This is a genomic window from Serratia sp. H1w, assembly GCF_000633355.1.
Taxonomy (GTDB): domain Bacteria; phylum Pseudomonadota; class Gammaproteobacteria; order Enterobacterales; family Enterobacteriaceae; genus Chania.
The window spans coordinates 1-53,940 of the sequence record NZ_AYMQ01000080.1 but is presented as its reverse complement, the minus strand read 5'-3'; the positions used below and the strand labels follow the sequence as shown (position 1 = coordinate 53,940).

Genomic DNA, 53,940 nt, shown 5'->3' with positions numbered 1-53,940 from the left:
ACACATTGAATACATGACCAAATTTTGGATGAAGCGGTGTATTGTACAATTTTATGCATCTATGTAAGGGAGTTACATGGCAAATCTAATATATATGACGTTGAAGGGTGAAAAACAAGGTTTAATATCTGCTGGTTGTTCTTCGTTTGACTCCGTTGGCAACAAGTTCCAGTCAGGGCATGCCGATCAATGTATGATATATGCGCTCGCACACGGGATTAACCGAGAGCAGCACGTTTCTCACCAGCCATTTATTATCACCAAACCAGTAGACAAAGCTACACCTCTGATCGGTATGGCAATATCTAATAATGAAGAACTGTATCTACTGTTAGATTTCTACAGGACATCTAGTCAAGGACAACAAGAAAAATACTTCTCTGTTGAAATAAGAAAAGCTAACCTTAAGCGGGTAGGAATGAACTATCCTCATTTACTGACAAATGCCGATAGTCAACCCGAAGAAGTATTGAGCGTTTCTTACAATGATATTAAATGGACTCACCATATCGCAGGAACTACTGGATATAGCGTATGGGATGATAGAGTATATTAATATTGAGGCATCGCTTACATATAATTAACATACTCTATTTTTATGTCAGCATGCCACGACTCAATTTTCTGATAAATTATTCCACTGTTCAGAGTTATTGATCAACTGATATAGAGAGAACCCTACTGCTGAGTCTCCAACAATTTCACTACCGATCCCTGCAGCCCCCATTGTCTTCCAACTCATAATATAATCATCCCTAATATAATAGAATAATTTCCAAGCATTAGGTACAAGTTCAACCTTAAACATTGAACCAGCCGAAAGAGCTAGGTCACCAATAGAGTATGCAATATCCCCATCTCTACCATCTCCGCCAAGTATCTTTGCTGCTTGCCTATAGGCCTCCCGAAGTGGCATATCAGTAGGTTCGCTACGCATTGCAAGAAAGTAACCATTCTCCCACATATTTTCTAGTCCATGCATTACCAACGGTGTTCCTAAATAAGCACATGCTGAACCTACACTTGCATAGCATATTCCATATCCACCGATTGCTTGTATGCCTCCACTAACAAACCCTACCTGTTTTAATATTATGTTTAATGTGGAATTTTGCTCTTTTTTTCTTTCAGCAATAGCATATATTTTTGCAGATCCCATCATTAGCTCAACATTTCTTTTATAAAGAATATCATACTGCTCTTGCAATTGCGCCATAACATCAGAATATGAAGTTTTACCTGATTTATATTGCGCTATACAAAACTCAGCCAATTGATCTTCACTATAAATAAAGCTGTTAGCAATCCTTATATCACTTAAATATGAAAAAGCGACACTTTTGGCTTGACGATTGATCTCTTCCTTTTTTCTTTCCAAGGTGACAAGCGAGAAACTATCCATTTTACCTCTCTCTCAGTGCAAACAGAACCTTTAAACTCCAAAAGAATCCTTTGAAAAAGGGAGTAAGAAAAAAAACAATTGCGTTGAATGATATATATATAAATGAAAATAAAAAAATATTCTCCTTACTCATGTAAAAAACAAAGAAAAAATACCCAAAAATAAGTATGGCAACACACCGATATGTTCCCATAAAGCTATTTGCAAATGCTCTTTCAATACTAATATTCTGATACCTAGCTATTTTTATTAGTGACTTAGCATCAACTTCCTTCATGCCTAGCCTAATTAGCTTGACTTTTAAATCGTTATCATCCATGCATTATATCCCTTACACACTTTTGTTCATCACATACTAATCTATCCAAGGTTCAGACTACCAAATCTGAGAGTACAGGCAAGAAAAATGATTATCATTTTTAATGTAAGCTTTCATAGCTTGCGTCAAAGTGAGAGCTTCAGCATTGGTTCTGGGAAAGGAGGAACTGGAAACGCACCTCAAGTACGTTAGAGTATAGCTGTGAATTATTGGTTGAACTCTGGTGAACAGCATTGAAAAATAGCACCATCAATCCCCTGATCATATCAACCCTGTGCAGGCCATTATGAATGAAACAATCTGGCACCTCTATGTGCTGCGGATGCCCAGCGGGATGTTGTATACCGGCATAACGACAGATGTCGCCCGGCGTGTTGCGCAGCACCAAGCGGGCAAAGGGGCCAAAGCCTTGCGTGGCAAAGGGGAATTGCAGCTGGTTTTCCACAGCCAGGTGGGAGATCGTTCAATGGCGCTAAGACTGGAGTATCGGGTGAAACAGTTGAGCAAAACACAAAAAGAGAGGCTGGTGACAAACCCGCCTCTCTCATTGGCATACCTACTGCCGGTGGTTAAAACCGATTAAACGGCTCTGAAAATGCCACCAGCCCTTGTACGCCATCAAGTGCATCTTCCGCCAGTGGATAAACCTGGAATGCGGCTTCCGTTCCTGGCCAGCGGCAGTGCAGATCGTACTGGGCGGCATTTTTAAAGCCAAAACGCCCGTAGTAAGCAGGTTCACCCAGCACCACAACGGCGGCATAGCCGAACTCATTCAGCGCATCCAGCCCTTCGTAAACCAGCTTTTCGGCCAGCCCTTGGCGACGCAGGCTTTCCTCTACCGCCAACGGCGCAAGCCCCACCCACTGACGATCCTCACCTGCAACGTCCACCGGACTGAAAGCAGCATAACCCACTACGCCACCTTCATCGTCCGTAGCTACGATGCCCAGCGTCAGCAACCCGTCTTCACGCAGTTGTTGTACCAGATCGGCTTCGTCATCACGGCCAAAAGCATTACGCAACAGCGCATCAATGCCTGCGGCATCTACCGGAATTTCTACACGGATCAGCATGGCTGCGGCACACGGGAAGTTGGCTCCGTGCCCTCCTGCAACCCTGCCTCAACAAAGTCCGCCAACTTCAGCAGGCCAACGCGCAACGGCGTAGGCATCGCATCCAGATCGATGGCGTCCATCAGATTTTTTACATACAGGCCCAATTCGGTATCTCCTTCAATCTGCAACCGACGCTGGAAAAACAGCGTGTCGGGATCTTGCTTACGTGCCGCAATCAAGATCAGATCGTTGGCTTCGCCGCTGAAGCTGACGTCCGCCTCAGCCTGTTGGCTCACCACCAGCCTATCGTTTTCTACTGTCATAAACCATTGCAGCGCCAAATCACGCACTTCGATTTTCAGCCAGCGTGATTCAAGAAACGCCAAATCACCCTCAGCCAGCGCCTGGCGGAACTGCCAGCTCAGCACCTGTTCCAACACCTGACGCTGCAGAGCAAACGGCGTGAATTTTAACGGTACGCGCAACAGCGACGGCCCTTGACGCACAATGCGTGCTCGTAGTTTTTCCAACACTGTTATTCACTCCTTTCCACTCAGTCTGAGGTTATTTTGCCACATTGCGGCTATGCGTAACCGGTCTATATCAACAAATGGTGCAATTAACGCTCATCTTGTTCTGTGGCACTTGAATATCAATACGCCAGAAGCTGCCTCAAATCAAAGCTTGTTAACCTCGGGTTCACTAAAATTGCTTCCCCATTTACATCATTACCGGACAAGCCAATCGCCCGGTACGCTTACCACAGCGTTGAATCAGGATAGAGTTATGGAGCTGCTTTGCCCCGCTGGCAACCTGCCAGCCTTGAAAGCCGCGGTAGATAATGGCGCAGATGCCGTGTACATCGGCCTGAAAGACGATACCAATGCGCGCCACTTTGCCGGGCTGAACTTTACCGAGAAGAAACTACAGGAAGCGGCCGACTATGTGCACCGCCATGGCCGTAAGTTGCACATCGCCATCAACACCTTTGCCCATCCCGATGGCTATGCCCGCTGGCAGCGCGCCGTGGATATGGCAGCGCAACTGGGGGCCGATGCACTGATCCTGGCCGATTTGGCGATGCTGGAATATGCCGCAGAACGTTATCCGCAGGTGGAGCGTCATGTCTCGGTGCAAGCCTCTGCGACCAATGAAGAAGCCATCCGTTTTTATCAGCGCCATTTTGATGTTGCCCGAGTGGTGCTGCCGCGCGTGCTATCGATGCACCAAGTGAAGCAGCTATCACGTACCAGCCCAGTACCGTTGGAAGTATTTGCCTTTGGCAGTTTGTGCATCATGGCCGAAGGACGGTGCTATCTCTCCTCTTATCTGACAGGAGAATCGCCCAATACCGTTGGAGCTTGCTCACCGGCCCGCTTTGTACGCTGGCAGCAAACGCCGCAGGGGATGGAATCACGCCTCAATGACGTGCTGATCGACCGTTATCAGGACGGGGAAAACGCCGGTTACCCCACGCTGTGCAAAGGCCGCTATCTGGTGGATAACGTGCTCTATCACCCGTTGGAAGAACCCACCAGCCTGAATACGCTGGAACTGTTGCCAGAGTTGCTGGCCGCCAATATTGCTTCCGTGAAGATCGAAGGCCGCCAACGCAGCCCCGCCTATGTTAGCCAGGTAGCTCGCGTCTGGCGCCAGGCGATCGATCGCTGCATGGCCAACCCGACTGGCTATCAGGCCGATGCCGCATGGATGGAAACGCTGGGTGCCATGTCCGAAGGCACCCAGACCACGCTTGGCGCGTACCACCGTAAATGGCAGTAGCAGGAGAAACCATGAAATATGCATTAGGCCCGGTGCTCTACTACTGGCCAAACAGCGAGATAGAAGCCTTCTATCAGCAAGCGATGAGCAGCAGTGCCGATATTATCTATCTTGGCGAGAGCGTGTGTACCAAACGGCGCGAGATGAAAGTCGGTGACTGGCTGGCGCTGGCGCAGGAGATCGCCAAATCTGGCAAACAGGTGGTGATCTCCACTCTGGCTTTGCTACAGGCCCCTTCAGAGCTGAACGAACTGAAGCGTTATGTGGAGAACGGGGAATTTCTGATCGAAGCCAACGATCTGGGTACGGTAAACATGGCCGCCGATCGCGGCTTGCCGTTTGTCGCCGGACATGCCCTCAATTGCTACAACGCCTACACCCTGCGTCTGCTGCATAAGCAAGGCATGACGCGCTGGTGTATGCCAGTCGAGCTTTCACGTGACTGGTTGGCCAATGTATTGCAGCAATGTGATGAGCTAGGCTTCCGCCAAAGGTTTGAAGTGGAAGTGTTGAGCTACGGCCATTTGCCACTGGCCTATTCCGCACGCTGCTTTACCGCCCGCTCAGAAAACCGGGGCAAAGATGAATGCGAAACCTGCTGTATCAAATATCCGCAAGGCCGCATCGTCAACTCGCAAGAGAACCAACAGGTGTTTGTGCTCAACGGCATTCAGACTATGAGCGGTTACTGCTACAACCTCGGTAATGAACTGACCAGCATGCAGGGGTTGGTGGATATCGTGCGTCTGTCGCCACAGGGTGTAGCAACCCTCGCGCTGCTCGACAGCTTCCGTGCCAACGAGCAGGGGACTCAGCCGCTGACGTTAACCAATCACGCTGAGTGTAACGGCTACTGGCGGCGCGTGTCCGGGTTAGAACTGGTGCAGTAAACCCACTGTCGCAGAGCAGGAGTTATCGTTCTGCGATGGTTTTTAGCGGGCGCAGCATGCAGCGCCCCTACGTACGTTTACGGAATAGATTTCGTAAGCCGACACGGTTACGCACTGCGCCCACACCAATACCAATCAGCGTATAAACAGCCCCCAGCAGTAGCAGCATGGCCACGTCTCCGCCAACATCCCGCAGCGATAGCCCCATCTGATTCACACCGGCAATGGCCTTGGTTGCCCAGGTGGAGGGGATCATCGATGAAACTGCCCTGACCCACTGTGGCATGGCTTGCAGCGGCCAAATGGTGCCGGAAAGGTAAAACACTGGGGTGGTGATAAACGATAGCGTCAGGTAGATCATCTCTACGCTACGCAAGCATTCGGTCACCAACTTGCCCAACCCCAGCACCGCCAGCAGGAACGGGAAAGTCAGCAGCAAGATCTCTGGGATCGTCGCCGTCTGGCGATAGCCCAAGACCCAAGGCCACAGCACAAATAGCACGATCGACAGGAACAACCAGATCGGCAGCAAAGCCGACAGACCGCCCAAATACACGGGGAGCGATGGCTTACCACCGGGCGTGCCTTTCAACACAATGCTGACACGCACACAGGCAATCAGCAGTGAGTGCTGTAGCAACATCACTAACAAACCAGGGAAGATAATCGCCGCAAAGCTGATGCCGGGATTGAATACGTCCAGCGTTTGGCTCTGGATCGGCATCATGATCACCTGAGCTTGCCGTTCACTGAAACCGCTGCGCATTAGCAGTGAGGTGTTGTACTGGCCCAGTAACTGCTGATAAGCCGCCACCACGTCCTGTTGGATCTGGCCGTTCGCCAGCCGGTTGGTCGCATCACCGAACACCGGGATCTCAATGTTCTTGCCGTTGAGGATCTTCTTCTCCAGATCCACCGGCATGATGATCACCGCAAACAGTTTGCGCCAACCCAGATCGCGCTTCGCCTCATCCAGGCTGTCGTAGGTTTGAATAGCGATCTTCGGGGTCGCATCCAACTGGCGGATAAGCTGGCGGCTGGCAGTGCTATGATCCTGATCGATCACCCCCACTGGCAGATCCCATACTGTGCGGTTGGCATAAACCATGCTCATGATGCACAACGACAGGATCAGCATCAGCCACATAGGCCGCTCCAGCATGCTCATCAATACCTTGCTGAAGGTTTTCCAGTAACTACTCATCCTACCGTCTCCTCTTTCGCCAGGCGCTTCAGCAGTCGGTTACGTACTAGAAACGCGGTCACCAATGGGTAGACCACCAGCAACGCGCACACGCTGAGGATGGCGCTGGCTGGCACCTGTCGCAGGAACACATCGAACATCGCGTACAGCGCGTGGGTAAGAGGCTCGATATTGGAGATAATGCGCGCCGGTAAGGGCATGGAAAGCTCGGGCACTGCCATGCCAGAGAACGTCAGTGCAATACTCACCAACATGCCAATCAGGGTATAGGCGGTTATAGCGCTGCCGGTAAAGGTGTACAGCAACAGGCCGATGCTTTGCGCCGCCATCACGTAGAAAAAGCCAATCATCAGCATAAACAGCGGATTGCCGCTGACACGAGCGTCAAAAATGCCCACTAGCGCGGCAATCTCAACCATCAGCAAGGTGGTAAAGCACAGGGTATAAGGAGCCAGTTTCCCCAGCAAGGCCAGGCTGAAGGGTTTGGCCTTCAGCAAGGATTTGCTACGCGCCATCACGTAAATCATGCAGGTGACGACAAACAGTTGCAGCATATGAATGGTGGCCGCGAACTGCTGATAATAGATATAGCTGCCGCTGGCATTGAACAGGCTACCATAGTTGAGGGTGACATCCGCCAGCGGCGGCAGCGACTTGCCCATCGCCCCGGCAATAATAGAGCGGTAATTGGCGTTGGCCTCGGTCATCAGGCCGCTAAAATCCTGGGTGGCATACAGCCCGGCACCGTAAAACAACGCGTTGTAATACAGCACCACGTTAGGCTGATTGCCCGCCAGCGCATCCGCCTCAAAATCGGCCGGGATAGACAGCAAAGCGTAATCTTGTGCGCTACGCAGACGGCGCAACGACTCATCAAGACCGCCGTCATAGGCTTGCACATGGGCATGAGAGCCAGCATCCAATTTGCGGATCAGGGATTTCGACAACGGGCTGTGGTCGTTATCCACCACCGAAACCGGTAGATCGAGCAAGGTGCCTTCCGAGAAGTTACTGCTGATTAGGCCGAACAGGATCAACGGGAAGATCCAGCCCAGCCAGTGAACTACCGGGCGGCGAAAAGCGATGCGGCACTCGTTACTGAACGCGTGGCTGAAGCAGCGCCAGCCTGCCCTTACTCTTTCCATTGCCATAAGGTACTCATCCCTGGACGCAAGCCATCGACCGGCTGCGACAGATACAAACGAACTTCAAAGGTTTTCAGATCAAAATCACCGGTAGCGCGCGTGGCGCGTTTGGTGGCGTAGTCCCCCAACGGCGCGATGTAGCGCACCTCGGCCTCAACCATCTGATCTTTCAGCGCCGGTACGCGCAGCTGGACTTTATCGCCCTTGCGGACATGCGCCAGGATATCTTCCCGCAGGTTAAACACGAAGTAAGCATCCGGTACGCGGATCAGCGTCATCAACGGGCTGGACGCATTAAGCAGTTCCCCTACTTCTGCCGGGATCGGCCCCACCTCACCATCGACCGGTGCCTTAACCAACAGATCGTCGGTCTGGGCCTGAATTTCTAACAGGTCTTGCTCTGTAGCTCGCAAGGCGGCCTCGTATTTCTGCCGCAGTTCGATGCGATCGCCATTGACGCCTTCATCCAGATTGGCTTTGGCAGCCTGCACTTGTTGATAGGCGGTATCACGTGCACGTCGTGAGCTGTCCAATTCGGATTTGGAGACGTAGCCTTTGCTGGCGACGCTGAGGTTACGATCGTAATCGTGCTGGGCGTTCTGGTATTGCGCTTCGGCCTGAGCCAGATTGGCGCGCAGGTTGCGGATACTTTCTTCACGAGTGCCATGCAGCGACTGATCCAACTGTGCCTGGGCTTCATCCCGTGACGCCTGCGCCGAACGCAGTTGGGCCATTAATTCCGGGCTTTCCAGCCGCAGCAACAGTTGTCCGGTTTTTACATCATCTCCGCGCTCCGCCAGGCGCTCAATCACCCGGCCCTTGGCCTTGGAGGCGACAATCACTTCGGGGGCGTCCACTTCTCCCTGCAATAACAAATCCTGATTGTGCGCGCGGAAGAGCACCGCCATCGCGATTGCTACCCCCATCAGCAGCAGAGTGAACAGCGTCTTTTTCTTCATTACTACAGCCCCTTGACCATCAGCGTGCAAACGAACATCGTCATATCCATATTTATAATGTGGCTATTGCAAGCACATATATCCCCTTTTATAACCGTAAATTGCATTATGCTTTTAACACAAAAAGCATAATTGCTTTTTTAGTTGCAGATCCCTGCAATCGCCCTTTAAGCGATCAACCCGATAAGCACGATGGACGATGAAATGACAGCAAACACACAGGTGCCACTTTCGGTACTGGATTTATCCCCGATCCCACAGGGAGCCAAGCCACGCGATGCGTTCCATTGCTCGCTGGATTTGGCGCAGCATGCCGAAAAGTGGGGCTATCAGCGCTACTGGCTAGCGGAACACCACAATATGACCGGTATCGGCAGTGCGGCGACGTCGGTATTACTGGGCTATCTGGCATCCGGCACCCAGAGCATTCGCCTCGGTTCCGGCGGCGTGATGTTGCCAAACCATGCACCGCTGGTGATCGCCGAGCAGTTCGGCACCCTGGAATCTGTGTATCCGGGGCGTATCGATCTGGGTCTTGGCCGTGCGCCGGGCACCGACCAACGCACCATGATGGCACTGCGCCGTCACCTCTCCGGCGAAGTGGACAACTTCCCGCGTGACGTGCAGGAACTGCAACATTACTTTGGCGAAGTGCAGCCGGGGCAAGCGGTGCAAGCAGTGCCGGGCCAGGGGTTACATGTACCAATCTGGCTGTTGGGTTCCAGCCTGTATAGCGCACAGTTGGCGGCACAACTCGGCCTGCCGTTTGCCTTTGCGTCGCACTTTGCGCCAGAGATGCTGTTCCAGGCACTGAATTTGTACCGTGAGAACTTTAAACCGTCTGAGCAATGCCAGCAGCCACACGCGATGGTATGTGTGAACGTGGTAGCCGCAGACAGCGATCAAAACGCCCGCTTCCTGTTTACCTCCATGCAGCAGCAGTTCATCAATCTGCGCCGTGGCTCGCCTGGCCCACTGCCGCCGCCGGTAGATAATATCCACGCGCTGTGGACCGCAGGTGAGCAGTACGGTGTTGATCAGGCACTACGTATGTCGATCGTCGGTAGCGAAAGCACCGTCCGCCACGGCCTGCAAAGCCTGCTGCGCGAAACGGGTGCCGATGAGATCATGGTTAACGGCCAGATTTTCGATCATCAGGCACGTTTACGATCGTTTGAGATTGTTGCCGGGGTGCAAGGCGATTTGCTGAAGGGATAACCCCTCACCCTAACCCTCTCCCACAGGGAGAGGGGACCGATCGAGCGTGTTTGCAATTGTAGCGATTTACCTAGTATGTGGAGACGATCAAGTTTGCTGAGATGACTGCTTTACTTCCAAACGAGCTGGGGCTATTAGCTCCCTCTCCCTGAGGGAGAGGGTTGGGGTGAGGGGGATCAGCGCTGGATCAGGTAACGAATGGTTGGCCCATCCTGCTGGATATCCAGTACCTTGTAGCCGTGGTTACGGGCATCGAGCGGGATATTATTGATCGACTGTGGGCAGTCGCTGATCACTTCCAGTATTTCGCCCGGCTTAAGCTGCGGCATCGCTTCTAACGTCGCTACCGCCGGGTATGGGCAAGGTTCTCCCACCATATCCAACCGGTAATCCGGCACTATCTCTGCCTGTTTCATACTTCACTCCTCAAGTTCACCACCTGCGCATCCGGTTTGGCACGGAAGAACCGTTTCTCCCACCACAGCATCGCAGCAAAGGCGATGGCCAGCAGCAGATAGGTTACCAGCAATCCGCCAATCGGTCCGAAGGTGTCCAGCAGGTTAATCTTGTCGTAGTTGGTCGCCAGGGCTGGCGCCAGATCGTCCCAGTAGTAGGCTAACAGCGTGGCACCGATGATATTGCCCAACCCTACCCACCAATAATGGACCTGCCCTTCCACCGCACGATACATCCAGCCGGTTTCACAACCGCCAGCCAGCACAATACCGAAGCCAAACAGCAAGCCACCCAACACCGCGTTTGGCCCGGCCCACATGATCTTCGGCGCAACACCCAACTGCACATAGCTGAAAATACCGATGGCGCTGACCGCCATGCCGATAATAATCGCTTTGGCCATATGGGTACGGCCAGTGATCCACAGATCGCGGAACGCCGAGGTAAAGCAGATCTGCGCCCGCTCGATCAACAGACCAAAACCGATGCCAAACAGCATGGCAATGCCGAGCTTCGGCGCATCAAACAGCGTCCATAATGACCAGGCTACAGCAAGACAAAAAATCACCATCCCCAAGCGGAAACGGCGGCGCGCCTGCTCAGGCTTTTGCGTCAATGGTGAGGCCGCTTTCACTCTTTGCAGCTTGACCGGAATACGGAACATCGGCAGCAAGGTAAACTTGGCCCCGAAGTAAGACCCCGCCGCGGTCGCTAGCGCAAAGAACCAGGCATGCAGTGAGAACTGTGGAATGCCGGTGAAGAAGGCCGCCAGGTTACAACCCATCGCCAGACGTGCGCCAAAGCCGGCAATAATGCCGCCCAGCAATGCCTGCACAATACGAATACGATGCTGTGGCATACGCAACTTGATGTTATTGGCCCACAGCGCGGCGGCGATACAGCCCGCAAACATGCCGATAATCATCCGCCCATCAATACGCTCCAGCGGCGTACCCTGTAGACCGATCACCTTGAAGTAGCCCCACTGCTCGGGGTGAAAACCAAACCACTGCAAGATATGGCCGCCCCAGCGGGTAAACTCGCCGGTTACCGCCCAGAAAGTGCCTGTCATGCCGAAATAGTAGGTAGAAAGGATCCCGGCGGCGATCACTGCCGGTAAAGGTGCCCAAAAGCGCACCAGATATTGCGATTTGAATTGTTGCCAGGTCATGGCAGCTCCTGAAGATCCGTAAGATAAACCTTGCGAATGATACGCCATTTACCCGCATTAACCGTGCGGTCAGGCAAAAAAAAACCAGCCCGAAGGCTGGTTTCTAAGCGAATTAACCGTAAACGGTCAATCAACGATTACGCATCACCGAAACGGCGACGTGGTGCGGCAGGAGCTGCTACATCGTCACGACGTGGTGCTGGCTTGTCGCGGTTGAAGTTGCCGCCACGACGTTCGCCACCGGCAGCATTACCGCCTTCACGACGATCGCTGAAAGTACGACGTGGTGCACCAGCACCGGCGCCAGCGCCTTCACGACGTTCGCCGTTGAATGAACGAGCACCGCCACGACGCTCACCACCGTTACCACCGGCAGGACGCTCACGACGTTCATGCGGCTGTGCGTCGCCCAGCAGTTGCATGTTCATCGGCTTGTTCAGAATGCGGGTGCGAGTGAAGTGATTCAGGATCTCGCCCGGCATACCTTTTGGCAGCTCAATGGTGGAGTGGGAAGCAAACAGCTTGATGTTACCGATGTAACGGCTGCTGATGTCGCCTTCGTTAGCAATTGCGCCAACGATATGACGAACTTCCACGCCGTCATCACGGCCCACTTCAATGCGGTACAGCTGCATTTCGCCAACGTCACGACGTTCGCGACGTGGACGCTCAGCGCCACCATCACGGCTGTCTGGACGTGCGTCACGACGACGGTCATTGCTACGCTCGCCACCACGGTCGTCACGATCGTTGAATTCACGACGTTGACGTGGTTTGAACACTGGATCGGGTGGCAGGATCAGAGGACGTTCGCCCTGTGCCATTTTCAGCAATGCTGCGGCCAGCGTTTCCATATCCAGATCTTCGCCCGGTTGCAGCTTAGCCAGCAGCGCACGGTACATATCCAGATCGCTGCTTTCCAGCTGCTGCTGAACTTTAGCGGCGAACTTGGCCAGACGGCGCTCACCCAGCAGATCTGCGTTTGGCAGCTCCACTTCAGGAATGGTGAGCTTCATGGTGCGTTCGATGTTGCGCAGCAGGCGGCGTTCGCGGTTTTCTACGAACAGCAGCGCGCGGCCAGCACGGCCAGCACGGCCGGTACGACCGATACGGTGAACGTAAGACTCTGAATCCATAGGGATGTCATAGTTTACTACCAGGCTGATACGCTCAACATCCAGACCACGAGCGGCAACGTCGGTAGCGATCAGAATGTCCAGACGGCCACTCTTCAGACGCTCCAGGGTCTGCTCACGCAGTGCCTGGTTCATGTCACCGTTCAGTGCGGCACTGTTGTAACCGCTGCGCTCCAGCGCTTCGGCCACTTCCAGGGTCGCATTTTTGGTACGCACGAAGATGATCGCCGCGTCAAAATCTTCCGCTTCCAGGAAACGCACCAGCGCTTCGTTTTTACGCATGCCCTGCACGGTCCAGTAGCTCTGGCTGATATCCGGGCGAGTGGTGATGCTGGACTGAATGCGCACTTCCTGTGGATCTTTCATGAAGCGACGAGTAATACGACGGATCGCTTCCGGCATGGTTGCAGAGAACAGCGCGGTCTGATGTTCAGCCGGGATCTCAGCCATGATGGTTTCTACGTCTTCGATAAAGCCCATGCGCAGCATTTCGTCGGCTTCGTCCAGAACCAGGCCTTTCAGGCCAGACAGGTTCAGGGTGCCACGTTTCAGGTGATCCAGCAGACGGCCAGGAGTCCCTACCACGATTTGCGGCCCTTGACGCAGAGCGCGCAGCTGCACGTCATAACGCTGGCCGCCGTATAGGGCAACCACGTTCACGCCATGCATGTGCTTGGAGAAATCGGTCATGGCTTCAGCTACCTGAACCGCCAGTTCGCGGGTAGGAGCCAGTACCAGGATTTGTGGTGCTTTCAGGGCTGCATCGAGGTTGTGCAGCAGGGGCAGCGAGAACGCCGCAGTTTTACCACTACCGGTCTGCGCCATGCCCAGCACGTCGCGGCCGTTCAACAGGTGAGGAATACACTCAGCCTGGATCGGTGATGGTTTTTCGTAGCCCAGATCGGTCAGGGCAGCAATGATCGGAGCAGACAGCCCCAGGTCAGCAAAAGAGGTTTCAAGCTCAGTAGTCATGTACACGTGCCTCATTAATAATGGCAGCCAGTCTACATAACTCGTCGAGAAAATTTTCAGTCATTTTCATTGAAAAGTGTGAACCGGCTCAAATTAGATTATAAAACAGACAAAAAAGCCCTCGCCCGTTAAGACGATTACTTTGGTCAAAAAACCAATGTATATCAGGCTGATAGTTGTCCGTCAGCTATTGCTGGTCCGATTCCGATAGGTCGTCTTGTTCTTGGCCTAACAGCGCCAATTCCAACAATGCATAGCGGTGCTCAACAAAGTTATGAACATTGTTAGCCACCGTCAGTTTGAACAGCGCCGAAGCGGTGTCCTTGTCCCCCAGACTTAGGTAGTGCTTACCTAAATAGAAGTCAGTTTCACTGAGATGCTCAGCGAGCGAAGTGTTATCCGTTGCATCTGCCTTGAGGCGTTCCATCAGCGTTTTTTCGCTGATCTTGCCCAGGTAGAATTCGACAATATTCCATCCCCATTGCCCTCTGTCCGATTTGTCGTAACGCTGCTGGAGCGATACGGTAGCCATCTTGGGATCGATTTCTCTTTCCACCAGATAGAGCCACAGCGAACGGAAGGGATCGTTTGGGTCGTCTTGATAAAACGCCTGCAGATCATCCTGCGCCAACGGGAAGCGGCCGCCATAATACAGTGCGATGCCCCGGTTTAAACGCGCGTAATTGTAAGTTGGATCAAGCTCTAGTACAGAATCAAACGCTTCATAGGCAGCATCAAAATTGCCTGCCTGCGTTAAGTAAATGCCCAGGTAGTTGAAAACTTCTGGCATATCAGGACGTATCGCTAGCGCTTGTGAAAAGTCATTACGCGCTAGCGCACGCAAACCAAGACTATCATACAGCACACCGCGCTCATATAAAAGCTGCGCGCGCTCATCATCCGTTAATGCCCGGCTGGCAAGTATTTGTTCCATGCGCGCCAGGATCACTTCCTGCTGCAGCGTGGGCTGCAAAGGAATAGCCAGAACTTCGTCTTTACGCCAATCATGGTTGCTGCATCCTGCCAGCAATAGTGCTGTCGCAACGTAACACCAGCGCAAGAAAGGCTTCATTTCCCACTCCCGAAGACAAACATTGGATGAACGTCCTGTCCTCCGCTTGCTAATACGCGAGTATCCTACCCACGCGATAAGAACAGCCCCTGCCAACGGCAGGGAGCTGTAAAACTGTTGATACAGTTATTCTGCTTCTGGTGCAGGAGCCGCAGCGGATTCTGGCGCTGTAGCTTCTTTGATGCTCAGGCGCACACGGCCCTGGCGATCAACTTCCAGTACCTTAACCGGTACTTCCTGACCCATCTGCAGATAGTCGGTCACTTTCTCAACGCGCTTGTCAGCGATTTGAGAGATGTGTACCAGGCCTTCTTTGCCGCCACCGATGGCCACGAAGGCACCAAAATCAACGATACGGGTCACTTTACCCTGATACACACGGCCAACTTCGATCTCGGCAGTGATCTCTTCGATGCGGCGGATAGCGAATTTCGCTTTGTCGCCATCGGTAGCAGCAATTTTCACTGTACCGTCATCTTCGATTTCGATGGTGGTGCCGGTCTCTTCGGTCAACGCACGGATGACTGAGCCGCCTTTACCGATCACATCTTTGATCTTGTCTGGATTGATCTTGATGGTGTGAATACGTGGTGCGAACTCAGAGATATCGCCGCGCGGTGTGCTGATAGCCTGTTCCATGACGCCCAGAATGTGCAGACGCGCACCCTTGGCCTGGTTCAGAGCCACCTGCATGATTTCGCGGGTGATACCTTCAATTTTAATGTCCATCTGCAGCGCGGTGATACCGTCGCGGCTACCGGCCACTTTGAAGTCCATGTCGCCCAGGTGATCTTCGTCACCCAGAATATCAGACAGCACCACAAAGTTTTCATCTTCTTTCACCAGGCCCATCGCGATACCCGCAACAGCAGCCTTGATTGGCACACCTGCGTCCATCAGTGCCAGAGAAGCACCACAGACGGAAGCCATTGAAGAAGAACCGTTGGATTCGGTGATTTCAGACACCACACGTACGGTGTACGGGAAATCTTCTGGTTTAGGCATCATAGCTAAAACGCCACGTTTTGCCAGACGACCATGACCGATTTCACGACGCTTCGGTGAACCTACCATGCCGGTTTCACCAACAGAGTACGGAGGGAAGTTGTAGTGGAACAGGAAGCTGTCGGTTTTCTCGCCCATCAGCTCATCGATGTTCTGTGCGTCACGTGCAGTACCCAGGGTGGCAGTAACCAGCGCCTGAGTCTCACCACGGGTGAACAGTGCGGAACCGTGAGTACGTGGCAGAACGCCAGTGCGCACGTCCAGACCACGGATCATGTCTTTTTCACGGCCATCGATACGTGGCTCGCCACGCAGCACACGGCTACGTACCACGTTTTTCTCAACGGTGCCCAGGATGTCCTGAATTTCAGACGCGTCCAGAGTTTCGTCTTGTGCCAGCAGAGCTTCGACTACGCTGTCTTTAATCGCATCAACCTGAGTATAACGCTCTTGTTTTTCGGTGATGTGGTAAGCATCGCCCAGACGGCTTTCGGCCAGTTCGGCTACGCGTGCGTGCAGCGCTTCGTTAACTGCCGGTGCCTGCCAATCCCACTTCGGTTTGCCAGCTTCAGCAACCAGAGCGTTGATGTTTTCGATGACGATTTGCTGTTGGTCATGGCCAAAGACGACCGCGCCCAGCATTTGATCTTCGCTCAGCACGTCCGCTTCGGATTCAACCATCAATACCGCGCCTGCGGTACCGGCAACAACCAGATCCAGGCTGCTTTGCTTCAGTTCGTCGACAGTTGGGTTCAGAACGTATTGATTGTTGATGTAACCTACGCGTGCAGCACCGATCGGGCCATTGAACGGAATACCGGACAGGCTCAGGGCAGCAGAGGCACCAATCATCGCTACGATGTCTGGGTTGACCTGTGGGTTCACGGACACCACGGTTGCGATCACTTGCACTTCGTTCAGGAAGCTATCTGGGAACAGTGGGCGGATCGGACGGTCAATCAGACGGGAAGTCAGGGTTTCGCCTTCGCTCGGACGGCCTTCACGACGGAAGAAGCTACCCGGGATACGGCCAGCAGCGTAGGTACGCTCCTGATAGTTCACGGTCAGAGGGAAGAAGCTCTGGCCTGGCTTGGCTTTTTTCTGGCCTACAACGGTGACGAATACTGCGGTGTCATCCATGCTCACCATCACAGCGGCAGTGGCTTGACGTGCCATCATACCGGTCTCGAGGGTCACGGTGTGTTGGCCATACTGGAATTTGCGAATAATCGGAGTCAGCAAAATTTAATCCTTAATTGGTGGCGCGCAATCGTTCTTCGACTCGACACGCCTGTGGTTCTTTGACCTTCTCACTACATCCTCGCGACTAATGACAATCCTTATCTCCCTTGAGATAAAGCCTCTCATTAGCCGCGCGAACCTCTGTACCGGAAGATCCTCAGTAATACATTAACCTGATTTGCTTATGCTTCCTAGAAGAAAGGGGCCAAATAGGCCCCTTTCTACTGAAACTTGCTAGATTAGCGACGCAGACCCAGACGCTCGATCAGGCTGGTGTAACGTGCTACATCTTTACGCTTCAGGTAGTCCAGCAGCTTACGACGCTGAGAAACCATACGCAGCAGACCACGACGGCTGTGGTGATCTTTTTTGTGCTCTGAGAAGTGGCCTTGCAGATGGTTGATCTGCGCAGTCAACAGGGCAACCTGAACTTCGGTAGAACCGCTGTCGTTAGTACCACGACCGAAGTCAGCTACGATTTTAGCTTTAGCTTCAACACTTAGAGACATTGTCATACTCCAAAATTATAGATAATAAATACAGGCGCCGATCTCTAATTCAGCAACCCAATGCATAAGCTGCGCCATTCTACTCTTAGCGCAGGGCGATCGCAAGGCGGGCAGGTCAGTCGAAATATTCGACAACCAGCCGGCGCGGCGCGACTCGACCATCATCGGCAATCTCGCCAATGCCGATAAATTTACGTTCTTCGCCTTCGGTGATGCGCACCAGACCTGAGGCCGGAGCCCCTGCGGCCTGCACCGGCTGCCCCTGTTTGACGTAACCCGCAACCGCTGGCAGCAGATTCACTTCAGGGAAGTCTTCGGCCGGGCTGTCCATTGGCATCAGCAACGGATCGAGCAGTTCGCTTGGCGCGATGTCCTGCTCCTGTGCCTGTTCCAATAACGCATTCAGCTGTTCCAGCGTAACCATACGGGCGATCGGATACTTCGCCACCTGCAAACGACGCAGATAAATCACGTGTGCGCCACAGCCCAGCAGTTCACCGAGGTCATCCGTAATGGTACGGATGTAGGTGCCTTTCGAGCAGTGAATTTCCAGCTCCAGCTCATCCCCTTCCCAGCGGATAAACTGCAACTCATACACGGTGATGCTGCGTGCTTCACGCGGTACTTCGATACCCTGGCGAGCATATTCATACAGCTTTTTGCCCTGGTATTTCAGTGCGGAAAACATCGAAGGCACCTGCTGGATATCACCCCGGAAGGTGTCCAACGCGGCATCGAGCTGAGCCTGGGTGAAGTTCACCGGCCGCTCCTGCACGATCTGACCGTCGGCATCCGAGGTATCCGTACGCTGACCCAAACGGGCAATCACGCGGTAACGTTTATCGGAATCAAGCAGGTACTGGGAGAACTTGGTGGCTTCACCCAGACAGATTGGCAGCATACCGGTCGCCAGGGGATCGAGCGCGCCGGTGTGGCCCGCACGGTTGGCATTGTAGATACGCTTTACTTTTTGCAGGGCGTCGTTGGACGACAGGCCTTGCGGTTTGTCCAGCAGCAGTACGCCGTGGATATCACGGCCGCGACGGCGAGGGCGACTCATTAAGCCTCCTCTTCATCGCCTGATGCATTGCGACGTTCGGCATCGTTCTTCACTACGTTGGTCACCAGGTTGGACATACGCATGCCTTCAACCAGTGAGTTGTCGTAAGCGAAGGTCAGCTCCGGCACGACGCGCAGGCGCATCGCTTTGCCCAGCAGCGTACGGATATAGCCAGAAGCATCCTGCAACGCCTTGATGCCGTTAGGCACCAGATCCGGATCTGGGTTTTCGGTCAGGACGTTCAGGAAGGTCACGTAAACCTTGGCGTAGGCCAGATCACGCGATACTTCAACACCTGAAACGGTAGCCATGCCGACACGCGGATCTTTGACTTCACGCTGCAAGATGATCGCAATCTCTTTTTGCATTTCTTGTGCCACGCGTTGACCGCGGCTGAATTCTTTTGCCATTTGGAAATCCTCCAGACAAATCGGGGGGCACAAGGCCCCCCTAAAACAAATTTAAGCGTTTTTCGAGGCTTAAGCGATGGTGCGCTGGATCTCGATGATTTCGAACACTTCGATCATGTCGCCAACGCGCACGTCGTTGTAGTTCTTAACGCCGATACCACATTCCATACCGTTACGGACTTCGTTAACGTCATCTTTGAAGCGGCGCAGGGATTCCAGCTCGCCTTCGTAGATAACCACGTTGTCACGCAGCACGCGGATTGGGTTGTGACGCTTGATGTTGCCTTCGGTCACCATACAGCCGGCCACTGCGCCGAACTTAGGTGATTTGAACACATCACGTACTTCAGCCAGACCGATGATCTGCTGTTTGTACTCAGGCGCCAACATACCACTCATCGCCTGCTTCACTTCGTCGATCAGGTTATAGATGACGGAGTAATAACGCAGATCCAGGCTTTCTGACTCAATCACGCGGCGGGCAGAAGCATCTGCACGGACGTTGAAGCCCAGGATGATGGCGTTGGATGCTGCAGCCAGGGTAGCGTCGGTTTCGGTGATACCACCTACGCCAGAACCTACAATCTTCACCTTCACTTCGTCGGTAGAGAGTTTCTGCAGTGAATCGGAGATCGCTTCACAGGTACCCTGTACGTCGGTTTTCAGCACGATGTTCAGTTCAGAAACTTCACCTTCGGTCATGTTCGCGAACATGTTCTCCAGTTTGGATTTCTGCTGGCGAGCCAGTTTGACTTCGCGGAACTTGCCTTGACGGTACAGCGCAACTTCACGCGCTTTCTTCTCGTCACGTACTACGGTCGCTTCGTCACCCGCAGCAGGAACGCTGGACAGGCCCAGGATCTCAACCGGGATAGAAGGACCTGCAGAGGTCACTTCACGGCCCAGTTCGTCACGCATCGCACGCACACGGCCATATTCGAAGCCACACAGGACGATATCGCCCTTGTTCAGCGTACCTTCTTGAACCAGAACGGTAGCCACTGGGCCACGGCCTTTATCCAGGAAGGATTCGATAACCACACCGCTCGCCATGCCGCTACGAACCGCTTTCAGTTCGAGAACTTCGGCTTGCAGCAGGATTGCGTTCAACAGTTCGTCGATACCGGTACCGGCTTTCGCTGATACGTGGACGAACTGCGCTTCACCGCCCCACTCTTCTGGCATAACACCATACTGAGACAGCTCTTGCTTAACGCGGTCTGGATCGGCTTCTGGCTTGTCAATTTTGTTAACCGCAACCACCAATGGCACTTTAGCAGCCTGAGCATGCTGAATAGCTTCGATGGTTTGTGGCATCACGCCGTCGTCTGCTGCTACCACCAGAACCACGATGTCGGTCGCCTGAGCACCACGAGCACGCATTGAAGTAAACGCTGCGTGTCCTGGGGTATCCAGGAAGGTGATCATGCCGTTTTCGGTTTCTACGTGGTAAGCACCGATGTGCTGAGTAATACCACCGGCTTCGCCTACTGCCACTTTGGTGGAGCGGATGTAGTCGAGCAGAGAGGTTTTACCGTGGTCAACGTGACCCATGATGGTCACGACTGGCGCACGAGACTCGGCGGCTGCGCCAGTGTCACGGTCGCTCATCAGCGCTTCTTCCAGCTCGTTCTCACGACGCAGGATAACTTTGTGGCCCATCTCTTCGGCAACCAGCTGTGCGGTTTCCTGGTCGATGACCTGGTTGATGGTGGCCATTGCGCCCAGCTTCATCATCGCTTTGATGACCTGAGAGCCTTTAACCGCCATCTTGTTAGCCAGTTCGGCTACGGTGATGGTTTCGCCGATGATAACGTCACGGTTCACTACCTGAGCTGGCTTGTTAAAGCCCTGCTGCAGAGTGCTTGGCTTACGCTTGCCTTTACCGCCACGAGTCATGGTACGAGCTTCTTCGCGGTCTGCTTTAGACTCGGAGAGCTTGTTGCCTTTCTTCTGTTTGGTCGCTTTGCCACCGCGAGTACGGCTACGGCGCTCACCTTCAACTTTGGCGTCGTTTTCGTCTTCGGCAGCACGGGCATGTTCGGAGGTGGTCACGTGATAGTCGGCAGTTTCGACCGCAGCGCTTGCTGCTTCGGCTTCGGCCCACTTCTCACCGTTTTCTTCGGCCATACGGCGCGCTTCTTCCGCTACGCGTTTGGCGTCTTCTTCCACCTTACGGCGCACTTCTTCTTCCGCTTTACGTTTCAGTTCGGCGGCTTCAGCTTCACGGCGTGCTTTTTCCGCCTGAGCTGGCTTGGTCATTTCGTCGGTATGTTGATTGGTCACTTTTTCTTTTTCCGCTGAATTACGCTTAGCAATCTCCGCGGCCTCACGTTTGGCTTGCTCTTCGGCTGCGCGCTTTGCTTCTGCTTCGCGTTTCGCTAGCTCTTCCGCTTCGCGCCTTGCCTGCTCTTCCGCTTCACGCTGTGCCTGCTCAGCCGCTTCAGCCTGTTGGGCTTCCTGCGGATCGCGATTTACATAAGTGCGTTTCTTGCGGACCTCAATTTGCACCGATTTACTCTTACCGCCGGTGCTCGGTATGTTCAAGGTGCTGCGCGTTTTGCGCTGCAACGTGAGTTTGCCTGGCGCACTACCGTGTTCACGGTTCAGGTGCGCCAATAAAGTTTCTTTCTCGTGCTGTGTCACAGAGTCGGTTTCAGACTTGTTGATCCCTGCATCAGCAAACTGCTGTACCAGGCGATCAACCGGGGTCTGTATCTCTGCTGCCAGCGATTTTACGGTTACATCTGTCGTCATGCTGTTCCTTCCTGCTACAGTTATTACGCGTTGTCGCCAAACCAACAGATATTACGTGCGGCCATAATCAGCTCGCCGGCTTGCTCATCGCTAAGCCCTTCAATATCAGCCAGATCGTCAACACCCTGCTCGGCAAGATCTTCCAGCGTACAAACCCCACGCGCGGCCAGTTTAAAGGCCATGCTGCGCTCAAGACCTGGAAGGTTGAGCAAATCATCAGCAGGTTTTTGGTCGCCCAGGCTTTCTTCCTGTGCCAGGGCCAGCGTGGTCAATGCAGCTTTGGCGCGATCGCGCAACGCTTCAACCATATCTTCATCCAGACCGTCGATTTCCAGCAGCTCTTTGATTGGCACGTAGGCCAGTTCTTCCAGCGTAGAGAAGCCTTCTTCGACCAGAACGGTGGCGAAATCTTCGTCGATATCAAGATACTTGGTGAAGGTATCAATGGCGGCATGAGCCTCGGCCTGATGCTTGGCCTGCAGATCGTCCGCCGTCATCACGTTCAGTTCCCAGCGATCATCATCACGATGCTGTTTCAACAGTTGGGAAGCTAAACGCACGTTTTGGCCATTACGGCCGATCGCCTGTGCCAGGTTGCTGGCTTCAACGGCGATGTCCATCGTGCACCGGTCTTCATCCACTACGATCGAGGCAACATCTGCCGGGGCCATGGCGTTAATGACGAACTGTGCAGGGTTATCATCCCACAGGATGATATCAATACGTTCCCCGCCAAGCTCGCTCGAAACGGCCTGAACACGGGCACCGCGCATACCGACACAAGCACCGACCGGGTCGATACGCTTGTCGTTGGTTTTTACGGCAATTTTCGCACGGGAGCCAGGATCGCGGGCTGCCGCTTTAATCTCAATCACTTCTTCGCCAATTTCCGGCACTTCGATGCGGAACAACTCTTTGAGCATATCCGGGCTGGAACGGCTGACGAACAGCTGTGCACCGCGCGCTTCCGGACGTACTGCGTACAGAACACCGCGGATACGGTCACCCGGGCGGAAGTTTTCGCGTGGCAGCATGTCTTCACGGCCAATCACCGCTTCGGCGTTGCTACCCAGATCCAGCGCAATGCTGTCACGGTTAACTTTTTTCACCACGCCGGTGACAATTTCACCTTCGTGTTGACGGAAGGCATCAACCACCATCGCACGCTCGGCTTCACGTACTTTCTGTACGATAACCTGCTTGGCGGTCTGGGTGGTGATACGGTCGAAGGTCACAGATTCGATCTGATCTTCGATATAGCCGCCCAGTTCCATGGACGGATCTTCGTACTGTGCAGCTTCCAGCGTGATTTCACGCGTTGGCTGGGTCACTTCATCAACGGCAACCCAACGGCGGAAGGTGTCGAAATCGCCAGTCTTGCGGTCAATGCTGACACGGACTTCGATTTCCTGCTCATATTTTTTCTTGGTGGCAGTGGCTAAAGCGGTTTCCAGGGCTTCGAAAATCTTCTCACGTGGTAGGGATTTTTCATTGGAAACTGCTTCAACAACAGCCAGAATCTCTTTGTTCATCCTAGTTGCCTCATCCAAACTTTAAAAGTGGGGTACCAGGTTCGCTTTCTGAATATTGCTCAGCGCGAACACTTCATCTTTCCCTTCCACAGTAACCGTGATCATCTCGCCTTCTACAGACTTGATGATGCCCTGCCATTTGCGGCGGTTTTGTATCGCCATACGCAGAACAACGCTGACTTCTTCACCGATAAAACGCTGATAGTGTTCGGCGGTGAACATAGGACGATCAAGTCCAGGAGAGGAGACTTCCAGGTTGTAAGCCACCGTAATAGGATCTTCGACATCCATCACAGCGCTGACCTGGTGGCTGACATCAGCACAATCATCAACATTGATTCCGTTGTCACTATCAATATAGATGCGTAGTGTCGATTGACGTGCCCGAATAAATTCGATGCCTACGAGCTCAAAGCCCAACGCCTCTACCGGTGCGGAAAGCATCTCTGTTAATTTTTGCTCTAATGTGGACAAGCCCACCCCCAAGACATAAAAAAAGGGCCTAATAGCCCAGTGATTCTGTTGCCAAATAACAAAAAACCCCGAAAATTCGGGGCTTTATGCAACTGGACCCTGTTTGCCGCAAAGCGGCTTCGGTGCAACTTTCTAGCAAGTGTCATTTTCAAATGTTGATCGAGAAAAGCGGAATTCAATCGAAAAGTGTATTTGAAAATAAACACTTAAAGGAAAGTGGTTGCGGGGGCCGGATTTGAACCGACGACCTTCGGGTTATGAGCCCGACGAGCTACCAGGCTGCTCCACCCCGCGTCCGAAAACGTGGCAAATATTACGCCGATAATTGCAAAAACGCAAGTTATCTCTGGGATTTGGTACCGAGGATGGGACTCGAACCCACAAGCCCGTTAGGGCACTACCACCTCAAGGTAGCGTGTCTACCAATTCCACCACCTCGGTACTGATTCTTACTGCTATCGGCTGTTTCTATTGAGGTCGAAAACAACCGATTTCAAACTGTTGCGGCTTACTGCGGGATATCGCTGGCCGGCTTAGCTGGTGCTACCGGAGCAGTAGTCTGCTCAGTTTGCGCTGGCTGACCCAGGTTTTCCCACTCGCTGCCTTTCTTGCCCTGATTGGTGCTCAGGTTGCCCAGGATCAGACTGATGACGAAGAACAGCGTCGCCAGCACAGCCGTCATGCGGGTCATAAAGTTGCCTGAACCGGTCGATCCGAAGAATGTGCCAGAAGCACCTGCTCCGAATGAGGCTCCCATATCAGCGCCTTTACCTTGCTGCAGCATGATCAGAGCAACCAGCCCAATCGATATCAGCAAGAAAATTACCAGAAGAGCTTCGTACATAGTGGTACCTGTATCCTTGCGGGTTCACCGCGTGCCAAATGCTTCTCACCCCAGATGCTTCCAAACTAAGAAGTCGTGGCGTGTCATTAAAACAGCCCACTGAAGCGGGTGTGAATACTAACCAAAGCCGCCAATAGGCGCAAGGGCAATTTGCAACCACCGATGCGTTTGCAGAAAAAAACAGCAAAAACAGGGTTAATCGCTAATTTACACCAGCCCCTCACCCCAACCCTCTCTCACAGGGAGAGGGAGCCAGTACAGCGTCGTTGGCAGCTAATGTGGCACTGCGTAGGGGCGCTGCATGCTGCGCCCGTTTGAGGTCAGGCACAGCAGCTCTATTGCCAGAGAGGGTTAGGACGTCTGTTTTATCAGCCTGCCAGCTTGACGGCATCGGCGATACGGTGCGCCAACGCGATAACCTGCTGTTCGTCCTCGCCTTCCACCATCACGCGGATCAGCGGCTCAGTCCCCGATTTACGCAGCAACACACGGCCACGACCGGCCAATTCGGTTTCGACCTGCTCGGCGACCTTCAATACCGCTTCTGATTCCAGCGGGTTATGCTCACCCACAAAGCGCACGTTGACCAGGATCTGCGGCAGTAACTTCATGCCACTGCACAGATCGTGCAGGCTCATGTTATTACGCACGATCGCCGTCAACACTTGCAGGCCGGCAACGATGCCGTCACCGGTGGTGGTTTTGTCCAGCAGGATCACGTGGCCGGAGTTTTCCGCCCCAATGCGCCAGCCCAGCTCTTGCAGCTTTTCCAGCACGTAGCGGTCACCCACCTTGGCACGGGCAAACGGGATGCCCAGTTGCTTCAGTGCCAGCTCCAGGCCCATATTGCTCATCAGGGTACCCACAGCACCGCCGCGCAGTTGCCCCTGACGCAGGCCTTCACGAGCGATGATATAGAGGATCTGATCGCCATCGACCTTGTTGCCCAAGTGATCCACCATCATCACGCGGTCGCCATCACCATCAAAGGCCAGGCCAACGTGAGCCTGTTCTTCCAGCACGCGTGCCTGTAGCTGACGCACGTCGGTAGCGCCGCACTCTTCGTTGATGTTCATACCATCCGGCTCACAGCCGATGGCAATCACCGTGGCCCCCAGTTCACGCAACACGCTTGGGGCGATGTGGTAAGTCGCACCGTTGGCACAGTCCACCACGATCTTCAGGCCGTTCAGGCTCAGCTCGCTTGGGAAAGTCCCCTTACAGAATTCGATGTAACGACCAGCGGCATCGACAATGCGACTGGCTTTACCCAGCTCGGCAGATTCGACACAGGTCAGCGGTTTTTCCATTTCCGCTTCGATCGCCTCTTCCACATCGTCTGGCAGTTTGGCACCGTCGATGGAGAAGAACTTGATGCCGTTATCGTAGAACGGGTTATGCGAGGCAGAAATCACGATCCCGGCTTCCGCGCGGAAAGTACGGGTCAGGTAGGCCACCGCAGGGGTTGGCATCGGGCCAGTGAACGAAGCGGAAAGCCCCGCCGCTGCCAGCCCGGCTTCCAACGCCGACTCCAGCATATAGCCAGAGATACGGGTATCTTTGCCGATGATGATTTTGCGGGAACCATGGCGCGCCAATACCTTGCCAGCAGCCCAGCCCAGCTTGAGGACGAACTCTGGGGTTATCGGGCTGTCACCCACCTTGCCACGAATGCCGTCGGTACCAAAGTATTTGCGTTCGCTCATGTCTCTACTATCCCTTAGCTGAAAGTGTTGCCTCGACGACACGCATCGCCTCGACGGTTTCTTTGACATCATGCACTCTGACTATCTGCGCCCCCTGCATCGCGGCAATCACCGCGCAGGCAACGCTGCCGATAACCCGTTGTTCGGGCGGGACATTCAATAGCTGCCCAATCATCGATTTACGCGACATCCCCACCAACAATGGCAAACCAAAGTGATGAAATTCCGCCAATCGGGCCAGAAGCTGATAATTATGCGCTAAATTCTTACCGAAACCGAAGCCTGGGTCGAGTAACAATTTCTGTTTTGCTATACCGCCTGCAATACAGCGGTCGATATGCTGCTGGAAAAACGCATTCACGTCCGCCATCAGGTCATCGTAAACCGGAGCCTGTTGCATGGTACGTGGCTCGCCTTGCATATGCATCAAGCAGACCGGCAAACCACTTTCTGCGGCTGCCTGCATCGCGCCAGGCTCTTGCAATGAGCGCACATCGTTGATCAGATGCGCGCCGACTTTGGCGGATTCGCGGATCACACCCGCTTTGGAAGTATCCACCGAGATAAAGATTTCAAACCGCTGCGCCAAAGCTTCAACTACCGGCACCACGCGATCGATCTCTTCCTCTTCACTGACCTCGGCAGCTCCCGGACGCGTAGATTCGCCCCCCACGTCGATCATTGTCGCTCCCGCCGAAATCAGCGCGTGTGCATGCAACAAGGCATCATTCAGCGAATTATGCCGCCCGCCGTCAGAGAAGGAGTCAGGGGTAACGTTGAGGATCCCCATCACCTGCGGATGGTTGAGATCGAGGATTTGGTCGCGCACGGTTAACTGCATGATTAATCTACCTTGGAGTGAATACTAATCGGTTCTCTGGGGTAAGGATGCCTCACCCCGCCCCTCTCACCAAGGGAGAGGCAGCCCTTTTCGGCCAGCAATAAAAAACCCCGGCTGGCCGGGGTTTTATTTTACGCTACAGCCGATGTTATTTGTCGAGCTGTTCAGACATGGTGTTGCCTGGGTTTGGTGTACGCGGCTCATCTACCGGCGTTGGGGCTTGTGGTTTGCCACCGTTGTCGGAGTTGTTGCTTTTCGCCGCGTCGTCCCAACCTGCTGGCGGACGCACGTCTTTACGGTTCATCAGGTCGTCGATCTGTGGTGCATCGATGGTTTCATATTTCATCAGTGCATCTTTCATCGAATGCAGGATGTCCATGTTTTCCATCAGCAACGCACGTGCACGAACATAGTTGCGCTCAATCAGGGATTTGACTTCCTGGTCGATGATACGTGCGGTTTCGTCCGACATGTGTTTCGCCTTGGCCACGGAGCGGCCCAGGAACACTTCGCCTTCTTCTTCCGCATACAGCAATGGCCCCAGCTTCTCAGAGAAGCCCCATTGGGTCACCATGTTGCGGGCGATCGAGGTCGCGACTTTAATGTCGTTCGATGCACCGGTAGAGACTTTTTCCGGCCCGTAAATAATTTCTTCTGCCAGACGGCCACCGTACAGGGTGGAGATTTGGCTTTCCAGCTTCTGACGGCTGGCGCTGATCGCATCCCCTTCCGGCAGGAAGAAGGTCACGCCGAGCGCACGGCCACGAGGAATGATCGTGACTTTATGCACCGGGTCATGCTCAGGAACCAGGCGGCCGATGATGGCGTGGCCAGCTTCGTGATAGGCGGTTGATTCTTTTTGCGCTTCCGTCATCACCATAGAGCGACGTTCCGCACCCATCATGATCTTGTCTTTGGCTTTTTCGAACTCTACCATCGACACCACACGCTTGCTGCCACGTGCGGCAAACAGCGCAGCTTCGTTGACCAGGTTGGCCAAGTCCGCACCGGAGAAGCCTGGAGTACCACGTGCCAGCACAGAAGCATCAACATCTGGTGCCAACGGTACGCGACGGGAGTGCACCTTCAGGATTTGCTCACGGCCACGCACGTCTGGCAGCCCAACCACCACCTGGCGGTCGAAACGGCCTGGACGCAGCAACGCCGGGTCCAATACGTCAGGACGGTTAGTTGCCGCGATGACGATAATGCCTTCGTTGCCTTCAAAACCGTCCATCTCAACCAGCATCTGGTTCAGCGTTTGCTCACGTTCATCGTGACCACCGCCCAGACCTGCGCCACGCTGACGGCCCACAGCATCGATTTCATCGATAAAGATGATGCACGGTGCCGCTTTCTTGGCCTGCTCGAACATGTCACGGACACGGGATGCACCCACACCAACGAACATTTCAACGAAGTCAGAACCGGAAATGGTGAAGAACGGCACTTTGGCCTCGCCGGCAATCGCTTTCGCCAGCAGGGTTTTACCGGTCCCCGGAGGGCCAACCATCAGCACGCCTTTCGGGATCTTGCCGCCCAGCTTCTGGAAACGGCTCGGTTCGCGCAGGTAGTCTACCAGTTCACTCACTTCTTCTTTTGCTTCGTCACAGCCTGCAACGTCGGCAAAAGTGGTTTTTATCTGGTCTTCCGTCAGCATACGAGCCTTGCTCTTGCCGAAGGACATCGCGCCCTTGCCGCCGCCGCCCTGCATCTGCCGCATAAAGAAGATCCAGACGCCAATCAGCAACAGCATCGGGAACCAGGAAATGAAGATCGAAGCCAACAGGCTTGGCTCTTCCGGTGGCTCACCGACAACTTTAACGTTCTTGGTTAACAACGTATCCAGCAACTTCGGATCGTTGACCGGGATGTAAGTGGTGTATTTATTGCTGTCTTTACGGACAACGTTGATTTCACGCCCATTGATGCGCGCTTCACGGATCTGATCTTGGGTCAGTTCGGACATGAAGGTGGTGTAATCCACCCTACGGCCATTAGACTCGCTGGGCCCAAAGCTCTGGAATACCGACATCAACACGACCGCGATGACTAGCCAGAGAATTAGGTTTTTCGCCATGTCACTCAAGGGATTAACCTCATATTACAACTGTGTTAACAAACAGCGTTAGGGTACTACAGTTTCCGCCCTGTCGCTACAATGTACACTTCACGCGAACGTGCGCGAGAAGCGTCTGGCTTACGAATCTTAACCTTCGTAAACAGGGAGCGAATTTCCCGTAGGTACTCGTCAAAACCATCTCCCTGGAACACCTTCACCAGGAAACTACCGCCTGGTGCCAGCACATCACGACACATTTCCAGTGCTAATTCCACCAGATACATCGATTTTGGGATATCGACCGCCGGGGTGCCACTCATATTCGGGGCCATGTCAGACATGACTACCTGAACCTTACTATCACCTACACGTTCCAACAGTGCTTTGAGGACCAGTTCATCACGAAAATCGCCTTGAAGGAAATCGACGCCAACGATGGGATCCATCGGTAAAATATCACAGGCGATGATACGCCCGTTACCACCAATCTGGGTTACCACATATTGCGACCAGCCGCCCGGTGCAGCCCCCAAATCAACGACTGTCATACCCGGCTTGAACAGTTTGTCGCCTTGCTGTATTTCATCAAGTTTAAACCAGGCGCGCGAGCGCAGCCCTTTTTTCTGCGCCTGGAGCACATATTTATCGCTAAAGTGTTCTTGTAGCCAGCGACTGGAACTGGCCGAACGCTTTTTATTTGCCATCGAGTATTCCAACTATCCTAAAAAGAGTCTCATGCCAGGTTCGCTTCTCACGTAAACTCAATTCGGTGCAGACCGATTTGGTGATACACATGAGATGGCGGTAGAATGTACCGTTTTCAATCCCAACTTAAGCAAAAAAGACAATGAATCTGAATAATAAACAAAAACAACACCTGAAAGGCCTGGCACATCCGTTAAAACCGGTGGTCATGCTGGGTAATAACGGTCTCACCGAAGGGGTGTTGGCTGAAATTGAGCAGGCTCTGGAGCATCACGAGCTGATCAAAGTAAAAATTGCTGCCGAAGATCGCGAAACCAAAACCCTGATCGCCGACGCTATTGTGCGTGAAACGGGTGCCTGCAATGTGCAAGTGATCGGCGGTACGCTTATTCTTTACCGCCCGTCGAAAGAGCGCAAGATCACTTTGCCGCGCTAATCCGCTCTATCTGTTTGCTGAGACGGTGCCATGCGCCGCGTTCAGATAAAAGGCCGCTTGCGGCCTTTTTCCTTTCTTTACAAAACCCTGCTGAACTTTTAACCAACTCGGGCGAAATTAAAGATATTCCACTTTCAGAATTTCGTATTCTACATCACCACCGGGAGTTTTGATGACAACAACATCATCCTGCTCTTTGCCAATCAGGCCACGAGCCATCGGTGAGTTGACGGAGATAAGATTTTTCTTAAAGTCAGCTTCGTCATCACCAACGATGCGGTAAGTCACCTGATCTTCGCTATCCAGGTTCATTACCGAGACGGTAGCACCAAAAATCACGCGGCCTGTCTGCGGCATTTTGGTGATGTCGATCACCTGCGCATTGGACAGCTTGGCCTCGATTTCCTGAATACGCCCTTCACAGAAACCCTGCTGTTCACGGGCTGCATGGTACTCGGCGTTTTCTTTCAGGTCACCATGCTCGCGTGCGGTGGCGATGTCGGCAATGATTTTCGGGCGACGCACACCTTTCAAATATTCCAGTTCTTCACGCAGCTGTTCTGCGCCATACAAGGTCATCGGGATCTGTTTCATCGTTAAATACCTCTAAATCTATCCTGTTCAAATATACCCTTGCTCTTGCTAGCCAACCGCGGCGCGACATCTCAAGGGCATTATCGTCATCCTGACGTGTTCGTATGAAATTACGGCAGGCGTTGCGCCTTCCGTCTCCAGGCGATAAACAAAAGAAACCGAGCTCGGAGGTTTGCTCCAAGTCAGCGTCGATTTTGCATTTTGATACGCATTTTAGCCTAGAGTTCCTTAAGGGTCATCGTTTACTTTAACCCTTGATGCACCGTAGTATGACAGCACGTTATCCAGCTGTTACCCCGAGATTATGCGTTTTTCACGAATTGTCAGTGTATTGGCCTGCGCATTAGCTATTAATGCCCACGCGGCCCCGGTTGAAGATTACACACAATATTTGCCTGATGGGGCGAACCTGGCCCTGATAGTTCAGAAGATTGGCGCTACTACGCCGACCATCGATTATCACTCACAGCAAATGGCACTCCCGGCCAGCACCCAGAAGGTGCTTACCGCGCTGGCGGCATTGTTGCAGCTCGGACCGGATTATCGCTTCACCACGACACTGGAAAGTCAGGGCAACATCACGGATGGCGTGTTGCGTGGCAATCTTATCGCCCGCTTCAGCGGAGATCCCACCTTTAAGCGGCAAAATCTGCGCAATATGGTGGCGGAACTGAAAAAACAGGGAGTACGCGAAATCAGCGGCGACGTACTGGTCGATACCTCGGTATTTGCCAGCCATGACAAAGCGCCCGGCTGGCCCTGGAACGATTTGACCCAATGTTTCAGCGCCCCACCGGCGGCGGCAATTGTCGATCGCAACTGTTTCTCGGTTTCTCTTTACAGCGCACCGAACCCCGGTGAAATGGCGTTTATTCGTGTGGCATCGTTTTATCCGGTGAATATGTTCAGCCAGGTAAGAACGCTGGCGAAAGGTTCGCCGGATGCCCAATATTGTGAACTGGATGTGGTACCAGGCGAATTGAACCGCTTTACCTTGACCGGATGCCTGACCCAGCGCAGTGAACCGTTGCCGTTGGCGTTCGCCATTCAGGACGGGGCCAGCTATGCCGGTGCTATCCTGAAAGATGAGTTGGTCAAATCCGGGATCCAGATCGGCGGCCATTTGAAACGCCAAACCCAGCCAGGCATGACGGGGACGGTGATTGCCCAGACGCAGTCTGCTCCATTGCATGACCTGCTGAAAATCATGCTGAAAAAGTCGGACAACATGATTGCCGACACCGTATTTCGCACCATCGGTCATGAACGCTTCGGCGTACCGGGCACCTGGCGCGCGGGAGCAGACGCGGTGCGTCAGGTTCTGCGCCAGAAGGCCGGGGTCGATCTGGGTAACAGCATCGTGGTGGACGGCTCCGGCCTGTCGCGCCACAATCTGATAGCCCCCGCAACCATGATGCAGGCGTTGCAATTTATTGCCCAACACGACAGCGAGCTCAACTTTATCTCGATGCTGCCGCTAGCTGGCTATGATGGCACGCTACGCTATCGCGGTGGCCTGCACGAGGCCGGAGTTGACGGTAAGGTTTCGGCTAAAACCGGTGCATTGCAGGGCGTCTACAACCTGGCGGGCTTTATCACTACCGCCAGCGGTCAACGCCTGGCCTTTGTCCAATATCTGTCGGGTTACGCGGTGCCACCAGAAGATCAGAAACAGCGCCGCGTGCCGCTGGTACGTTTCGAAAGCCGGTTGTATCGGGATATCTATCAGAACAATTAAGGCCCAAGGATATGAAGTTACTGATTGTTGAGGACGATGAACTGCTGCTGCAAGGCCTGGCGTTGGCCTTGTCCAACGAAGGCTATGCCTGTGACTGTGCGACCAGCGCAGCGCAGGCTAATAGCCTGATCATCACCAGCCAGTACAGCATGGTGATCCTCGACCTCGGCCTGCCCGATCTTGACGGTGCCAGCCTGCTGCGGCAGTGGCGTCGTCAACATATTAGCATACCGGTGTTGATCCTCACCGCACGCGATGCGTTGCAAGACCGTGTCGACGGTCTGGACGCCGGTGCCGATGATTATCTGGTCAAACCCTTTGCGCTGATTGAGCTGCAAGCCCGGGTGCGGGCATTGATCCGCCGCTATCAGGGCCACAGTGATAACCTGCTGCAACAGGACGACTTGACGCTCAACCTGTCCAGCCAACAGGTCTATCTGCAACAGCAGGCGATAGACGTCACGCCGAAAGAGTTTGCCATTCTGTCACGTCTGATGATGCGGGCCGGGCAAACCGTCAACCGTGAGCTGTTACAACAGGATCTGTATACCTGGAACGACGATCTGGGCTCAAATACCCTCGAAGTCCATATGCACAACCTGCGTCGCAAGCTGGGCAAAGATCGCATCCGCACCGTACGTGGCATCGGTTACCGTTTGGAGCCCGCATCTTGATTAGCATGCGCCGTCGTTTGCTGCTGATGTTAGCGCTGATCCTGCTGGTCACCCAGCTCATCAGCGCGTTTTGGCTATGGCACGAAAGCCAGGAGCAGATCAGTTTCCTAGTGGACGAAACCCTGTCGGCCAAAGTGCGCAACGAGCGGGTCGATACCGAGATTGCCGAAGCGATCGCTTCACTGCTTGCCCCTTCGCTGATCATGATGGTGGTGACCCTGCTGGCCTCTTTCTGGGCCATCAGCTGGATCATCCGCCCGCTTAATCAATTGCAGGAAAAGTTGGAGAAACGCTCGGCAGATAATCTGACCCCGTTGCCCATCACCAGCGACAGCCTGGAGATGGTGGCGGTCACCAATGCCCTCAACCAGCTATTTTCACGCCTGGACCATACCATCCAGCAAGAGAGGCTATTTACTGCCGATGCGGCCCATGAATTACGCACGCCGCTGGCAGGGATCCGTCTGCATCTGGAACTGATGGAACAGCAGGGAGTTCAGGGCAGTAAGCTGCTGATCGACCGCATTGACCAACTAATGCACGTGGTTGAACAATTGCTGATGCTGTCGCGCGCCGGGCAGGATTTCGCCAGTGGCCATTACCAGCAGTTTGACTGGGTGAGCAACGTGATCCAACCCTTGCAGGAAGAGTTAGAAGAGCTAGCGGCTCAGCGTGGGCAAAAGATTGTCTGGCAACTGCCTGCTAACGCCCCCACGCATGGCGATCCGGTGTTGCTACGCCTAATGCTACGGAATCTGGTGGAGAATGCGCATCGTTATGGTCCCGAAAATAGTGCCATCCATGTTCAGCTCACCCCTGAAAATAACGGGCAGCGGTTGCAGGTGCTCGATGAAGGGCCGGGTATCAAACCAGAGCTGGCCGGAGAGTTGACTCAGGCATTTCGCCGGATGGATCAGCGTTACGGCGGCAGCGGGCTGGGATTGAATATCGTGATCCGTATCGTTCAGCTGCACCGCGGCTGTCTACGGTTGGAAAACCGCACCGATGCTACTGGCCTGAATGCACAATGCTGGTTGCCCTACAATATTTTGGATCAATAACCCGGGCGCAGCATGTACCTGGAACACTGTGTGGGACTCATCCGTCTCAATAAACAACAAGGGCCCAGTTTTGAACTGAGCCCTTGATTTTTACGCCACAGAATTACTTCTGGTAAACGATTTCGACGCCTTCGTCGTCATCTTCATCCCAGTCATCATCCCAATCGTCGTCCGCTTCGGCTTCCACTTCAGCGAGTTGCTCACGGTGATAATCGTCCCACATGAACTCGACTTTTTCCGGTGCGCTTTCTTCGATCGCCATGGCTTTCGGTTGAGTATTGATGAAGTTCATCACGTCCCAGCACAGCGCGTTAACGCCTTCGCGGTTCGCGGCAGAGATCATGTAGTATTTACCTTCCCAGCCCATGCCTTCTACGATCGCCTTGGCGCGTTCGGCAGCTTCTTCCTCGTCCAGCAGGTCAACTTTGTTGAACACCAGCCAGCGCGGCTTGTGCGACAGATTTTCGCTGTACTGGTTGAGCTCGTTGATGATGACCTTGGCATTCTCTACCGGATCGGATTCATCGATCGGTGCGATGTCGACCAGATGCAGCAACACGCGGCAACGCTCCAGGTGCTTCAGGAATCGGATCCCCAGGCCAGCCCCTTCATGTGCCCCTTCGATCAGGCCAGGAATGTCTGCGACCACGAAGCTTTGTTCATGGTCCATACGTACCACGCCCAGGCTCGGTACCAGCGTGGTGAACGGATAGTCCGCCACTTTTGGCTTGGCAGCAGACACCGCACGAATAAAGGTCGACTTACCGGCATTCGGCAGGCCCAGCATGCCCACATCCGCCAGCAGCAACAGCTCCAGTTGGATATCGCGCATCTCGCCCTTGGTACCCAGCGTTTTTTGGCGCGGAGCACGGTTTACCGAGGATTTGAAACGGGTGTTGCCCAGGCCGTGCCAACCGCCCTTCGCCACCATCAGACGCTGCTGATGACGGGTCATATCACCCAGGATCTCACCGGTGCCCTGATCCTGTACACGGGTGCCGACCGGCACTTTGATCTCAACGTCTTTACCGCGTTTACCGGTACAATCACGGCTCTGACCATTCTGGCCACGTTCGGCACGGAAGGATTTTACAAAGCGGTAATCGATCAGGGTATTCAGGTTTTCGTCTGCGATCAGGTAGACGTCACCGCCGTCGCCGCCGTCGCCGCCATCTGGCCCACCGTTCGGGATGTATTTTTCGCGGCGGAAGCTGACGCAACCATTACCGCCATCACCTGCCACGACCAGGATCGTCGCTTCATCTACAAACTTCATTTACCGTCTCCGTAACTCATTCACCGGGCGGCTTCAAAGAAGCAACCAGGTTGGTTTCTGCCCGTCGCGGCCACCAACGGTGACCAATTGCGGAAAACATGGCGCCTGCAACCACCACAAAAGCACCTACATAGCCGACGACATTCAATGCCGGGGCGGTAAATACCTGTGGCCAGGCCAGCGCCAATAAATCTGAAAAAAGCAGGGTAAACAAGGGAGTCAGCGTGATTAACGCACTCACCTGCGCCGCCTGCCAGCGCGCCATCGCTTCCGCCAGCGCACCATAACCAATCAGCGTGTTAGCACCACAGAACAGTAGGCAGGCCAATTGCCAACCACTGAGCTGGAAAATCACCGCCGGCTTGGCCAACGGGAACAACGCGATCGCACATAAAGTGTACAACAATACCAGGATCTGCGGTGAGGCCAATCGACGCAGTAATACTTTCTGCGCCACGCCATAGGTCACCCAAACCATGGCCGCACACACGCCCAACAACACACCGAGCGTGTAGTCTGTAAACTGAGTGAAGATCTCGATCAAGCTGACGTTGAAAAACAGCATCAGCCCGCAGATCAGCATCAGAGCGCCAATCACCTGAGTGATACGCATCCTTTCTTTCAGGATCAATACGCTGGCGAACATCATGCCCACCGGCGAGAGTTGGCCGATAACCTGCGAGGCCGTCGGACTCAAATATTGCAGCGAAGAACTGAAGAAGACAAAGTTGCCCAACAACCCGGCGGTGGCGATCGCCAGTAACAGCAACCAGCGGGGTTGACGGAACATTTTCACCGGGGGTAAACGACCGCGTACCGCCAGGATCACCCCCAGGCCGATAGCGGCAATCGTAAAGCGGTACCAGACGACGGTAAACGGCTCCATCACGACCAGCACTTCTTTCATCGCAATAGGCAATGCGCCCCAGCAAACCGCTGTGGTGACCGCCAGAAAAATACCAACGCCAGCCTGCTGTTTTGTATCCATCTTCTCACTGTCTGTGCGTTGTGCCGCAAAGCACAAGCAATCTATAAATGTAAAAAGCCCCGCAACGAATTGCGGGGCTTAACATCTATTTCGTAAGGCTCGAAAAATTATTCAGCTTCGATGCTGATAAATTTACGATTGCTCGGGCCTTTAACTTCGAATTTGACTTTACCGTCTTTCAAAGCAAACAGAGTGTGGTCTTTGCCGCAACCCACGTTGGTACCAGCGTGGAATTTGGTGCCGCGCTGACGAACGATGATGCTGCCTGCCAGTACTGCTTCGCCGCCAAAGCGTTTTACGCCCAGACGTTTAGCTTCTGAATCGCGACCGTTACGAGTCGAGCCGCCAGCCTTTTTGTGTGCCATTAATCCGCTCTCCTAACTTAAGCGCTGATGCCGGTGATTTTAACATCAGTGAACCACTGACGGTGACCCTGCTGCTTACGGTAGTGCTTACGACGACGAAACTTAACAATCTTGATCTTTTCGCCACGACCGTGAGCAACCACTTCAGCTTTGATCTTACCGCCATCGACGAAAGGAACGCCGATTTTGATATCTTCGCCATTAGCGATCATCAGAATCTGGTCAAACTCAACCGCTTCACCAGTTGCGATGTCCAGCTTTTCCAAGCGAACGGTTTGACCTTCGCTTACTCGGTGTTGTTTACCACCACTTTGGAAAACCGCGTACATATAAAACTCCGCTTTCCGCGTGCCCAACTGTTCAGTACAGAGCGCGCTATAAATATTCACAATAGGGCGCGAATTCTACGCAATAACTCCGCATATGACAAGAGCAGATTAGGGTCAGAAGGTGAAAAAAGAAGAAAAAAAACACAGTTTCTCTCTCGGCGTTTATCTGGGCCGATTTTCAAGTACAATCAAAGGTGACAGTTACCGCCATGTACCGATGTGAGCAGCTACCGCCATGTACCGATGTGAGCAGCGTTCTCATCGCGGTCAACAGAAACACAGCTGAAAAAAATACAATGAACCTAGAACAAATTACTGAGTTAACCGCGCAAGATATGGCGGCCGTGAACGCAACAATTCTCGAACAGTTGAATTCCGATGTCACGCTCATCAATCAACTTGGCTATTACATAATCAGCGGTGGCGGTAAGCGCATTCGCCCGATGATCGCCGTTCTGGCGGCGCGGGCCTTGCACTATCAAGGCGAGAAACACATTGCCGTTGCTGCCCTGATAGAGTTCATCCATACCGCGACCCTGCTGCATGATGACGTGGTGGATGAGTCCGACATGCGCCGTGGCAAAGCGACCGCCAATGCGGCGTTTGGCAATGCCGCCAGCGTGTTGGTGGGTGACTTCATTTATACGCGTGCCTTCCAGATGATGACCAGCCTGGAATCACTGCGCGTGCTGGCAGTGATGTCCGAAGCGGTCAACGTGATCGCCGAAGGTGAAGTGCTGCAGTTGATGAACGTCAACGACCCAAATATCACTGAAGAAAACTATATGCGGGTCATTTACAGTAAAACCGCTCGCCTGTTTGAGGCAGCAGCCCAGTCCTCAGCCATCCTCTCCGAAGCCAGCCCGGCCGAAGAGCAGGCATTGCAAGACTATGGCCGCTATCTTGGTACGGCATTCCAGCTAATTGACGATCTGTTGGACTACAGTGCAGACGGCGTCACCCTGGGTAAAAATACCGGCGATGACCTGAACGAGGGGAAGCCGACGCTGCCCTTGCTGCATGCGATGCATAACGGCAATGCTGAGCAGTCTGCGGTGATCCGCGGTGCGATTGAACAGGGCAATGGCCGCCATCTGCTGGAGCCAGTTCTGGCTACCATGCAGGAATGTGGTTCACTCACCTATACACGTCAACGCGCAGAAGAAGAAGCGGACAAGGCGATAGCCGCCTTGCAGATTTTGCCCGTCTCTCCTTATCGCACCGCGCTGGAAGGATTAGCGCACCTGGCGGTTCAACGAGACTTTTAAGAAACTTAAGTTTCTAAATATTCAACTAGGCCTGCGATGCAGGCCTATTTATTTGCCTTGCTAATTAAATCCACTAGCCCCTCCGTCCCTTTCTCCGCCAGGAATTCCAGTAGAGCCGCATATTCGTCTGGTTTCATTCCCGCCAGATAACCCTGCAAGGGGACTAAAGGATCGCCATCATAAAGCGGGGTATACGCTGCGGGTTTCTCTGCGGCAAGAGGATACCGCTGGGGATACAACGCATTTTGGGTCGAGAGAGGCAGGCAGCTAATGTGATACTCCTTAGCCACTCCCTGCTTGCCATAACGCCGCTGCCATAGCCAGTTGTTCTCACGTGCCCGTTTATTGATGCCCTGCGGGGAACTGCCTAATTCACCCTGGTTTTTCAGTTCTTCGGCGGTAAACCACTCCTTGTCCATTCCCCTACTCCTTGATCTCGGCGTAACCCTGACTGACTTATCGGCTGTTTGAGTTGCACAAACCATTAATGCCAATGCGTTAGTTATAACACTAACTCAGCTATTGCCGATCACAAAAAACCGCCATAAATACTCAAGAAAGTCTTATAAAAAAGGGAGGAAAGCAGAGAAAGTAGAGTTCAGATCGCGAATAAAGCCAGGCGGGCACGACATGCGGTTAATCGGGCGCAACCAGCGACGCCCCAACAAATAGTGGCCGACTAAGAGGGCCGAAATGATTCACTGTTTATTCTTTTCAGCAATCCAGGTCAGCAGGCTGTCCACCCCTTCACGCATCAAGAATGCCATCACTTTGCCGCGCTCACTGTCTGAAAGGTGATAGTAGTATTCGATCCACAACGCCAACGGATCCTGGCGTTCGGCTTGATAAATCGCGGGTTCTTCCCGCAATGCCAACAGGCTCTTGACACCGCCTGGCAGGCTGTCGATATGGTATTCCAGCGCCTTGCCCTGCACGCCTTTGCGGCGGCGACTGAGCCAATTTTCACGCCGAGCCATCAGGTTGATTCCCTGTGTGGAGGAAGGTAATCCTGCGATGCCTATCAGCTCCTTGGCAGCAAACCACTCGTTTTTCATAGCCATGATCTCGGGACAATAGTGTGGCAATACAAATTTTTCAGAAACCATAAGGTATTTTTGGGAAACTTGGTGGTATCCTAGTTTCTGAATAAACGTGTCGCGTTGTTCAAACGATTAATTCTGACCTGTTAGTTATACCACTAACAGAACTTTCTCTAATCAAAAAAGGAATGAAGATATGAATTCACGGGACCCAGATTGGCATCCAGCAGACGTCATCGCGGCTTTGAAGAAGAGAGGGACCACTCTGGCAGCGGTTTCCCGAGAGGCAGGGTTGAGTTCATCGACGTTGGCCAACGCGCTGTCACGCCCCTGGCCAAAAGGAGAGTGGTTGATTGCCGATGCTCTGAACATACACCCGGCGGAGATCTGGCCGAGCAGGTACTTTGATCCGCGTACCCACCATCTACTGGATCGGAAAAGCCGAATCAAATCATGAAAAAACGAAAAAAGCCGCCGGATATGACCCGGCGGCTTATTTAACTCTTGGCGAACAGAGGGATCAGTTGTTGATAAACTTCTCGCCCAGCTCGATATCTTTATGCAGTACGTCCAGCATTTCGCTCAGGGCCTTTTGCTCAAAGGCACTCAGGGTACCGATGTCTTTACGCTCTTCGATGCCGTTTTTACCCAGCAGCAGTGGTTGTGCAAAGAAGCGGGCATATTTGCCATCCCCTTCCACATAGGCACACTCTACTACGCCTTGCTCACCGCTCAGCGCACGCACCATAGACAGACCGAAACGTGCCGCCGCCTGGCCCATAGACAGGGTTGCAGAACCGCCACCGGCTTTGGCTTCAACCACTTCAGTACCCGCGTTCTGGATACGTTTGGTCAAATCAGCCACTTCCTGATCGCTAAAGCTCACGCCTGGGATCTGCGACAGCAGAGGCAGGATGGTCACGCCGGAGTGGCCACCAATCACCGGTACGTCCAGCGCTTCCGGTTGTTTGCCTTTCAGTTCCGCAACGAAGGTGTTGGAACGGATAATATCCAATGATGTGATACCGAACAGTTTGTTTTTGTCGTACACACCGGCTTTCTTCAACACTTCTGCCGCAATCGCCACCGTGGTATTCACCGGGTTGGTGATAATACCGATGCACGCTTTCGGGCAGGTTTTAGCGACTTGCTCGATCAGGTTGCGAACGATGCCAGCGTTAACGTTGAACAGATCGGAACGATCCATCCCTGGTTTACGCGCAACGCCAGCAGAAATCAGCACCACGTCCGCACCGTGCAGCGCAGGGGTCGCGTCTTCACCGCTGAAGCCTTTGATTTTAACTGCGGTTGGGATGTGGCTTAAGTCAACGGCAACGCCTGGGGTAACAGGGGCAATGTCGTAGAGGGAGAGTTCAGAACCTGAAGGAAGCTGGGTCTTGAGTAGAAGGGCGAGGGCCTGGCCAATACCGCCAGCAGCACCGAGAACTGCAACTTTCATCCTATACTCCTTTATTGTCTTAAATATAAAAGCGCCGTGAATTCTTTGGTCACGGACCTTAATTTATCACGCCTTTAAAAACAACCTCTTAACAGTCGGTTTTAGATCTGGCGCAATAAAATGGCCGATGTTGCGAGCATTTTAAAGTAAAAAGCTTATGCATTAAGGGCATAGCGCACACTAATCGAAAATAGTGCCTGGCTTTTCACGAATGCGTTAACCGGCGGTTACATTACACCCTTACGTAACATCAGAACAACATCATTTTAATAACATTTTCGTTACCGGAGAGCTGGCTCGCTTCCCGCGCCGAAAGGGCATATTCATGGGCTACGGATTTTGTTAAAATCGCTCCCTTGCCTTTCTGTCTGGGCATTTTTACTTTTCCAGCCAGCCTCCATATTGCATAAAAATGCATTTATATGCATAATAATCAACTCTATTACCAACATTCCACGGTGCAAAATGCGTAATCCCGCAAAGCAGGAAGATCTGATCAAGGCGTTTAAGGCGTTATTGAAAGAAGAAAAATTCAGTTCTCAAGGCGAGATCGTTTTGGCGCTGCAAGAAGAAGGCTTCGAGAACATTAACCAATCCAAGGTCTCTCGCATGCTGACCAAGTTCGGTGCAGTGCGCACGCGTAATGCCAAGATGGAGATGGTGTACTGCCTTCCGGCCGAACTCGGTGTCCCTACCACCACCAGCCCACTGAAGAATCTGGTGCTGGACGTGGATCATAACGACGCAGTGGTGGTGATCCATACCAGCCCTGGCGCTGCGCAGCTGATTGCCCGCCTGTTGGACTCACTGGGCAAATCCGAAGGGATCCTGGGCACCATTGCCGGTGACGACACTATTTTTGTCACCCCGGCCAGCTCCTTTACTGCGCGCCAACTGTTTGAAGCCATCCTTTCGTTGTTCGAACAGGAACTTTGATGCCTTCAGCACAGCCTGCGGCTTTCCGTCGCGGGCTGTTCATCCTTTATTAACCCTTCCGTTACTTCTTCCGCCGTGCCTACCACGTTTAAAACTGCCAATAAGCCGACCTACAGCACATATCAATGACATTTTTGTGTAGCTAGTGATAGTGACTGGAAGTTTCCGCACTTTTAGTCAAAAGCACTTAGCTCATTGAAATTACATAAATTTAACATCGAAAGTGCATTTTATCGCCGCTTTTTATTCCATTAGGTTATTAAAAGTCACACTCACCCCAATAAAGTTTCACTAGAAACTGTTAGCTAGCTATTAATTTTTGCCGTTACTAGATGTATACTCATTTTCGTGACGTAAATCACAGTTCATTGGAACTGATAAAAGAATACGAAGAGGATAAATCATGAAAATTAAAACTACCGTAGCAACCATTAGCCTGCTGTCCATGCTGTCTTTCGGTGCATTCGCAGCACAATCCATCGATGCAACTCAGGCTGAAAAACTGCAATCTGCCGGTACTATCACCGTCAGCGGCGTGGGTGCAGCACCTTCTGATATCCGTCAGGCGCTGTCTGCCAAAGCCGATGCCCAAGGCGCGACCGCTTACCGTGTCATCGAAGCTCGTAGCGAAGGTAACTACCACGCTACCGCAGAAATTTATAAATAAGTACAATATGTTAGGTGCTTAGCGCACAGCAACTCTCTGGTAAAAAACTAAACAGATAACTGCCTTCAAGTATAAAAAACGCGATCAAGCCCTTCCAGGCCGTTATCTCTGAACGATTAAGGATCCAAGTATCATGAACATGAAAACTACTCTCGTTGCACTTAGCCTGCTGTCTGCCGTTTCTTTCGGTGCTTCTGCAGCTAACCTGGTGACTGATGCCCAAGCAAGCAACCTGCAATCTGTCGGCACTATCACCGCTAGCGGCGTGGGTGGCGCACCTTCTGATATCCGTCAGGCGCTGTCTGATAAAGCGGACCAGCAAGGGGCCAAAGCCTACCGTGTGATTGAAGCCTATGAAAATGGCAACTGGCACGCAACGGCTGAAATCTACAAGTAATAAACCGAGGTCGCATTTACTGAACTGACTACCCTCGTCACTGCCACTGCCGAGTTCTCAGGTAAATGCTATTATCCTCGGAAATTGTCGTCGTCCTATCCGACGAACCCCATTGCCCTCGCTCGCGAGGGCTTTTTTATGGGCGCAAAAAAGGCCGCATCAGCGGCCGGATAACGTTTGTTGTAGAGGCGCAGCGTTCCGCGCCCATGCAGATAAACGTTGTTAGTAGGTTTCTTTCGGTTCGGCCTTGTTCGCCAACCCTGCCAGCAGTTTGTCATGAATGCCGCCAAACCCGCCGTTGCTCATCACCAGAATATGGTCGCCAGGCTGCGCGGTTTTGACGATCATCTCTACCAACGAATCCAGATCGGCACTCCAGTGTGCGGGCTGGACACAAGCTTCGGCCACTTCCGCTACCTGCCACGGGATATGGTGAGGCTGGTACAGGAACACTTCGTCGGCACGGCCCAGTGAAGGAGCCAGATCGTTTTTGCTGATCCCCATTTTCATGGTGTTTGAGCGTGGCTCCAGCACGGCCAGAATGCGCGCCGTGCCGCCCACTTTGCCACGCAGTGCCGCCAGGGTAGCCAAAATGGCGGTCGGATGATGGGCAAAATCGTCATAAACGGTGACACCATTGGCTTCGCCGCGCAATTCCAGACGACGACGCGCATTGATAAAGTCACCCAGCGCACGGCAGGCATCGGCTGGCTGGACACCAACATGGCGTGTGGCGGCGATCGCCATCAGGCCGTTATGCATGTTGTGTTCACCCACCAGCGACCAGTTAACCTCACCCACCTTCTCGCCGTTGAGGAACACTTCGTAATGGCTGGCATCCGTTGTCAGTTTGTGCGCACGCCATGCGCCCCCTTCCCCGACCCACTCCTGTTCGCTCCAGCAGCCCATCGCCATCACCTGTTTCAGATGAGTGTCGTTTTCCGGCAGGATAATCTTGCCTTGGCCTGGCACCAGACGCACCAGGTGATGGAACTGCTTCTGGATCGCTTTCAGATCGTCAAAGATATCGGCATGATCGAATTCCAGGTTGTTCATAATCAGCGTACGCGGGCAGTAATGCACGAACTTGGAACGTTTATCGAAGAAGGCACAGTCATACTCATCGGCTTCGATGACAAAGAACGGGCTGCCGCCGAGACGAGCCGATACATCAAAATTGCCCGGTACGCCGCCGATCACAAAACCCGGCTGGTAGCCGCAGGCTTCCAGGATCCAGGTTGCCATGCCGGCAGTGGTGGTTTTACCGTGCGTTCCCGCTACCGCCAGCACCCAGCGATCGCGCAGCACATAATCATGCAGCCACTGAGGGCCGGAAACGTAAGGAATACTCCGTTCCAGTACCGCTTCTACGCAAGGATTACCACGGCTCATGGCATTGCCGATAATCACCAGATCCGGAGCCGGATCCAACTGAGAAGGATCGTAACCCTGGATCAAATCGATCCCCTGTTTTTCCAGCAAGGTGCTCATCGGAGGATAGACGTTGGCATCTGAACCGGTCACCTCATGCCCCAGTGAACGAGCCAACATGGCCAGCCCACCCATAAAGGTGCCGCAGATCCCAAGAATATGTATGCGCATTAGGTTTCTCATTTTAGTGCATCGATTTACTGCCTATTCTAGCGCTCTGAATCGCTCAGAAGAAATGGATTTGCCTATGAATCGCAACTTGCTTTGGGCTACACTGCTGTCGAAAACGTTGGCGGTATGTTAACAAGCCGCTATCCATCCGTAGATTCAGGGATTGTGTCATGAAAACGTTAGGCGAATTTATCGTCGAGAAACAACACGACTTCTCTCACGCCACTGGTGAGCTGACCTCATTACTTTCTGCCATTAAACTGGGTGCCAAAATCATTCACCGTGATATCAACAAGGCAGGTTTGGTTGATATCCTGGGGACTAACGGCATTTCGAACGTTCAGGGCGAAGTTCAGATGAAACTGGACCTGTTCGCGAACGAGAAGCTGAAGGCAGCGTTGAAGGCGCGTGGTGAAGTTGCGGGCATCGCTTCGGAAGAAGAAGACGAGATCGTGATTTTCGACGGCGAGCGAGCTGAGAATGGCAAGTATGTAGTGCTGATGGATCCGTTGGACGGTTCGTCCAACATTGATGTGAACGTCTCGGTCGGGACGATCTTCTCTATCTATCGCCGCATCACCCCGATTGGCACGCCAGTCACCGAAGAAGATTTCCTGCAGCCTGGCCATGCCCAGGTCGCGGCCGGCTATGTGGTTTATGGCTCCTCTACCATGCTGGTGTACACCACCGGTTATGGCGTGCATGCCTTTACCTACGATCCATCTCTGGGGGTGTTCTGCCTCTCCCACGAGAAAGTTCGCTTCCCGGAAAAAGCCAATATGTATTCCATCAACGAAGGTAACTACATCAAGTTCCCGCTCGGGGTGAAGAAATACATCAAATACTGCCAAGAGCAGGATGAAGCGACGCAGCGCCCTTATACCTCACGCTATATCGGTTCACTGGTTGCCGACTTCCACCGTAACCTGCTCAAAGGCGGCATCTATATCTATCCAAGCACCGCCAGCCACCCTCAGGGTAAGCTGCGCCTGCTGTACGAATGCAACCCGATGGCATTCCTGGCCGAACAGGCCGGCGGTAAAGCCAGCGATGGTAAAAACCGTATTCTGGATATCGTGCCGCAACAGCTGCACCAGCGTGCGCCATTCTTCGTCGGTACTCAGTCGATGGTAGAAGACGCAGAGCGCTTTATTGCCGAATTCCCAGACGAATAAGCACGATAAATCAGGGGCGGTATCTACCGCCCCTTCGTATCACAGTTTGAATACCGCCATGCTTTGTGACAATGCCTGAGCCTGTTCTTCCAGGGAACGCGTTGCCGCTGCCGATTCTTCCACCAATGCCGCATTCTGCTGCGCCACCTGATCCATCTGCACTACCGCCAGGTTAACCTGCTCAATACCGCTACTTTGCTCGCGAGTTGCCGCCGAGATTTCACGCATCAGTGCCGTAACGCGCCCGACTTCCCCCGTAATGCCGTTCATGGTCTTCGCCGCAGTCGCCGCCATCTGTTCACCTTCCCGCACGCGGTGTTGTGAAACTTCGATCAGCCCTTTGATCTCTTTGGCCGATTGCGCACTGCGCTGGGCCAGGCTGCGCACCTCACCAGCGACCACCGCGAAGCCACGCCCTTGTTCACCGGCCCGTGCCGCCTCTACCGCCGCGTTGAGCGCCAGAATATTGGTCTGGAAGGAGATCCCGTCCATCACGCTGATAATGTCGGCGATGCGTCGGGAGCTGTCGGTAATGGCCTGCATCTTGCTCATCACCTGGCTGACCACGTCACTGCCCTGCTCGGCAATATCGGAGACGCTCAGTGCCAACTGGTTGGCCTGTTCGCAATTTTCGGCATTCATTTTCACCGTAGAGGTCAACTGCTCCATGCTGGCGGCGGTTTGTTCCAGGGAAGCGGCCGATTCCTCCGTGCGCTGCGCCAGATGAACGTTACCCGCAGCCAACTCGCGTGAGCCGGTGTCAATCTGGCTGCTGGCGTCACGGACTTTGCTGACCGACATCACCAGCGACTGCTGCATACGTTGCAGAGCACGCACCAGGCGCCCCATTTCAGTATCGCCCGCACCGGTAATTTCGTGGGTCAGATCCCCTGCGGCGATATGTTCCAATTGGACTATCGACTCATCCAACGGGCGCAGCAAGATCAATCGCAGCGCAAACCAGGCCAGCACCGCCAGTAACACGCTAAGCAGCCCGGCGGCGACGATCAGGATAATTTTGGTGCTGGCATTACTTTCGGCTTCATGAACATGCTGTTGGCCAATCTCCATCGCAAATGCCCGAAACTCGCTGAGATCGGCTTCAAAGGCAATGCTCAATTTAGAGATGTGGTTTTCCTGAATGGCATAATAGTCATCCAGTTTGCCCGCTTTTATCGCTGCGGCCATCGGCGCAATGCCCTGTTCCAGATAGGCGCGATAGCTGGCCTGCATACGCAAAGAGAATTGGCGCCCCCTTTCCGTCACGGTCCCCACATCGACAAAGCGCGCCATCTCCTTTTTCGACTGATCCAGATAGCCATAGATACGCCCTACCGAGGCATCAGCGACCGCAATCTGACCAATCTCACGTTGGCGTACCGCCAGCGAGGCGGCCGTTCTGGCCCGTAGCGCCAGGTTGGAGCTGTTGGCCAACGACCCAAGCTCTTCCCCAAGGATCTGGTTTAGAATCTGTAGCGAACGCGAGCCTTCATTAATCGCTTTTACCCCGATAGTGCTGACAACAATCAACAGCAACGTCATCAGGCTCAACAGGGCAATCAGCCCGGCCTTAACGGTGATCTTATTTAACATGCGTGTTTCCCGGCTTTAGAAAAAAAGTAGCTTCAGATGTAGAGGAGGCAAAAGGGTGGGTCAGCCAGGGCTGGACCGTTATTATTTGGGGAAGTTATCGGCAGGTGGGGAGGAAACTTCACTGCTTAGGGGATTATTCTGGAAATGTTGCTGTTATCGGCCAGGCTGCGGTTCAATGATGAAAAGGACGGGAAATCACAAAAGAGTCCGCTATAATAGAACAACCTCATCTCTAACTACTTGATTAGTAGTTAAAAGTACTCCCACAGTGGAAATGCACGCTTTCAGTACATTTCAGTTGTGACACCAAGGAGTACTTTCAATGGCATCTCTTATGCTGAGTCGACATGGCATCTGGTATTACCGAAAAGTAAATGTTCTTCCATCTGGTAAACGTAGAGAGATCCGGCGTTCATTGCGTACACGCTCGAAATCTGAAGCGAAAAAACGTATCGCCAAGTATCAAGAAAATCTTACACCGCTCATGATGGATACATCAAAGCAAGTGTTAACCCTGCTTGAATCATTACAAACACTGCAAGAGATGGGTTTAGAAGCCAAGGTGGCTCATAGTAAAGCTCCATCCCGCAAAACACCCAACATTGAGCAAGAACTTGATCAGTACTTAAAAATTAAGCAAAGCCAAGTTCGAGTACAAGAATTAGGAGCGATAGAAAGTAACATTCGGGGATATCTTGCTTTTACTAAAGATCCATTCAGTAAGCGGCAGGCAGCACTCTTCATCGATCAACTTACGTCAGCGATTCCAACGCGTAACAAATACGTATCTAAAATTGGTGGTTTTTTCCTCTGGATGAACAGACGAAGTGAGATTGAAATAAAAAATCCATTTCAAGGATTATCGATCAAAGATAATGTTCCAGTATCTGAAAAACGGGATGCCTACACCATAGACCAAGTGGCAAAGCTAAGGGATGTTTGTACTGCTGAAGCGGCTTGGAAACGCTGGGTAATATTGATCGGTAGTTATAGCGGCTTGCGGGCTAATGAAATTTGCCAACTATATCTTGATGATATTCAGCAGATAGACGGTTTATGGTGTTTTCGGATAGATAATACTCACACATCACAACAACTAAAAACACCCAGTAGCAGAAGATTCGTTCCAATTCACGACTCATTAATAAATGCGGGCTTTTGGAACTATTTTGAAAGTAAAAAAGGACAAGAATTGCTTTTCCCTGAAACCCGCAATAAAAAAAGGCATTCACAATACTTTATCAGTTGGTTTAGTCAGTTCAGAAAGGCGTTAGATGTGCCGGAATTCCATTCATTACGGCATTACGCCGCCACCACCTTTAAAAATGCCGGAATTCCTGAACAGTACGCAGGTGCACTACTCGGTCATTTATCCAACACAGGAATTACCTATTCACGATACGGTAAGCAAGTCAGTGATTTAGGAAAACTTAAGGAAATCATCAATCTGCTTTAAAAGCAGATTGAGCACAACTGAAATGTACTGAAAGCGTGCATTTCCACTGTGGGAGTACTTTTAACTACTAATCAAGTAGTTAGAGATGAGGTTGTTCTATTATAGCCAAAACGTCCTCAAAGTACTCCCATTTTTCGGGACATGAAGCTGCACCAGTACTGCATAGTACACACAAAATGTACCACATTTCGGTACAGAGCTGAAGTCACAGGTCAGTGGCTATGTTGCTGTGGGTTTGGCTGCTTGTTAGAGCTTACGAAAGTACTGAATAGTGGCTAACAGAGTGCGGGATTTGTTCGTGCCAATCTTGTAAAGCAGGCTGGTTAGTCACGATTGCTTGTGGGTATGAGACAAATCTATTGTAGGACGCTCACTATGAGGTTTAAGAATTTCAGAGTGAATACCATCAAACTTTCGAAAAACAACCGTATAATGGCTTACAGAGCGTTTTTAAAGATGTATCTTCTAACTTTGTCAGAGTAAATGTACAAAACTTAAAAAGTATCTACGATGTATCCTCAAAGAGAACTACTTTTCGTAATATATGCATTGCCTATTTTAGTACTTCCTTATGAGACTATTAATACTACTTAAAATGGAACAAGGAAATTTAGACTTTATATAGTGAAAATACTTTTTCATTTACGTTGACGGGAAAATTAGCTGTTTTCTATCGTATGCACGAAATCAGCAACCAGCAATGTTACGTATTTTTTAACGCCCCTGACTTCCAGGCTTGTTGAAAATAAATGAAACGAAAAAAACTTTTGTGTTATAATGTCGACATTCATTGGAGTGAGAATGTGTTGTCTTTATGCGATGACCAACCCCATTTTTTGTGTATAAATCAATGTTGATGAATTTAAAATGTATTAATTAACCCCAAGTATATACAACAGCACAAATTAATAAATTATAACAATGTTCTATGATATGTAGTAATTATAATAACCGTCACAATCCTATTAATCCTTATGGAGGACTATATATATGACAAAGTAAACTGACAGTAAGGGTTGATTGTCAGTGGGAGTATTTACAAATGAGTAGTAAATTAAAGTATCTGAGTAGTAAATGTGGCAGTGGCAAAGGCGTTTATGCTACATCAGAGATAAAAAATGAAATTGAAACTTTAGGTAATTTTCATTTAGTAGTGATGCCTACCAAACAGTTAATAAATCAATTCAAATCCGATTACAAAAAGTTCTGTGATAATGTAAAAGTAGTGGTTTCATCAGATGATGATTTTACTAAAAATCAAGCTCTACTACCACGTATAAAAAAGAGTCTATCTGAAAAAACTTCCCATATAGTAATGATTACAGAAAAAATGTTTTATCGAATAGATCCTTGTTTATTAAAGGACTGGAAAATCTGGATTGATGATTGTAACAAGTTTTGTAGTCTGATAGTTCGTGGTATAGGTAGTGATGACCAAGAAGAAATACTGAGTATCTATAACAAAATATTCATTACCTCAAGTGATTATGTGGAAATAAGTGGTGATGAAAATGATCCTGTAAATTTCAAATATAAGTCAGTTACTATCAATAATGAAATAAATTTATCAGATGATACCAAAGGGTTTTACAAGGTTTATCGTGAGATGAGGTTCTATCATCAGGCAGTGCTTTTAGGTGATTCATTGACTGGTAAAGTAAAACAGTTAGTTATTGCAGGGTGGTATGATCTAACCAAATATGTTAATGCAGGTATTGATATTACTTACATGAGTAATGACTTTGAAAAGTCACTTTTATATAAGCGTTGGAATCACATATTTGAAAAGATTGACTTTAAACTTGATAAACAAGAAGAGTTTAATGCTAATGATTCACGTATTGATGTAAAGTACTTTTTTGATACAACCAAATATGATCGTGGTTTATCTAAAAAAATGCTTGTGGATGAATTGGATAGCAACGTTAAAGTTGTAATGAAATTTCTGGAAAACGAGTTAAAAGATATAGATTTCTTTTGGACTTCAAATGATCGCAGTTTATTCACATTACGTGGTACTAAGATCACCCCCAATCAACGCGGTATGAATAATTTAAAAGATAAGAAAGTATGTGTCTTTATAGCAGCAATGAATGCTCATCCTAATAGTGAAGCATATTTATCTGATTTATTTGACTTTACACTTGAGGATATGGTGCAAGAATATGAAACCGAAACGCTATACCAATTTGTATATCGCTCTAAAATTCGTGATTATAGTAGTGCGGAACGTGTCACAGTATATGTATATGATTCAGATCAAGCATATTCTATACCTTCAGGAACAGTTGAAAAGATTGAGTTAGGTTTAAAGAGTACTAAATCAATTGGAGGTCGCCCTTCAGGAATTAACGCCCCAAAAGAACTTAAAAACAGATTTGGCAATTGGAAAACCAAGAACAATAACAAAGCTGACAGTATGATAAAGTACCACAAATGGGAAGGGAAACAACGTAAAAACAAAGAGTACAAAGACGTAGACTTTAACCAATTCAAAAATCAAATTTCAGTTGAGCCAATTAGAAAATAAAAGTAAGTAGCTATGTACATGGTTGCATCTCTGCTTCTAATCGCACTGGTATTCATAAAAACTAATATAACCTTCTATATAATAGAGGGATTTCTTAGCTATTTTAAAATGAAAGCAATAAAACAAAGGAAAACACTAAATTTAGCTCGCTTTAGCGAGTTGAATTTAGTGTTTTCCGTATGTTTTTTGCGAAATAACTTAATATGGCGGGTTGCCTTGGCAACTCGACATGATGAGTTGTTTTCAAAGCTTACATAATGTTTTAAACGTCGATTTGCTAAGGCAAATCACCGGCAATTTTGTTTTAGTACATACTTGCCCTGCGGCCAGAGCATGTACTAAAACAAAGATCGCATTTCAAGTCATTTAAAATTATTTCAAGTATTGAATCTACTGGGGAGTACTTACTGAAAGTACTGGCACAGTACTGACTCAATCCACTGGGATAGTACTTGTTGAAAGTACTGGCACAGTACTGACTAAATCCACTGGGATAGTACTTGTTGAAAGTACTGGCACAGTACTGACTAAATCCACTGGGAGTACTTATTGAAAGTACTGACATAGAGGCTAACCAATAAAATGTAAAAGTGAAAACTATCCAGTATTACATTAAATTTTTTCTAAGATGATTGATAGATAAATAAAAATGTAAATTGAAGGATAAATATAAAAATCTTCAATTGTTAAAAATAAAGTTTATAAAATGGGGTAAAAATATGAAGTATTATTTAGCTAACAAAATCGAATCGTCTTATTATACTGTTCTAATAAATACTAACTTACTGTATAACAGTTTGCAGAAAAGTGATGATGTTGATAGGTTGATATCTGAACTAAGTGATGAACCCAGGTCAGAGTGGATTGTTAAAGGTGAGCCTTTGAATATATTCTATATTCCACTAATTAAAATAAATGGAAATGAAGAAATAAAGGTTATTGATGGTAGGCATAGAATATGTTGGATGAAATTAAAAGGAATGACTGAAATACCAATGGCTATATCAGAGGATAACATGAACTGCTTAATAGCTAAAGGAATTAATTATACAGCGATTATTAACTTTGAGATGCCATGTAATGTAATCCCAAAGCCACTACAGCAAGATATTCCGAATGGGTATGAGTTAGTAAAAAAACTCGTAAGCCGAGCAAAGGTAATAAAAAATTGAGTACTTACGCTTTTAAAATGTAGATTATTACTTCATGAATAAATTGCTTCTAAGGTAACTGGCCTTTAGGTTGCTAAAATTTAATAAACCAGCCCTGAAATATTTTAAATGAAAAGTTAAAGGGATTACCTATGCATTTTAAAGTTGAAGCACTTAGAGCCTATCTCAATAGGTAATAGAATACTGCTTCCAACTGGTGTCTGGTTGTAACCAGAACGCCGGATTATATGGCTCTGAGCATCAAAATTTACTTTTCTGAGTGCTGTTTTTATCGCCTATTGAGATAGACTCTTAATATACAATGTGTAATTAAAACGTCATGATTAAAATTCGAGATTCCTTTTTCGCAAAGATACTTCAATGATTTTTGTAATTCATTGAGTTAATTTCTATTGAAAATGAATTAAGAAGCCATGTGGATTTAATAAATTTTACGTGTCGTTAAGCCATGTGGTTTGTTCCTGACAAGCGTTCCATTTAATCATTTTTTATTGGATAACTAATGCAGGTAAACTCATCGTTGAATGCAAGCATTTGATTTCCTTTTAATTCAACAAAAGGAAATGAACTGAAAGAAATATTATATACACTCATGTGAAAACGAATTTTCTCATCATTAAGTTTGAGTCTTTGTGCGTGGGCGGGAAATGTTCCTTGCCCCTTCAAGGTAATGAGGAATGCGATGGGGAAAAAATGAAGTAGTGAACACTCACATATATGCCCTTCATTAAAGAATGCTAAACCTTGAGCACTGATATGAGTAGTGTGAGGGTAGAACCAGTAGTATATATCATGAGTATCTTCGAATGTTACAGTTTTCCCTGAAACATAGTCTCGTAATGGTGAAAAGAAAGGACTGTCTGGAATTGGGCTAAGGCATGCTTTTATTGAAGATGCTGATAATATGTGACCGATCATACCTCTTGTAAACTTTTTTGAATCAAAAGGGACTTCAATATAAGGATATATTTTATTGGCTAAAGTGAAATAGTCTTTTACTTTTGATGTTATCGATTTTGTTACCGCACATATCTCTTTATCAAATTGACTGAGGAGCGTACTATTACAGTCACGGCATATGGTTTTAAAAGTACTAGCTCTAAATGTCGGTAACCCTTTGATATTATCAAAAATGTCAGGGTGTGATTCACTTATAGTCCGTTGCTCTCTTTTTGTTATTGTTACCGAACCTTTCGGTGGGACGTGATCTTTAGTTAATTTTCCATATTGTTTGCAAATGGGTCAAGTATTCAATG

53 protein-coding genes and 2 tRNA genes are annotated in these 53,940 nt (G+C 51.2%); 18 read left to right on the top strand and 37 right to left on the bottom strand.

All coding sequences use genetic code 11. The features are described 5' to 3' along the window. The first annotated feature begins 76 nt into the window (after window positions 1-76). Window positions 77-556, top strand: a complete 480-nt coding sequence (locus tag U869_RS0118930) for an Hcp family type VI secretion system effector (RefSeq protein WP_025122878.1) — start codon at window positions 77-79, stop codon at window positions 554-556. 60 nt (window positions 557-616) lie between these two features. On the opposite strand, the gene U869_RS0118925 is transcribed toward U869_RS0118930, so the two are convergent. Continuing rightward, window positions 617-1,402: a DUF4225 domain-containing protein gene (locus U869_RS0118925; RefSeq protein ID WP_025122879.1), complete on the bottom strand. Its 786-nt coding sequence runs from the start codon at window positions 1,400-1,402 to the stop codon at window positions 617-619. A 1-nt stretch (window position 1,403) separates the two neighbouring features. Next, complete coding sequence (locus U869_RS0118920) at window positions 1,404-1,721, bottom strand: hypothetical protein (protein WP_025122880.1); 318 nt, start codon at window positions 1,719-1,721, stop codon at window positions 1,404-1,406. A 286-nt stretch (window positions 1,722-2,007) separates the two neighbouring features. Here U869_RS0118920 and U869_RS0118915 point away from each other — a divergent pair, with 286 nt between their 5' ends. Beyond that, window positions 2,008-2,304: a GIY-YIG nuclease family protein gene (locus U869_RS0118915; RefSeq protein WP_025122881.1), complete on the top strand. Its 297-nt coding sequence runs from the start codon at window positions 2,008-2,010 to the stop codon at window positions 2,302-2,304. On the opposite strand, the gene U869_RS0118910 is transcribed toward U869_RS0118915, so the two are convergent. Both U869_RS0118910 and U869_RS0118905 read right to left on the bottom strand, forming a co-directional pair. Beyond that, window positions 2,291-2,794, bottom strand: coding sequence for a GNAT family N-acetyltransferase (locus U869_RS0118910; protein ID WP_025122882.1), 504 nt, complete (start codon window positions 2,792-2,794; stop codon window positions 2,291-2,293). The two genes, U869_RS0118915 and U869_RS0118910, sit on opposite strands and share 14 nt — an antisense overlap. Next, window positions 2,788-3,309 carry an SCP2 domain-containing protein gene (locus U869_RS0118905; RefSeq protein ID WP_025122883.1) on the bottom strand — a complete coding sequence of 174 codons (522 nt, stop codon included), beginning with the start codon at window positions 3,307-3,309 and terminating at the stop codon, window positions 2,788-2,790. The genes U869_RS0118910 and U869_RS0118905 overlap by 7 nt, the downstream gene beginning before the upstream one ends. A gap of 253 nt (window positions 3,310-3,562) precedes the next feature. On the opposite strand from U869_RS0118905, the gene U869_RS0118900 reads away from it, so the two are divergent. Together U869_RS0118900 and U869_RS0118895 are read left to right on the top strand one after the other, a co-directional pair. After that, window positions 3,563-4,558, top strand: coding sequence for a peptidase U32 family protein (locus tag U869_RS0118900; protein ID WP_025122884.1), 996 nt, complete (start codon window positions 3,563-3,565; stop codon window positions 4,556-4,558). A gap of 11 nt (window positions 4,559-4,569) precedes the next feature. After that, on the top strand, window positions 4,570-5,448 hold the full coding sequence (locus tag U869_RS0118895; protein ID WP_025122885.1) for a U32 family peptidase: 879 nt from the start codon (window positions 4,570-4,572) through the stop codon (window positions 5,446-5,448). A gap of 67 nt (window positions 5,449-5,515) precedes the next feature. Here the strand turns inward: U869_RS0118895 and U869_RS0118890 are convergent, their stop codons facing one another. Genes U869_RS0118890 through U869_RS0118880 form a run of 3 tightly spaced genes read right to left on the bottom strand, consistent with a single transcriptional unit; the run spans window position 5,516 to window position 8,756 of the window. Then, window positions 5,516-6,652, bottom strand: coding sequence for an ABC transporter permease (locus U869_RS0118890; protein ID WP_025122886.1), 1,137 nt, complete (start codon window positions 6,650-6,652; stop codon window positions 5,516-5,518). Continuing rightward, entirely contained in the window at window positions 6,649-7,803 is a 1,155-nt protein-coding gene (locus U869_RS0118885) for an ABC transporter permease (protein ID WP_025122887.1), read from the bottom strand. The genes U869_RS0118890 and U869_RS0118885 overlap by 4 nt, the downstream gene beginning before the upstream one ends. After that, the gene (locus tag U869_RS0118880) at window positions 7,785-8,756 is read right to left on the bottom strand and encodes an HlyD family secretion protein (protein ID WP_025122888.1); all 972 of its coding nucleotides are present in this window, start codon (window positions 8,754-8,756) and stop codon (window positions 7,785-7,787) included. The genes U869_RS0118885 and U869_RS0118880 overlap by 19 nt, the downstream gene beginning before the upstream one ends. 204 nt (window positions 8,757-8,960) lie before the next feature. On the opposite strand from U869_RS0118880, the gene U869_RS0118875 reads away from it, so the two are divergent. Next, window positions 8,961-9,974, top strand: coding sequence for a luciferase-like monooxygenase (locus U869_RS0118875; RefSeq protein ID WP_025122889.1), 1,014 nt, complete (start codon window positions 8,961-8,963; stop codon window positions 9,972-9,974). 176 nt (window positions 9,975-10,150) lie between these two features. On the opposite strand, the gene yedF is transcribed toward U869_RS0118875, so the two are convergent. The 19 genes from yedF to rlmE all read right to left on the bottom strand — a co-directional run bounded on the left by yedF (window position 10,151) and on the right by rlmE (window position 29,927). Beyond that, complete coding sequence (gene yedF / locus U869_RS0118870) at window positions 10,151-10,390, bottom strand: sulfurtransferase-like selenium metabolism protein YedF (RefSeq protein WP_025122890.1); 240 nt, start codon at window positions 10,388-10,390, stop codon at window positions 10,151-10,153. Continuing rightward, the gene (gene yedE / locus U869_RS0118865) at window positions 10,387-11,601 is read right to left on the bottom strand and encodes a selenium metabolism membrane protein YedE/FdhT (RefSeq protein WP_025122891.1); all 1,215 of its coding nucleotides are present in this window, start codon (window positions 11,599-11,601) and stop codon (window positions 10,387-10,389) included. Before yedE ends, yedF begins: the two co-directional genes overlap by 4 nt. Window positions 11,602-11,738: 137 nt before the next feature. Then, window positions 11,739-13,709 carry a DEAD/DEAH family ATP-dependent RNA helicase gene (locus tag U869_RS0118860; protein ID WP_025122892.1) on the bottom strand — a complete coding sequence of 657 codons (1,971 nt, stop codon included), beginning with the start codon at window positions 13,707-13,709 and terminating at the stop codon, window positions 11,739-11,741. Further along, window positions 13,699-13,773 (bottom strand): protein YrbN, encoded by a 75-nt coding sequence (gene yrbN, locus U869_RS32890; protein WP_223499600.1) that lies wholly within the window; start codon window positions 13,771-13,773, stop codon window positions 13,699-13,701. Before yrbN ends, U869_RS0118860 begins: the two co-directional genes overlap by 11 nt. Window positions 13,774-13,896: 123 nt before the next feature. Further along, window positions 13,897-14,781 carry a lipoprotein NlpI gene (gene nlpI / locus U869_RS0118855; protein ID WP_021179056.1) on the bottom strand — a complete coding sequence of 295 codons (885 nt, stop codon included), beginning with the start codon at window positions 14,779-14,781 and terminating at the stop codon, window positions 13,897-13,899. A 126-nt stretch (window positions 14,782-14,907) separates the two neighbouring features. After that, a complete protein-coding gene (pnp, locus tag U869_RS0118850) occupies window positions 14,908-17,028 on the bottom strand; it encodes a polyribonucleotide nucleotidyltransferase (RefSeq protein WP_025122893.1) in 2,121 nt (706 codons plus the stop codon). Window positions 17,029-17,267: 239 nt separating this feature from the next. Beyond that, a complete protein-coding gene (gene rpsO / locus U869_RS0118845) occupies window positions 17,268-17,537 on the bottom strand; it encodes a 30S ribosomal protein S15 (RefSeq protein ID WP_010279698.1) in 270 nt (89 codons plus the stop codon). Window positions 17,538-17,652: 115 nt separating this feature from the next. Continuing rightward, window positions 17,653-18,597, bottom strand: coding sequence for a tRNA pseudouridine(55) synthase TruB (gene truB, locus U869_RS0118840; protein ID WP_025122894.1), 945 nt, complete (start codon window positions 18,595-18,597; stop codon window positions 17,653-17,655). After that, window positions 18,597-19,007, bottom strand: coding sequence for a 30S ribosome-binding factor RbfA (rbfA, locus tag U869_RS0118835; RefSeq protein ID WP_025122895.1), 411 nt, complete (start codon window positions 19,005-19,007; stop codon window positions 18,597-18,599). The genes truB and rbfA overlap by 1 nt, the downstream gene beginning before the upstream one ends. 69 nt (window positions 19,008-19,076) lie before the next feature. Beyond that, a complete protein-coding gene (gene infB / locus U869_RS0118830; protein WP_025122896.1) occupies window positions 19,077-21,764 on the bottom strand; it encodes a translation initiation factor IF-2 in 2,688 nt (895 codons plus the stop codon). A 23-nt stretch (window positions 21,765-21,787) separates the two neighbouring features. Continuing rightward, window positions 21,788-23,296, bottom strand: coding sequence for a transcription termination factor NusA (nusA, locus tag U869_RS0118825; RefSeq protein ID WP_024483371.1), 1,509 nt, complete (start codon window positions 23,294-23,296; stop codon window positions 21,788-21,790). Between the two features lie 21 nt (window positions 23,297-23,317). Continuing rightward, complete coding sequence (gene rimP, locus U869_RS0118820; RefSeq protein ID WP_025122897.1) at window positions 23,318-23,770, bottom strand: ribosome maturation factor RimP; 453 nt, start codon at window positions 23,768-23,770, stop codon at window positions 23,318-23,320. A gap of 217 nt (window positions 23,771-23,987) precedes the next feature. Further along, window positions 23,988-24,064, bottom strand: a tRNA-Met gene (locus U869_RS0118815). 60 nt (window positions 24,065-24,124) lie between these two features. Next, a tRNA-Leu gene (locus U869_RS0118810) sits at window positions 24,125-24,211 on the bottom strand. A 67-nt stretch (window positions 24,212-24,278) separates the two neighbouring features. After that, window positions 24,279-24,614, bottom strand: a complete 336-nt coding sequence (gene secG, locus U869_RS0118805; RefSeq protein ID WP_025122898.1) for a preprotein translocase subunit SecG — start codon at window positions 24,612-24,614, stop codon at window positions 24,279-24,281. A 368-nt stretch (window positions 24,615-24,982) separates the two neighbouring features. Further along, complete coding sequence (glmM, locus tag U869_RS0118800) at window positions 24,983-26,320, bottom strand: phosphoglucosamine mutase (RefSeq protein ID WP_025122899.1); 1,338 nt, start codon at window positions 26,318-26,320, stop codon at window positions 24,983-24,985. 7 nt (window positions 26,321-26,327) lie between these two features. Beyond that, on the bottom strand, window positions 26,328-27,161 hold the full coding sequence (gene folP / locus U869_RS0118795) for a dihydropteroate synthase (RefSeq protein ID WP_025122900.1): 834 nt from the start codon (window positions 27,159-27,161) through the stop codon (window positions 26,328-26,330). A 148-nt stretch (window positions 27,162-27,309) separates the two neighbouring features. Next, window positions 27,310-29,241, bottom strand: coding sequence for an ATP-dependent zinc metalloprotease FtsH (ftsH, locus tag U869_RS0118790; protein WP_025122901.1), 1,932 nt, complete (start codon window positions 29,239-29,241; stop codon window positions 27,310-27,312). Window positions 29,242-29,297: 56 nt separating this feature from the next. Continuing rightward, complete coding sequence (gene rlmE, locus U869_RS0118785; RefSeq protein WP_025122902.1) at window positions 29,298-29,927, bottom strand: 23S rRNA (uridine(2552)-2'-O)-methyltransferase RlmE; 630 nt, start codon at window positions 29,925-29,927, stop codon at window positions 29,298-29,300. A 143-nt stretch (window positions 29,928-30,070) separates the two neighbouring features. On the opposite strand from rlmE, the gene yhbY reads away from it, so the two are divergent. Beyond that, entirely contained in the window at window positions 30,071-30,364 is a 294-nt protein-coding gene (gene yhbY, locus U869_RS0118780; protein WP_025122903.1) for a ribosome assembly RNA-binding protein YhbY, read from the top strand. A 117-nt stretch (window positions 30,365-30,481) separates the two neighbouring features. Here yhbY and greA read toward each other — a convergent pair whose 3' ends face one another. After that, the gene (greA, locus tag U869_RS0118775) at window positions 30,482-30,958 is read right to left on the bottom strand and encodes a transcription elongation factor GreA (RefSeq protein ID WP_025122904.1); all 477 of its coding nucleotides are present in this window, start codon (window positions 30,956-30,958) and stop codon (window positions 30,482-30,484) included. 304 nt (window positions 30,959-31,262) lie between these two features. On the opposite strand from greA, the gene dacB reads away from it, so the two are divergent. From dacB to pmrB, 3 genes are read left to right on the top strand one after another with little or no spacing between them, the layout of a single operon-like run. Continuing rightward, window positions 31,263-32,696 (top strand): serine-type D-Ala-D-Ala carboxypeptidase, encoded by a 1,434-nt coding sequence (gene dacB / locus U869_RS0118770; protein ID WP_025122905.1) that lies wholly within the window; start codon window positions 31,263-31,265, stop codon window positions 32,694-32,696. An 11-nt stretch (window positions 32,697-32,707) separates the two neighbouring features. Continuing rightward, window positions 32,708-33,370 (top strand): two-component system response regulator PmrA, encoded by a 663-nt coding sequence (pmrA, locus tag U869_RS0118765; protein WP_025122906.1) that lies wholly within the window; start codon window positions 32,708-32,710, stop codon window positions 33,368-33,370. Further along, window positions 33,367-34,431, top strand: a complete 1,065-nt coding sequence (gene pmrB, locus U869_RS0118760; protein WP_025122907.1) for a two-component system sensor histidine kinase PmrB — start codon at window positions 33,367-33,369, stop codon at window positions 34,429-34,431. The genes pmrA and pmrB overlap by 4 nt, the downstream gene beginning before the upstream one ends. A 103-nt stretch (window positions 34,432-34,534) precedes the next feature. On the opposite strand, the gene cgtA is transcribed toward pmrB, so the two are convergent. The 4 genes from cgtA to rplU all read right to left on the bottom strand — a co-directional run bounded on the left by cgtA (window position 34,535) and on the right by rplU (window position 37,389). Beyond that, window positions 34,535-35,707, bottom strand: coding sequence for an Obg family GTPase CgtA (cgtA, locus tag U869_RS0118755; RefSeq protein ID WP_025122908.1), 1,173 nt, complete (start codon window positions 35,705-35,707; stop codon window positions 34,535-34,537). Between the two features lie 16 nt (window positions 35,708-35,723). Then, window positions 35,724-36,695, bottom strand: coding sequence for a DMT family transporter (locus U869_RS0118750; RefSeq protein WP_025122909.1), 972 nt, complete (start codon window positions 36,693-36,695; stop codon window positions 35,724-35,726). Window positions 36,696-36,802: 107 nt separating this feature from the next. Beyond that, a complete protein-coding gene (rpmA, locus tag U869_RS0118745) occupies window positions 36,803-37,060 on the bottom strand; it encodes a 50S ribosomal protein L27 (RefSeq protein ID WP_004933559.1) in 258 nt (85 codons plus the stop codon). Window positions 37,061-37,077: 17 nt separating this feature from the next. Then, window positions 37,078-37,389, bottom strand: a complete 312-nt coding sequence (gene rplU / locus U869_RS0118740; protein WP_004955927.1) for a 50S ribosomal protein L21 — start codon at window positions 37,387-37,389, stop codon at window positions 37,078-37,080. Window positions 37,390-37,685: 296 nt separating this feature from the next. On the opposite strand from rplU, the gene ispB reads away from it, so the two are divergent. Beyond that, a complete protein-coding gene (gene ispB / locus U869_RS0118735) occupies window positions 37,686-38,657 on the top strand; it encodes an octaprenyl diphosphate synthase (RefSeq protein ID WP_025122910.1) in 972 nt (323 codons plus the stop codon). A 44-nt stretch (window positions 38,658-38,701) separates the two neighbouring features. On the opposite strand, the gene U869_RS0118730 is transcribed toward ispB, so the two are convergent. Next, window positions 38,702-39,076 carry a DNA-binding protein gene (locus tag U869_RS0118730; protein WP_025122911.1) on the bottom strand — a complete coding sequence of 125 codons (375 nt, stop codon included), beginning with the start codon at window positions 39,074-39,076 and terminating at the stop codon, window positions 38,702-38,704. A 279-nt stretch (window positions 39,077-39,355) separates the two neighbouring features. Further along, window positions 39,356-39,712, bottom strand: coding sequence for a DNA-binding protein (locus tag U869_RS0118725; protein ID WP_025122912.1), 357 nt, complete (start codon window positions 39,710-39,712; stop codon window positions 39,356-39,358). 181 nt (window positions 39,713-39,893) lie between these two features. Between U869_RS0118725 and U869_RS0118720 the strand changes: the two genes are divergently transcribed. Next, entirely contained in the window at window positions 39,894-40,154 is a 261-nt protein-coding gene (locus tag U869_RS0118720) for a helix-turn-helix transcriptional regulator (RefSeq protein WP_025122913.1), read from the top strand. Between the two features lie 63 nt (window positions 40,155-40,217). Here the strand turns inward: U869_RS0118720 and mdh are convergent, their stop codons facing one another. After that, window positions 40,218-41,156, bottom strand: a complete 939-nt coding sequence (mdh, locus tag U869_RS0118715) for a malate dehydrogenase (protein WP_025122914.1) — start codon at window positions 41,154-41,156, stop codon at window positions 40,218-40,220. 465 nt (window positions 41,157-41,621) lie between these two features. Here mdh and argR point away from each other — a divergent pair, with 465 nt between their 5' ends. The 3 genes from argR (at window position 41,622) to yhcN (U869_RS0118695) (ending at window position 43,156) form a co-directional block, all read left to right on the top strand. Continuing rightward, window positions 41,622-42,092 carry a transcriptional regulator ArgR gene (gene argR / locus U869_RS0118705; RefSeq protein WP_021179033.1) on the top strand — a complete coding sequence of 157 codons (471 nt, stop codon included), beginning with the start codon at window positions 41,622-41,624 and terminating at the stop codon, window positions 42,090-42,092. Between the two features lie 403 nt (window positions 42,093-42,495). Then, window positions 42,496-42,759, top strand: a complete 264-nt coding sequence (gene yhcN / locus U869_RS0118700) for a peroxide/acid stress response protein YhcN (protein ID WP_025122915.1) — start codon at window positions 42,496-42,498, stop codon at window positions 42,757-42,759. Between the two features lie 133 nt (window positions 42,760-42,892). Then, window positions 42,893-43,156 (top strand): peroxide/acid stress response protein YhcN, encoded by a 264-nt coding sequence (gene yhcN, locus U869_RS0118695; RefSeq protein WP_021179031.1) that lies wholly within the window; start codon window positions 42,893-42,895, stop codon window positions 43,154-43,156. 222 nt (window positions 43,157-43,378) lie between these two features. On the opposite strand, the gene mpl is transcribed toward yhcN (U869_RS0118695), so the two are convergent. Then, complete coding sequence (gene mpl / locus U869_RS0118690; protein ID WP_025122916.1) at window positions 43,379-44,758, bottom strand: UDP-N-acetylmuramate:L-alanyl-gamma-D-glutamyl-meso-diaminopimelate ligase; 1,380 nt, start codon at window positions 44,756-44,758, stop codon at window positions 43,379-43,381. Window positions 44,759-44,928: 170 nt separating this feature from the next. Here mpl and fbp point away from each other — a divergent pair, with 170 nt between their 5' ends. Continuing rightward, window positions 44,929-45,933, top strand: coding sequence for a class 1 fructose-bisphosphatase (fbp, locus tag U869_RS0118685; protein WP_025122917.1), 1,005 nt, complete (start codon window positions 44,929-44,931; stop codon window positions 45,931-45,933). A 39-nt stretch (window positions 45,934-45,972) separates the two neighbouring features. Here the strand turns inward: fbp and U869_RS0118680 are convergent, their stop codons facing one another. Continuing rightward, entirely contained in the window at window positions 45,973-47,526 is a 1,554-nt protein-coding gene (locus U869_RS0118680) for a methyl-accepting chemotaxis protein (RefSeq protein WP_025122918.1), read from the bottom strand. 322 nt (window positions 47,527-47,848) lie between these two features. Here U869_RS0118680 and U869_RS0118675 point away from each other — a divergent pair, with 322 nt between their 5' ends. The 3 genes from U869_RS0118675 (at window position 47,849) to U869_RS0118665 (ending at window position 52,684) form a co-directional block, all read left to right on the top strand. Beyond that, entirely contained in the window at window positions 47,849-48,982 is a 1,134-nt protein-coding gene (locus U869_RS0118675) for a site-specific integrase (protein ID WP_025122919.1), read from the top strand. Between the two features lie 1,042 nt (window positions 48,983-50,024). Further along, the gene (locus tag U869_RS0118670) at window positions 50,025-51,512 is read left to right on the top strand and encodes a DEAD/DEAH box helicase family protein (protein WP_025122920.1); all 1,488 of its coding nucleotides are present in this window, start codon (window positions 50,025-50,027) and stop codon (window positions 51,510-51,512) included. Window positions 51,513-52,231: 719 nt separating this feature from the next. Next, window positions 52,232-52,684: a hypothetical protein gene (locus U869_RS0118665; RefSeq protein WP_025122921.1), complete on the top strand. Its 453-nt coding sequence runs from the start codon at window positions 52,232-52,234 to the stop codon at window positions 52,682-52,684. A gap of 477 nt (window positions 52,685-53,161) precedes the next feature. Here the strand turns inward: U869_RS0118665 and U869_RS32410 are convergent, their stop codons facing one another. Further along, window positions 53,162-53,602, bottom strand: coding sequence for a hypothetical protein (locus tag U869_RS32410; RefSeq protein WP_198530705.1), 441 nt, complete (start codon window positions 53,600-53,602; stop codon window positions 53,162-53,164). Window positions 53,603-53,940 lie beyond the last annotated feature (338 nt).

Coding starts and splice junctions, on each gene's coding strand:
- U869_RS0118920 (WP_025122880.1), bottom strand. CDS start 1,721: ATGGATGATAACGATTTAAAAGTCAAGCTAATTAGGCTAGGCATGAAG.
- rbfA (WP_025122895.1), bottom strand. CDS start 19,007: ATGGCAAAAGAATTCAGCCGCGGTCAACGCGTGGCACAAGAAATGCAA.
- U869_RS0118925 (WP_025122879.1), bottom strand. CDS start 1,402: ATGGATAGTTTCTCGCTTGTCACCTTGGAAAGAAAAAAGGAAGAGATC.
- U869_RS0118665 (WP_025122921.1), top strand. CDS start 52,232: ATGAAGTATTATTTAGCTAACAAAATCGAATCGTCTTATTATACTGTT.
- U869_RS0118680 (WP_025122918.1), bottom strand. CDS start 47,526: ATGTTAAATAAGATCACCGTTAAGGCCGGGCTGATTGCCCTGTTGAGC.
- folP (WP_025122900.1), bottom strand. CDS start 27,161: ATGCAGTTAACCGTGCGCGACCAAATCCTCGATCTCAACCATCCGCAG.
- yhbY (WP_025122903.1), top strand. CDS start 30,071: ATGAATCTGAATAATAAACAAAAACAACACCTGAAAGGCCTGGCACAT.
- U869_RS0118725 (WP_025122912.1), bottom strand. CDS start 39,712: ATGAAAAACGAGTGGTTTGCTGCCAAGGAGCTGATAGGCATCGCAGGA.
- U869_RS0118670 (WP_025122920.1), top strand. CDS start 50,025: ATGAGTAGTAAATTAAAGTATCTGAGTAGTAAATGTGGCAGTGGCAAA.
- U869_RS0118750 (WP_025122909.1), bottom strand. CDS start 36,695: ATGGATACAAAACAGCAGGCTGGCGTTGGTATTTTTCTGGCGGTCACC.
- rpsO (WP_010279698.1), bottom strand. CDS start 17,537: ATGTCTCTAAGTGTTGAAGCTAAAGCTAAAATCGTAGCTGACTTCGGT.
- U869_RS0118880 (WP_025122888.1), bottom strand. CDS start 8,756: ATGAAGAAAAAGACGCTGTTCACTCTGCTGCTGATGGGGGTAGCAATC.
- rlmE (WP_025122902.1), bottom strand. CDS start 29,927: ATGGCAAATAAAAAGCGTTCGGCCAGTTCCAGTCGCTGGCTACAAGAA.
- glmM (WP_025122899.1), bottom strand. CDS start 26,320: ATGAGCGAACGCAAATACTTTGGTACCGACGGCATTCGTGGCAAGGTG.
- greA (WP_025122904.1), bottom strand. CDS start 30,958: ATGAAACAGATCCCGATGACCTTGTATGGCGCAGAACAGCTGCGTGAA.
- dacB (WP_025122905.1), top strand. CDS start 31,263: ATGCGTTTTTCACGAATTGTCAGTGTATTGGCCTGCGCATTAGCTATT.
- cgtA (WP_025122908.1), bottom strand. CDS start 35,707: ATGAAGTTTGTAGATGAAGCGACGATCCTGGTCGTGGCAGGTGATGGC.
- infB (WP_025122896.1), bottom strand. CDS start 21,764: ATGACGACAGATGTAACCGTAAAATCGCTGGCAGCAGAGATACAGACC.
- U869_RS0118910 (WP_025122882.1), bottom strand. CDS start 2,794: ATGCTGATCCGTGTAGAAATTCCGGTAGATGCCGCAGGCATTGATGCG.
- pmrA (WP_025122906.1), top strand. CDS start 32,708: ATGAAGTTACTGATTGTTGAGGACGATGAACTGCTGCTGCAAGGCCTG.
- nusA (WP_024483371.1), bottom strand. CDS start 23,296: ATGAACAAAGAGATTCTGGCTGTTGTTGAAGCAGTTTCCAATGAAAAA.
- yhcN (WP_021179031.1), top strand. CDS start 42,893: ATGAACATGAAAACTACTCTCGTTGCACTTAGCCTGCTGTCTGCCGTT.
- U869_RS0118885 (WP_025122887.1), bottom strand. CDS start 7,803: ATGGCAATGGAAAGAGTAAGGGCAGGCTGGCGCTGCTTCAGCCACGCG.
- U869_RS0118930 (WP_025122878.1), top strand. CDS start 77: ATGGCAAATCTAATATATATGACGTTGAAGGGTGAAAAACAAGGTTTA.
- ispB (WP_025122910.1), top strand. CDS start 37,686: ATGAACCTAGAACAAATTACTGAGTTAACCGCGCAAGATATGGCGGCC.
- ftsH (WP_025122901.1), bottom strand. CDS start 29,241: ATGGCGAAAAACCTAATTCTCTGGCTAGTCATCGCGGTCGTGTTGATG.
- mpl (WP_025122916.1), bottom strand. CDS start 44,758: ATGCGCATACATATTCTTGGGATCTGCGGCACCTTTATGGGTGGGCTG.
- truB (WP_025122894.1), bottom strand. CDS start 18,597: ATGAGTCGCCCTCGCCGTCGCGGCCGTGATATCCACGGCGTACTGCTG.
- U869_RS0118915 (WP_025122881.1), top strand. CDS start 2,008: ATGAATGAAACAATCTGGCACCTCTATGTGCTGCGGATGCCCAGCGGG.
- U869_RS0118675 (WP_025122919.1), top strand. CDS start 47,849: ATGGCATCTCTTATGCTGAGTCGACATGGCATCTGGTATTACCGAAAA.
- rplU (WP_004955927.1), bottom strand. CDS start 37,389: ATGTACGCGGTTTTCCAAAGTGGTGGTAAACAACACCGAGTAAGCGAA.
- yhcN (WP_025122915.1), top strand. CDS start 42,496: ATGAAAATTAAAACTACCGTAGCAACCATTAGCCTGCTGTCCATGCTG.
- fbp (WP_025122917.1), top strand. CDS start 44,929: ATGAAAACGTTAGGCGAATTTATCGTCGAGAAACAACACGACTTCTCT.
- U869_RS0118720 (WP_025122913.1), top strand. CDS start 39,894: ATGAATTCACGGGACCCAGATTGGCATCCAGCAGACGTCATCGCGGCT.
- rpmA (WP_004933559.1), bottom strand. CDS start 37,060: ATGGCACACAAAAAGGCTGGCGGCTCGACTCGTAACGGTCGCGATTCA.
- nlpI (WP_021179056.1), bottom strand. CDS start 14,781: ATGAAGCCTTTCTTGCGCTGGTGTTACGTTGCGACAGCACTATTGCTG.
- U869_RS0118875 (WP_025122889.1), top strand. CDS start 8,961: ATGACAGCAAACACACAGGTGCCACTTTCGGTACTGGATTTATCCCCG.
- U869_RS0118895 (WP_025122885.1), top strand. CDS start 4,570: ATGAAATATGCATTAGGCCCGGTGCTCTACTACTGGCCAAACAGCGAG.
- U869_RS32410 (WP_198530705.1), bottom strand. CDS start 53,602: ATGATCGGTCACATATTATCAGCATCTTCAATAAAAGCATGCCTTAGC.
- argR (WP_021179033.1), top strand. CDS start 41,622: ATGCGTAATCCCGCAAAGCAGGAAGATCTGATCAAGGCGTTTAAGGCG.
- secG (WP_025122898.1), bottom strand. CDS start 24,614: ATGTACGAAGCTCTTCTGGTAATTTTCTTGCTGATATCGATTGGGCTG.
- U869_RS0118890 (WP_025122886.1), bottom strand. CDS start 6,652: ATGAGTAGTTACTGGAAAACCTTCAGCAAGGTATTGATGAGCATGCTG.
- yedF (WP_025122890.1), bottom strand. CDS start 10,390: ATGAAACAGGCAGAGATAGTGCCGGATTACCGGTTGGATATGGTGGGA.
- U869_RS0118860 (WP_025122892.1), bottom strand. CDS start 13,709: ATGACTACTGAGCTTGAAACCTCTTTTGCTGACCTGGGGCTGTCTGCT.
- yedE (WP_025122891.1), bottom strand. CDS start 11,601: ATGACCTGGCAACAATTCAAATCGCAATATCTGGTGCGCTTTTGGGCA.
- U869_RS0118730 (WP_025122911.1), bottom strand. CDS start 39,076: ATGGACAAGGAGTGGTTTACCGCCGAAGAACTGAAAAACCAGGGTGAA.
- U869_RS0118900 (WP_025122884.1), top strand. CDS start 3,563: ATGGAGCTGCTTTGCCCCGCTGGCAACCTGCCAGCCTTGAAAGCCGCG.
- mdh (WP_025122914.1), bottom strand. CDS start 41,156: ATGAAAGTTGCAGTTCTCGGTGCTGCTGGCGGTATTGGCCAGGCCCTC.